The sequence below is a fragment of the Bradyrhizobium sp. OAE829 genome (genome assembly GCF_040546575.1).
Classification (GTDB): domain Bacteria; phylum Pseudomonadota; class Alphaproteobacteria; order Rhizobiales; family Xanthobacteraceae; genus Bradyrhizobium.
Genome location: NZ_JBEPOE010000001.1, coordinates 5,380,203 through 5,436,449, shown reverse-complemented (window position 1 = coordinate 5,436,449; position 56,247 = coordinate 5,380,203). Strand labels below are relative to the sequence as shown.

Below are 56,247 nucleotides of genomic sequence, written 5' to 3'. Positions count from 1 at the left end.
GGGCCAAACCGAGCGAAACGGTCCAGATTGCATCCACCCAGCCGGCATTGCCGGTGCTTGGCTGCACCATCCAGGTGCCCGCCATCCGGACCGAGAGCAAAACGGCCACCGCCGCCAGCGCTTCGAGATACAGGACCGTCATGAAAAATCCCGGTTGGACAAAGAACGTTTCCAAAATACGCTCAAGTCAAAGCCCGGTTTCGGCGTGAAGTTCCCCTCCGTCTGCCTGAAACAGCGCTTTTCCGATCTTTTTTCTCGGCCGCGCTGTGCCATATTGGCCTCCCAAACGCGGCTTTTCGCAACGGAAGACCCCCGCAATGCCCCAAGGCCCCTCCGCCCGCTCCGAAATGGAGATCGAGCTCACCAAATTGTCGTCGCCACAGATATTTCTAGTGCGGATGCTGGTGTTCCTGGTGCTGTGCGGCCTGGTCATGACGGTGCTCTACAAGCAGATCGTCACCGCGTTCTTCGCCAATCCCGGCCTCAACGCCCTGATCGGCGCGGTGCTTCTGATCGGCATTATCCTGTCGTTCCGGCAGGTGATCCGGCTCTACCCGGAAGTCTCCTGGGTCAACAATTTCCGCATCGCCGATCCCGGTCTCGCCATCGACCGGCGCCCCACGCTGCTGGCGCCGATGGCGGCGATACTCGGCGGCGAGCGCACCGGGCGGATGTCGATCTCGCAGCAGACCATGCGGCATTTGCTGGATTCGATCGCAACAAGGCTGGACGAAGCCCGCGACATCTCCCGCTACATGACGGGCTTGCTGGTCTTTCTCGGCCTGCTCGGCACCTTCTGGGGCCTGATCGAAACCGTAGGCTCCGTCGGCCAGGTGATCGAGGGGCTGAAGGTCGGCGGTGATTCGGGCTCGCTGTTCGATACCCTGAAGGAGGGTCTGGCGGCGCCGCTCAAGGGCATGGGCATCTCGTTTTCGTCCTCGCTGTTCGGCCTCGCCGGATCGCTGATCCTGGGTTTCCTCGACCTGCAATCGAGCCAGGCGCAGAACCGTTTCTATACCGACCTGGAGGACTGGCTCGCCTCGACCGTGCGCGAATATTCAGGCGACGGCACCACCGGTGTTTCCGGCGAGCTGCAGCAGGCGATGGAGCGGCTGCGCGCGGTGGTCGAGGAAGGCGGCAGCAGCCGCAGCACCACGGCGGCGATGGCCAATCTCGCCGAAGCCATTCAGGGCCTGGTCGCGCATATGCGCACCGAGCAGCAGATGATCCGCGAATGGGCCGACGGCCAGGGCGAACAGAATCGCGAGATCAAGAAGCTGCTCGAGCGGATCGCGCGCCAGCCCGAGAAGAGTTAACAGCATGATCCCGAAAAGTGGCGTTCCGGTTTCGGATAAGATCATGCTCAGGCATAAAGAGATTTAGCCGATGGCCCTCGCGCGTGCACGCCGCAACGAATCGGGAATGAACTACTGGCCGGGCTTCGTCGACGCGCTGTCGACGCTGGTGCTCTCGATCGTGTTCCTGCTCTCGGTGTTTCTCGTCGTGCAGTTCTTCCTGTCGCAGGAAGTCACCGGCAAGGACAAGGCGCTGGAGGCGCTCAACGCCAAGATCGCGCAATTGAACGATCTGCTGTCGCTGGAAAAACTCACCGGATTGAACCTCAGCGACCAGCTCTCGCAGGCGCGCGCCGGATTGACATCGGTGGAAGCGGAGCGAGATCGCATCAAGGGCCTTTATGAGGGGCTCGCCGGCGCCGGCAACGACGCGCAGGGCCGCGCCAACGAACTCAACAAGGCGCTGGATTCCGAGAAGGCGGTGACGTCGCGCGCGCTGGCGCAGATCGAGGTGCTGAACCAGCAGATCAGCGCGCTGCGCCGGCAGCTCGCCGCGCTCGAAGAAGCGCTCGACGCCTCCGAAAAGCGCGACAAGGAATCGCAGGGCCGCATTGCCGATCTCGGCCAACGCCTCAACGTGGCGCTGGCGCAGCGGGTGCAGGAACTGACGCGTTACCGTTCGGAATTCTTCGGCCGGCTGCGTGCGATTCTCGGCAATCGGCCGGATGTCCGGATCGTCGGCGATCGCTTCGTGTTCCAATCCGAGGTGTTCTTCGACACCGGACAAGCCTTGCTGCTGCCCGAAGGCCGCGCCGAGCTCGACAAGCTTGCTTCCGCGCTGGTTGATCTCGACAAGCAGATCCCGAGCGAAATCGCCTGGGTATTGCGGGTTGACGGCCACACCGACGTGCGGCCGATCATGAACAGCCCGGTGTTCAAGTCGAACTGGGAACTGTCGTCGGCGCGCGCGATCTCGGTGGTGCAATATCTGGTCTCGCTCGGCGTCCCCGCGCAGCGGCTGGTCGCCGCAGGCTTTGCCGAATTCCAGCCGCTCGACACGGCGCCGACGGAGGAAGCCTACAAGCGCAACCGCCGCATCGAGCTGAAGCTGACGGAACGGTAAGGGTGCCAACATTGTCATTGCCGGGCTTGACCCGGCAATCCATCAAGAGAGATTCTTTCGAAGCGGATGGATGCCCGGATCAAGTCCGGGCATGACGAGCGGGGTTTAGATTCCCTCGAACTGCAATCTTGCCAGCCTTGCATAGAGCCCATTGGCGGCAACCAGCGAGGCATGCGTGCCCTGTTCGACGATACGGCCCTGGTCCATCACCATGATGCGGTCGCAGGACAGAACGGTGGCGAGCCGGTGCGCGATCACGAGCGTGGTGCGGTGGCGCATCAATTCTTCCAGCGCGGTCTGCACCAGGGTCTCGCTTTCGGCATCGAGCGCGGAGGTTGCTTCATCGAGCAGCAACAGCGGGGCGTCGCGCAGGATGGCGCGGGCAATGGCGATGCGCTGGCGCTGGCCGCCCGACAGCGTCACGCCGCGCTCGCCAAGCTGCGCCTCGAAACCGTCAGGCAGACGGCGGATGAATTCGGTGGCATGCGCCTGATCGGCCGCGCGTTCGACCTCGGCATCGCTGGCATCAGGCCGGCCGAAGCGGATGTTTTCACGGGCGCTTGCCGCGAACACCACCGAGTCCTGCGGCACCAGCGCGATGCGCGCGCGTAACTCGCGTGGATCGGCCGACCTGATCGGCACGCCGTCGACCGAAATCGTTCCGCTGGCGGGATCGTAGAACCGCAGCAAGAGATGAAACACCGTGCTCTTGCCGGCGCCTGACGGGCCGACGATCGCGACCTTCTCTCCGGCCTGAACCGACAGCGAGACGCTGTCGATCGCCCGGACATCCGGGCGCGTCGGGTAGTTGAAGCTGACATTTTCAAACCCGACATCGCCGCGCGCCGGCACCGGCAGGGCGACCGGCGAGGCCGGCGCCGTGATCTGCGGCTTGACGCGCAGGATTTCGAACAGCCGTTCGGCGGCGCCCGAGGCGGCCGAGACTTCACCCCAGACTTCGCTGAGCTGGCCAAGGCCCGTCGCGGCGAACGCCGCATACAGCACGAACTGGCCGAGCCGGCCCGGGCTGATCGAACCGGTCAGCACGTCGTGCGAGCCGACCCACAGGATGACCACGACGCTGGAAAACACGATGAAGATGATGATCAAGGTCAGCACCGCGCGCGCCCGCGTCGAACTGCGCGCGGCGTCATAGGCCTGTTCGACCTCGCGGCCGAAGCGCGTCGCGGCCAGCCGCTCGCTGGTATAGGCCTGCACGGTTCGGATAGCGCCGACCAATTCGCTGGCATAGGCGCTGGCGTCGGCCAGCGTATCCTGTGCGTTGCGCGACAGCCGTCGCACCCAGCGTCCGAAAGCGACCAGCGGAATCACGATCACCGGAATTGCCAGCAGCACGAACAGCGAAAGCTTCGGGCTCGTGATCACCATCATGGTGGTGGCACCGATGAACAGCATCAGATTGCGCAGCGCGATCGACACCGACGCGCCCACCGCCGACTTGATCTGGGTGGTGTCAGCCGTGAGGCGCGACACCAGTTCGCCGCTGCGGGCGGAATCGAAGAACGAAGGCGACAGCGAGATCAGATGCGCGAACACGTCGCGCCGCAGGTCCGCAACGATGCGCTCGCCGATCGTCATGACCAGGTAGAACCGCGACGCGCTGGCGCAGGCCAGCACCGCAACGACCGCGATCATCACGCTGAAGTAGCTGTTGATCATCGCGATGCCTTCGGGGCTGAAGCCGAAGTCGATCATGCGCCGCACCGCGATCGGCACCACCAGGGTCGTCACCGCCGCGACGGTCAGCGAGATAAACGCCAGTATCGCCCGGCCGCGATAGCGCGCGACGTAGGGCGCCAGTGCCAGCAGGGGACGCAGTTTTGCGCCGGTTTTGGCCGGCGACTGCGTGAGCTGGCTTTCGATGAAGGCCTCTTCCTCGAGCAGCGCGTCGCGCCGCGGCGGCACGCCGCCGGGTGGGTCTTCAAGCTGTTCGGCTGCGCTCATGAAAAGGGACCAGTTTCGATGCCCCCAGATAGGCCCCGGAAGCGGCGCTGGCAAATCCGGCAGATCGGCCAATCAGACGGCTCTGGCAGCTTGTTTTGGCGGCCTTGTTGCGTTATAGACCCGCCCAAATCCCGTACCCCTGACATTTCGAGACGGGCGCAGGCGCGCCGAAGGATATGCCATGAAAGCCGAAATTCACCCGAATTATCATACGATTACGGTCGTTATGACCGATGGTACGGAATATCAGACCCGTTCCACCTGGGGCAAGGAAGGCGACAAGCTGAACCTCGACATCGACTCCAAGTCGCATCCGGCCTGGACCGGCGGCACCCAGCAGATGCTCGACCGCGGCGGCCGCGTGTCGCGCTTCCAGAAGAAGTTTTCGGGCTTCCTCAAGAAGGACTGAGGGTTTCGACCCCTCGCCATTCGGCCCAGGAATGCAAAACGCCCCGGTTTCCCGGGGCGTTTTTTATGGGCCGCGACGGTGGCGGAATTACCGCTCGAAGGCCGCCTTCAGGCGATTGAGCTGCGGCACCAGCGGATTGCCGATCGGGGCGCGTTCGGCCGCCGGCGCATGGATCGAAGTGTCGAGCCGCCGCACCCGCGACTGCAGGTTCATCGAACGCTCGATCAGGTGCTGCAACTGCAACGGCAGTTTGGCGATCATGTCTTCGGGACCGGGATCGGCGGCGGAGAGCTTGACCTTGGTCTTTTCGCGGTTGGCCTGGGTCAGCGTCATCTCGCCTTCCTTCACCGCGCGATGCAGCAGCAGCCATGAGGCGAGCTGCATCAGGCGCGTGGTCAGCCGCATGCTTTCGGTCGCATAGGTGAGACTGACGGAGCGTTCGAGCGCCTTGGCCTCGGCGCGGCCGTCACCGTCGAGATAGGCCGCGGTCTCCTCGACCAGATCCATGCCCTCGCGGAACAGGGTTCCGAATGCCGCCGAATTAGTCAGCCGCTCGCTGAATTGAACGAGCGCGGAATCGCTGTGCAGCCGGTCCGCCATAGTTAACGCCCTCACGCCACTGATACGCTGCCGGCTTTTCAAACCGCCGACTTATGATGAACAAATCATTGCGCTTGCGAGGGCGAGAGTCCAGCCGCATCCGGAAATATGGTTTCCAGCGATGCGGGCACAAAAAAGAGCCGCCGTTTCCGGCGGCTTTTGAAGTTGATAACAGGGAGGCGTCAAACAGAGTGGACAGGAGCCACTCGGTGTCCAAACGAGGACGATGCCAGTCATAAACGAGAAAGCTTAATTGATCGTAAACGAGCGATTTTCTTCAGGCTTTGTTTGCCATGTCGGCCATTGGCCTAGTTTGGGACATGCAGCATTCCCGGCACCATTCAACGCGAGGCACTGCCCGGATTAGGCCATTGGCCGCTTACTGTTCATCGCAGGTGAACCCCGGCGGGAACCGCTTCATGTATGTCTCGTCGCAGTTTCGGTCGCACTGGCGCTTGTGCTGCCGGGCGAGGACCTGACACGATTTGTTGGACGGCAGTTCGGCGCAGGCGGCGAGATTTTTTTGGAACGGCTTCTTGCAGCGCTGCGCCTTGCATTCGCCCGAGGTCATGTCGATCCCGACGCAGCTCGCCGGCGTCCGGGCACCGGCCGGGGCACTCAGTCCGGCAAACACAATACCCATGACGACCGCGCCCATGACGGCCGCGCCAACCAGACGTCTCCTACGCATTCCCATTCCGGCCCTCGGCTACGACTTGAAAAAACTGTTCGCGGCATCCTTGGACGCGCGCTTCTTGGCCATCGCCGCCTGCAGCCGTTCGATCTCGGAATTCATCAGCGCGATGCGCTCGGTCAATTCCTCGACCGACAGCAGCGACAGGTCCTGCCCGATCTCGTGGGTGATTTTCTTCCTCGGCTTGTCGTCATCCTCGATGGCCATGCGTTTCCTCCGTGCCCGGCGATCCCTTGAGGCGGTTGCCAGCCCCATGACGGCTGGCTAATCAGGGGCCGCCTTCAAAATTCCCGTATTTCGCAAGGACAAATCATGGAAAAGCTGCCCGCGCAAATGACCGTCGTCGGCATCAGCAAGCCCGGCGGCCCCGAAGTGCTGTTGCCGGAAACCCGCAGCGTTCCCGTTCCCGGCCCCGGCGAAATCCTGGTCAAGGTCGCCGCCGCCGGCGTCAACCGTCCCGACGTCGCGCAGCGGTCCGGCGCCTACCCGCCGCCGCCCGGCGCCAGCGACCTGCCCGGCCTCGAAATCGCCGGCGAAGTGGTTGCGCTCGGCGCGGGTGCGAGCAAACACAAGCTCGGCGACAAGGTGATGTCGCTGGTGGCCGGTGGCGGCTACGCGCAATATTGCATCGCGCAAGACGCGCAGGCGATGAGCGTGCCGCCAGTCCTGTCGATGCAGGAAGCCGGCGCGATTCCGGAAACGCTGATGACGGTCTGGCACAATGTGTTCGAGCGCGGCGCGCTCAAGCCCGGCGAAACACTGCTGATCCATGGCGGCTCGTCCGGCATCGGCACCATGGCGATCCAGCTCGCCAAGGCCTTTGGTTCCAAGGTGATCGTCACCGTCGGCGGCCAGGACAAGGTCGATGCGTGCCTGAAGCTCGGCGCCGACCGCGCCATCAACTACAAGACCGAGGACTTCGTCGCCGAGGTCAAGGCGGCGACCGGTGGCACGGGCGCCAACGTCATCCTCGACATGGTGGCCGGCGACTACGTCGATCGCAACTATGATGCCGCCGCGGTCGATGGCCGTATCGTGCAGATCGCAACGCTCAACGGACCCAAGATTACCGTCAACATCGCCAAGGTCATGGTGAAGCGGCTGACCCACACCGGCTCCACCCTGCGTCCCCGTACTAATGCGGATAAGGCGGCGATGGTCGCGGCGATCGAGGCCAAAGTGATGCCCCTGATGCGCGAAGGGCGCGTAAAGCCGCTGATGGACAGCGCATTCCCGCTGGAAAAGGCGGCTGACGCGCACCGGCGGATGGAGACCAGCGCACATATTGGCAAAATTGTGTTGGAGGTTTAACGCTCCGGACCGAAGCGAAGGCGGAAACCCTTTGATTTCCTTCGCTTTCATGTCATTTATCGCGGCAACGTTTGGGCTGTTCGCTGGCCCGGGAACATCGTTGATCGCGGAGTACTGAAATTGCGTCTGATCAGGTGCCTTGCGCGGCTCGCGCTGGGCCTCATGATTGTTGCGTATGCGCTTCCGGCGCACGCCATCGACGCTGTCAGCGTCCGCAGTGACGCGCCTGCCATCGACCTCACCGCGGTGCTCGATCATCAGCGCAGCGATGCCGACCGCATCCAGGTTTCGACCGCGCCCGGCACCGACGGCATCGTCCGCCGCATCGAGGTACGCGCCCGTGAAGGCGGCCAGAACTGGGTGGTGTTCGCGCTCGCCAACAACACCGACGACCAGCTCGACCGCCTGATCGTTGCCCCGCACTACCGCATCGTGTCGTCGGGACTGCTGTGGCCCGATCTCGGATTGTCGCGCATCGCCACCATCACGCCCTCGACCGGCGACCGGCCCGAGCGCCAGGAAAGCGCCACCGCGGACATCTTCCGCATCACGCTCGATCCCGGCGCCGTCGTCACCTTCGTCGCGGAACTGCGCACCGACAAGCTGCCGCAGCTCTATCTGTGGGAACCGGACGCCTACAAGGACAAGGTCAACTCGTTCACGCTCTACCAGGGCATCGTGATCGGGATCTCCGGCCTGCTGGCCCTCGTGCTCACCATCCTGTTCGTGGTCAAGGGCAGCATCATGTTCCCGGCCGCCGCCGCGCTGGCCTGGGCGGTGCTGGTCTATATCGGCGTCGATTTCGGCTTCTGGGGCAAGGTTCTGGACATGCAGAACAACGCCGAGCGCGTCTGGCGCGCGGCGGGTGAAGCCATTCTGGCGGCGACGCTGCTGGTGTTCCTGTTCGCCTATCTCAATCTCAGCCGCTGGCATGTGCGCTATTCCCACATCACCGTCGGCTGGCTGACCTTCCTCGGATCCTTGGTGGCGCTGGCGCTGTTCGATCCGGCGGTTGCTTCCGGCATCGCGCGGATGTCGCTAGTCATGATCGCCTTCGCCGGTTTTGCCCTCATCGTCTATCTCTCCACGCATGGTTTCGACCGCGCGGTGCTGTTGATCCCGACCTGGTTCCTCCTGGTCGTCTGGGTGGTCGCGGCCGGCATGGCGGTGGCCGGAAACGTCACCAACGACATCGTCGGCCCGGCGCTGCTCGGCGGCCTCGTGCTGATCGTGATGCTGATCGGGTTTACGGTCATGCAGCACGCCTTCGCGGGCGGCGGCGCCACCACCGGCGTGGTCTCCGACGTCGAACGCCGCGCGCTGGCGCTGACCGGTTCCGGCGATTTGATCTGGGACTGGGACGTCTCCGCCGACAAGGTGTTCACCAGCCCCGAGACCGAAAGCCTGCTCGGCCTCAAGCGCGGCACGCTGGAAGGCCCGGCGGCCAAATGGCTCGAGGTGCTGCATCCGCTCGACCAGGACCGTTTCCGCGCTGCGCTGGACAGCGTGCTCGACCAGCGCCGCGGCCGGCTGGTGCAGGATTTCCGCCTGCGCACCCCGGACGGCCACTTCATGTGGTTCGCGCTGAAAGCGCGCCCGGTGGTCGGCTCCGACGGCGAGGTTTCCCGCGTCGTCGGCACCCTGACCGACGTCACCGAGCAGAAGAACGCCGAGGAGCGCATGCTGCATGACAGCGTGCACGACAACCTGACCGGCCTGCCGAACCGCAAATTGTTCATCGACCGCCTCGGCGCGGTGGCGAATTTCGCCAAGACGATGCCGAACCTGCGGCCGACGCTGATGGTGATCGACCTTGACCGCTTCAAGCAGGTCAATGATTCCGTCGGCATCGCGGTCGGCGACTCGATCCTGCTGACGCTGGCGCGGCGGCTGACCCGGATTCTGAAACCGCAGGACACGCTGGCGCGGCTCGCCGGCGACCAGTTCGGCCTGATCCTGATGTCGGAACAGGATTCGGCGCGCATCACCGCCTTTGCCGAAACCATCCGCAAGACCATCCGCGCGCCCATCGCCTTCAACGACCGCGAGATCTTCCTGACCGCTTCGATCGGCCTCGCCTTGAGCGACCCGCAGACGCAGCTGTCCGACGAGATCATCAAGGACGCCGAGCTTGCGATGTATCATTCCAAGCGCATCGGCGGCGACCGCATCGACGTCTACAAGCCGGCGATGCGCGCCCGCAAGACCGACCGGCTGACGCTGGAATCCGAATTGCGCCGCGCCATCGAGCGCCAGGAAATCACGATCCTCTATCAGCCCATCGTGCGGCTGGAGGATCGCTCAATCGCCGGCTTCGAGGCGCTCGCGCGCTGGGATCACCCCAAGCTCGGGCGGATGTCGCCGTCGGAATTCATCTCTATTGCAGAGGAGATCGGCCTGATCGTCGACCTCGGCATGTTCGTGATGGACCAGACGGCAAAGCAGCTCGCGGTGTGGCAGCGCGCGATGCGCTCGCGCGAGCCGATCTTCGCCAGCGTCAACGTCTCCTCGCGGCAGTTGCTGCGCCACGACCTGATCCACGATATCCGCACCGTGCTGTCGCGCTCCTCGGTGGCGCGCGGCACGCTGAAGCTCGAACTGACCGAGTCGCTGGTCATGGAGAACCCGGAACACGCAGCGCAGATGCTGACGCGGATCCGCGAGCTCGGCACTGGATTGTCGCTCGACGATTTCGGCACCGGCCATTCCTCGCTGGCCTATCTGCAGCGCTTCCCGTTCGACACCATCAAGATCGACCAGTCGTTCGTGCGCACCACCAGCCGCGGCACCCGCCCGGTAATCCTGAAATCGATCATCGCGCTCGCCCACGACCTCGGCATGGATGTGGTCGCCGAGGGCGCCGAGACTGACTCCGATGCGGTCGAGCTCTACCAATTGGGCTGCGAATACGCGCAAGGTTTTGCCTTCGGCGAGCCGATGGACGCGGATGCGGCGATGCGGCTGCTGACGGAAGAGCGGCTGGAAGCGGCGAGCTGAGTCACAACCGCTGTCGGTTGCGCGAAGTCGGTAATCAGTGCGCCCAGACCCATCCACGTCATTGCGAGCGCAGCGAAGCAATCCATTCTTCCTTCGCGCGGCGACATGGATTGCTTCGCTGCGCTCGCAATGACGGGAATGGTGCAGCACCGCACACAACTGTCGTCACCCGCGAAAGCGGGTGATCCAGTACGCCGCGGCTTCTCGGTTCTATCAGCAGCGCCTCTGGAATACTGGATCACCCGCATGCGCGGGTGATGACAGCTGAATATGTGTTCGCAGTCTCGCGACGCATTGCGCCCGAGCTTTGCCAGAAATTTCCTTGCTCCCGAAATCGAGAGGGCGCAGGGAAGACCGGGTGCGCGCTGCACCCGCGGTCTCGCGTGCGGTTTGCACTAAGTAGGCTGCACACGAGCATACAGGGCAGCGGAGAACACCCGGCCTTCCCTGCGCAATGGCTTTACGGCTTATGCCGTGCTCTCCCCGGAGACGAGTTCTTGGTTGACTCCGTCGCTGCCGTTCGGCTCTCGCCTACCCGACAGCTTGACGCCTGCAACGGGCGCCAGGACCACACGGTTTTGCCGTACGCTTAGTCCACGCCATCGTCTCAGCGCAAACAAGCGTCCACCGCAACCCGTCCAACGTCCGTGACGACGGCCGACGCCCTTCTGAGTAGGACGGGATGGCGATAGATGCGCACTGATTTGGGCCGGCCGACAACAGAAATATTTTTGATTTACAGAAATTTTCTACTTGACACCGTTTCCGTAAATCAGAACTGATTTGCCCCGTCGGAGCAAATGTCGCGGCCGCAGCCGTTGCGGCCCCCCCTGCACATTCACTGACATACCAGTACGGGGGTTTTCGCTTGCGTCAGCACCTTGTTCGTCACGCTGCCAATCAGAAGCATGGAAAGTCCGCCGCGCCCGTGCGATGACATTACGATGAGATCGCAGCCTTTGTCGTCGGCTGCTGCAATGATGGCTTGATGGGGTTGCCCGTTCTCCACTTGAATCGTTTCGCAGGGAACACCAGCCTCCCTGGCCGACTTTGCCGCGCCATCCAGCGTGCTCGCGGCCTGTTCCTTGCGCAGCTCGGCATATCTTGCGACTGCTTCCTGGAATCGCCCTGTCATTTCTGAGAACGGTTCCACAACGAAGATCACGGATACCTTCGCTCCAAGGGATTTGGCCAGCGCCAACCCGTGCGCCACACCACGCTGCGCTAGATCCGACCCATCCGTCGGAATGAGAATATGCCGGTACATGCTTCACCTCCCGCTTTCCTGGACATGGCGTTGCCTTCCGAATGCAAGCTGGGACCGCGTTTCGGATACAATCTTGCGATAGATCAATCTATCGGCCTACCCGGCTTCGCCAAGGCTACGCCGGGCGGGCTTACGTCGTTAAACTTCATCGGTAACGACCCCACGAAACCGTGTTGAAGTCATTTAGCCGCCAGCTCGAAATCTGCCCAACACGATTTCCAGGTAACTTGTGCATCAGCCGTTGTTGCAAAGTTCGACGGCACGACAGTTTCACAGGTGCACTATGCGCGACGAATTTGCCTCATACGCGTTTCTTGCCGTGACCGCTGCAGGTATCGTCCTGCTGTGCTCAGGCCTGATGGCTCTGGTGCTCACCTAGCGGACTGCAGAAGGCAGCTTCCTGGCCGCCTTCTCAAGCTTGTTCCGCGGTGCTCGCGCGGCGAGGATCACTACCAGCGCCTGACGTTGCAGATGGCCGACTTCAATCATCGCCACCAATAGAGCGGGCCGAGCTTGATCTGGGTCAAAGGAGCGACATAGGCCAGCATGTACTGTGCCGTAATGGGGGCTCTTTTGCGCAACGGAGTAACCCATGAAACATGTAACAAGGGCTGTCCTTGTAGCTTCCGCCTTCACGTGTGCGGCATTGTTCTCCTTCGGTTGGTCTGAGCAAGACGGCATCTCACTGTCAATCGAGAGTGCCCAGGCAAGGGTCGGCCGTCCGCTGACCCCTGTGAGCGTCGCCGGTGTTGCGCGCCGACAGGCGCGGCGGGCTGCGTACGGGTATGGGGCCGGGGCAGTCGGTGCTGGCCTTGCAGGCGCCGCCGTCGTCGGCACGGCTGCTGCCGTCGCTGCCGCGCCTTACTACGGTGGAACGGGCTATTACTCCGGCGGTCCATACTACCGGGGTGCAGGTGGTGCTTACGCGGCCTACGGGTACCCGGTGCAGGACTACGCGACCCGCAACGGCTTTATGTGCCGGCCTGGCACCATGACAAAACTCGACGACGGCAGGATGTATCCTTGCCAGTAGCTCTACGACGCGGAGACGCGGCTCGCTTGAGCCGCGCCTACCTCTGTGCGCCATCGGCACGTCGCGGCATTCAGTTGTCGCCTTCTGGTCCCGAAGTGGACAAGAGCAGCACTACTGACCCATTACGGCGAGCCTTCCGCCGACGCTAACGTGTCGCAGCTGCAGATATTGCAAGTCGTCTTGCGGAATGGACGGGAACGTCTGAAAATTCGTTTCAGGGCCTCTTTGGACCCGGTTCCGACGCCCCGTTGAAGTCGCGGATACGGCAGATTTTTTTCTCTCCGCCGATTTTGGAGCCCACCATGGTGACATTCACGCGATCGCAAAGCCTGCTGGTTTCCGTAAGTCTTGCCGCACTGGGCGGCACGGCACTGGCGACGCTGCTGGCCGGGGGCGGTCTTTTTCTCGCGGACGCACGTGCAACCGCCGTGGATGCATCGGCGCCGCTCACCGACACCGAAATTCCGATCTGCGGCCCTGGGACGGGAACCGCCCGACCGAACATGATGTTTCGCCTGGTGCAGACGGAAGTGCCACGCGCCGAGATGAGCGCAGCCAGCCCCGCCCCGGCATTCGCGGACACCGAGCCGCCGCTGTGGACCGGCATCGGCTCCACCACCTGGAAGATTACGACCGCGAACGAGCGCGCGCAGGCTTATTTCGATCAGGGCCTGCGTCTCGCTTACGCCTTCAATCACGATGAGGCGCGACGCGCGTTTCGCACGGCGCAAAAACTCGACCCCGACTGCGCCATGTGCTTCTGGGGGGAGGCGCTGGTGCTCGGTCCCAACATCAACCTCCCGATGCCGGAGGACGCGGCCGCGCCAGCCTATGCCGCCGCGCAGAAGGCGAAGACGCTGGCCGGCAAAGCGAGCCCGCGTGAGCAGGCGCTGATCAGCGCCATCGCGGTGCGCTACGGCAGCGATCCCAAGGCTGCCCGCGCGCCACTCGACGCGGCCTACGCGACCGAAATGGCGAAGGCAGCAAAACAGTTTGCCGAAGACGACGAGATTGCCACGCTCTATGCCGAGGCGGTGATGGATCTCAGCCCCTGGGACTATTGGAAGCAGGGCGGCCGCGACGCCAAGCCACAAAGCGGGCCGATCGTGCCGACGCTGGAGCGTGTGCTGGCGCGTAATCCCAATCATGCCGGGGCTATTCACCTTTATATTCATGCCGTCGAGGCGTCGGACCGACCCAAGCGCGCCGAGCCCTATGCCGACAAGTTGCGCGGCGCGGTTCCCGGCGCAGGCCATCTCGTGCACATGCCGAGCCACATCTATTATCGGGTCGGCCGCTATCTCGACGCGCTGGAGGACAACAAGACCGCGGTCAAGGTCGATGAAAAATACCTGACCGAGACCAACGCGCCGATGGGCGTCTACAGGCTCGGCTATTATCCGCACAACGTGCACTTCGTGATGGCGTCGGCGCAGATGGCCGGCGACGGCCCGACCGTGATTGCGGCTGCGGAGAAGCTCGGCCAGCTCATTCCCAGCGAGGCAGCCAAGGGCATTGCGATGGTGCAGCCGGTCAAGGCGGCGCCATACTTCGCGCACGCGCAGTTCAGCACGCCGGAGACCATTTTGGCGCTGCAAGATCCCGGCGATGCGATCCCCTATGTCAAGGCGATGTGGCTCTACGTGCGCGGCGTCGCGCTGGTGGCGAACCGCGACTTCGCGGGCGCTACTGCCGCAGCGAGCGCCATCGAGACGATCGAGCGCACCGCGGACTTCAAGCTGCTGAAGGATTCAGGCATCCCGGCGCAGGAGGTGCTCCGCATCGCGCGCACGGTGATCCTCGCACGCGTAGCCCAGGCCAGGGGCGACTATCGCACCGCCATCATCCGGTTCGAACGGGCGGCGGCGTTGCAGGACGCCTTGGCCTACACCGAGCCGCCCTATTGGTATTATCCGATCCGGCAGTCGCTTGCCGCCGCCCTGCTGCAGGCCGGCCGTTACGCCGAGGCGGAGCGGCAATTCCAGCGCGCGCTCAGCCGGGCACCCGCCAATGGCTGGTCGTATTACGGGCTGGCGGAACTGCACAAGTCACGCGGCAATGGCCCCGCAGCCCGCAAGGCCGAGGCCGACCTTGCCAGAACCTGGATCGGCGACCGCAAGCTGTTGCAGATTTCAAATCTCTGAGGCGCACCTCTCTCGTGCCGATGAAGTGATCGAGTGAGGCCGCGACTTGAAGAGAGTCTGGAAGAACTCGGCTTCACGGTCCGCAAGTGCACGCACGCCGCCGGACTGAGCGCGATTCCATGGACAGCACCTGACCTCGTTATTGCGCGGTTACTTTCCAGCGACGCCTTGATTTCTGCACTTTTTGAGAAGCAGATGGCCAATGTAACGCTTTGGAGGACAGGCCATGCCGAGGTCCGGGCTGGCGTTGTTGCTTTTAGGGTTGCTCGGCTTTGGGCTCGGCGGCTGCATGCAATCGACGCTCGCGCCGTCGTCGAATGCCGGTTTGACCCCGAGGGACCGGCAGCTGCTGGCCCACACGCCATATGCGCAGGCCAGCATTCCCGAGACCTATCGCCGGCATATTGTCGATTACATGCGCAAGGAGCAGCCGGGCACGATCCTGGTCGATAGCAACGCGCGCTATTTGTATTACGTTCTGCCGGGAGGCAAGGCGATCCGCTATGGCGTGACGGTGGGAGAGGAGGCGCAAGCCTGGTCCGGCGTCGCAACGGTTGGCCGTGTGGCTGAATGGCCGGACTGGATCCCGACGGCCGAGATTCAGGCCAGGCTCGGCCCCTACCCTAAGCGCGTTCCCGGCGGTCCGGCTAACCCCCTCGGCGCACGGGCTATCTACCTCTACGAGGGCAACAAGGACACCCTGTACCGTATCCACGGCACCAACCAGCCGGAATATATCGGCCATGCCATTTCGTCCGGCTGCATCCGCATGACCAACGAGGATGTCATCGATCTCGTGAGTCGGGTGCAGGCAGGCGCGATCGTCGTCGTCCTGCCGCCCGGGCGGACAGCGTGGATGGGCCCTGTCGCGGGACGCGCATGACGTCTCGTTGTGTGAATCCGAAGCACAGGCGGGCGCGGCCCGTGTTGCTTGCCGTTGCGGGCCTGGCCGTGCTGATCGCGGCAGGAGACGATGCGCGTGCCAGAAGCGGCGAACGCCTGATCGAGTCCATCGAGACGCGCAGTGCCAGCGAGCCGCTCGTCGCCATCGTTTCGCTCCGCGACCAGCGGATCACCGTCTACGACGCCAAGGGGTGGATCCTGCGGGCGCCGGTGTCGAGCGGCTCGAAGGGACGCGAGACGCCCGCCGGAATCTTCAGCGTCATCCAGAAAGTCGAGGAGCATTACTCGAACCTGTATGACGATGCCTTTATGCCGCACATGCAACGCATCACCTGGTCGGGCATCGCACTCCATGGCGGTGTCCTGCCGGGGCGTCCGGCGTCCCATGGCTGTATCCGGTTGCCATTCGAATTCGCCGAACGCCTGTTCGACGCGACCAAAATGGGCATGCGCGTGATCGTGGCGCCAACCGATGTAACGCCCGTTGAGCTTGCCCATCCGCTGCTGTTCCAAGCCAAACCGGGTGCCGGCGCCATTGCCGCCGCCCGCACCGCAGAGGCGCAGGAGGCGGCGAGGAAAGCGGCCCAGGCGAGGCTCGCCGCGGAGACGGCGTACCGGGAGGCCTCGCGCGCCAGGGAGCCGGTTCGCACGGCGGAAAATCTGAAGCGCAGAGCCGAGGTGCAATTGGCGGCTGCCGAGACCAGACTTGGCGCTCCCGGCTCGGCGGAGGCAAAGGAGCAGGCTGAGGATGACAAGGCAAAGGCCGCCGTCAAGGTCGCGGAGCTGCAGCTGCAATCGGACGCCGCCAACGCGGATCTGCAATCGAGGCTAGATGTGGTCACGTCTGCGCGTGAAGCTGCCGCCGCGGCGGAGACGACGCGGGCCGCGGCGGCCGAGGCGGCCCGCCAGGCCGAACGCGACCTGCAGCCGATATCGGTGTTGATCAGCCGCAAGACCCAGCGGCTTTACGTCCGTCAGGCATTCAAGCCCATCCTTGAAAGTGCGGTGACGATCGCGGATCCCGATCGTCCCATCGGCACGCATGTCTTCACCGCCGTCGAGCGCTCGGGCGACGATACCAAGTTGCGATGGAGCGCCGTCTCAATGGGCGTCGGTCGTCCGCCCGGCGCCACGCTTGAGCCGGATGACCGGGCGCGTGCGAAGCGTGGTCGCGACGCTGAGCCGGTGCCGACGGACCCCGGCACCGCAAAGGCTGCGCTCGACCGCATCAGCATTCCGCAGGACGCATTGGATCGCATCGGCAACATTACGACGCGATCTTCCCTGATCGTCACGGACGAGGCGTTGAGCACGGAAACCGGCAAGGGCACGGAGTTCGTGGTGCTGTTGAGCGGCGAGCCCCAAGGCGGCATCAAGAAACGGCGACGCAGTCCGGGGACCGATTTTCGTTACGCGCGCCCACGCAGCTCGCCTTTTTGGGGCTCGCCGTTCGGAAACAGCTTTTCTTCCTGGTGAGACCGTTCTTTGCGCAGCCGAAGTTTGCGCCCTGATCGTTTGCTCCCTAATCCCTGGCCCGCACGATGCTGATCCGGGTTTCGTCGACGAAATTCTTGATGTCCTGATCGGGCCGGCGGAACAGGTTGCGTTCGACGGTGAGCGAACGGCCGCTGACCGTCTTGGTGCAGCGCTCCTTCAGGTAGACGCCGCCGACCGGCTGGTCTCCCGCGTCGGGCTGACCTTCGCTGCAGTTCCATCCTTCCGGGCCGTAGCGCGACTTGGCCTGGATCCCGAGCAGGAACGCCTTCTTCCGGATATAGAGCCGCGCCTTCGGATCGGTCTCGATCTGCAAGCCGGCGACATGGCCGGTATCGTCGATCAGCAGGGTGAGGATCGCGGGATGGCCCGCCACCATCGTGCCGTCGCGGCTGGTGAAGGGATCGTAGCCGAACCGGATCGCCCGCATCGCCTTCGCGTCGGCAGGACAGTCGCGCCAGTTTTTCCAGCCGGCCAGCGTTCGCTTCGGATCGTCGGCGCAAGAAAAATCGACATAGCCGGTTTCAGTCAGTTCGCTCGCGGCCATTCCGAGCCTGATGTCACGCAGGTCGTTGCCGCCGAATTCTTCCGTATGTGCCGGAGAGTGCGCCAGTGCGACCGCCTGCCAGACCAGCAGGCCCGCAGCAACAACACCCGTTAGCTTCAATCTGTTCATCACTGGCTCTTCCCCGTGTTGGCGGTGGCATGATCCGGCTTCTGCGCCTCGGCCTTGTAGACGTCGCAGACCCGCGACGAGCTTGAGAAGAAGGCGACGCATTCGGCGTAAGTGGGCTCGCCCGCCCCCTTGATGTGGGCGATCACGTAATCGGCGACGGCTTCGATATCCTTCGGCCGCAGGAACGTTCCGCCCTCGGGCGGCATCTGTGCCCCCGCATCCTGGCGGGTCATGTCGAAGCATTTCACCTCATCGTAGGCGCCGCGCACGAAGAACGGCATCCCCGTGCCCGGCCGCCCGCAGCCGACGGTTTCAATGATCTGTTCGCGGGTCAGCTCGGTCTTGCGCAGCGACAGCGCATCGCCGCCGTAGCCGCCGCCGCCATTGCCGTGCCATTTGTGGCAGCCCATGCAGTTGGCGCGGCCGAACACCGCCTTTCCGGCGCTGGTCGGATCCGAAACCGTCGCCTGCGCGGACTGAGCATAGGCCGAAAAATTCAGCGCGACGACGCTCACGAGCAGCATGCCCGCCGCCAGCAGTTTGTTTGACATCATCATAGCGTCTCGTGTCGGGGAAGCGGGAGGGCCCGCTAGAGGCAGGCCCTCCTTCGGGGAATGTCAGAGCGCGAAGACGTAGAGCATCGATCCCGGCTGAATCTTCTTCAGCTCGGGCGTCGAATCGATGAACCATTTGTCCCAGGCGCCGCCGAGGCCGACCAGAATGGCGAGATATTGCTTGCCGTCGACCGAGAACGTCATCGGCGGTGCGTTGACGCCGCCGCCGGTGTTGAACTCCCAGAGCTTCTGCAACGACTTGGCATCGAGCGCCATCACCTCGCCGGAGGGCTGGCCGGTGAAGACGAGATCGGAAGTCGCCAGCATTCCTCCGAGATTCGGGAACGGCGTTTCCAGTTTGCCGGCGATCTTGCCTGTGGTGACATCGATCGCCGTGACGCTGCCGGTGATCCTGAACGGCTGGCTCGGGCCTCCGCCGGTCCAGAACTCCCGGGGCTTCAGCTTGTCCGGCGTCATCACCTCAACCTTGATGCGGTTGCAGCTCTCGATCACCGGGATGTACCAGAGCTTGAGGTCCGGATTGTAGGCCGTCGGCGGCCAGTTCTTGCCGCCCATGTTGCCGGGGCAGATGTCGGTTTCCATATTGGTGCGGCTTGGCGTCACCGACGCGACATAGGTCTGCACCGACTTGTTCGGGTCATACTCGATCGGCTTGCCGCTCTCCGGGTCGAGCCCCTTGGTCCACGTGACCTTGTTGACGAACGGCAGGCCCCACACGAATTTGCCGTTGGTTCGATCGATCGCATAGGCAAAGCCGTTGCGGTCGGCTTCGAGCGCGAGCTTGCGCGGACCGTTCGGCCCGGGGATATCGACCAGCACGTTTTCCGCCACGCTGTCGTAGTCGTAGGGATCGTTCGGCGTGTGCTGATAGTGCCACTTGATCTTGCCGGTATTGGCGTCGAGCGCCAGCGAACTGTCGGTGTAGAGATTGTCGCCCGGCCGGTACGCGTTATCCCAGTCCGGCCCGGGATTGCCGACGCCCCAGATGATGGTGTCGGTCGCGGGATCGTAGGTGCCGGTCACCCAGGTCGAGCCGCCGCCGGCGGCCATCGCGTTGTTGTTGTCCTTCCAGGTTTCGCTGCCGGGCTCGCCCTTGCCGGGGATCGTATAGGTGCGCCAGACTTCCTTCTGGGTCGAAAGATCGGTGGCGGCGATCCAGCCGCGGATACCGTATTCCGCGCCGGCCACGCCTGTGATCGCCATGTTCTTGACGATCAGCGGCGCGCCCGTGATGACCTCGCCCTTGTCCGGATCGGCCACCGAGCGCTGCCAGGCGACCTGGCCGGAGTCCTTCTTGGTTGCGATCAGCCGGCCGTCCAGCGTGTGGGAAATCACGAGATCGCCCCACAACGCGACGCCGCGATTATCGACGCCGCAACAGGCGACGGCACCCGCCCAGTCACGGTCGGTCTTGGGATCCATCTTCCAGACCAGCGCCCCGCGGCCGCCATGCGCATCGATCTTGTAGACCGAGCCCCATCCATCGGTGACGTAGAGAAAGCCGTTCTCGGCAATCGGCGTGCCTTCCAGGCCGCCATGGCTCCAGATGCCGCCGGGCTCGATGCCGCCAAGGTGCATGGTCCAGGCGACCTTCAGGTTCTTCACGGTATCGCGGTTGATCTCCTTCAGCGTGGAGAACCGGTGACCCGCATAATTTTGATGATGATGAAGCCAGTTACCGGCTTCCTTGTCGACGTTGAGCAGCCGTTCCTGATTGACCTCGTCCGCGGCGGAGACGGGCGTTACGCCCGCAGCGCTTGCGGCTGCCAATGCAACGGCAAGCAAACAGGCTCGCGTTGACATTTTCGTGTGACCTGAAGATCGCTCCATGATTATTGCCTTCCTTGTTGGAGGGTTGTTGTTGGCAGTTCATGTTGGCATTCTTGTTGGCAGTACTTGTCGGCAGTTCTTCGCGATCAGGGCGTTCGCGAAATTTGCACCTCCGTTTCTTTGGTGCCGGCCTTCTGAAAAACGATGGTGCAGGTGAAGGCCTCGCCGGGGACGAGCTTCTGCCGCGTCTGCAGCAGCATGACGTGATAACCGTCCGGCTTGAGTTCGATCGTCTTGCCTTGCGGTATAGGTATCGACTTGATCTCGCGCTTCGCGGGCGCGCCCTCGCCGCGATCGACAGTGTGTTTCTCGGAGAAATTCGCAAACGGACAACGGACGCGCAGCAGCGCGTCGGCTTCGGCCGCATCGTTTTTGATCGTCATCAGCAGCGGAAGATTGATGCCGATCTCGTCGGACGCGGGCACCGAGGCGTTGGTCACCTGCAGCGCATCACCGGCAGCGGCGAAGCCGGGCGTCAGCGCAAGTTTCAGCCCAAGCCCGGCAGCAAGTGCAAGCGCCAGCAGCGGCCAGCGGGGACTTGCAGGCAAGGGATGCCTAAAGGAACAGGCTGTCCGATTCATCGGCGCCATCCTCGCACGATCTTTTCTTGTTGCTTGCGTTTTAGATTACGCCCTTGGGTATTCCAATTCTTCCTAAATTGGGGCGGCGATAGGGCCGCGTGTGGAAAATGATTCCGGCAACCCGCTCTCCCCGGGTATGCCGCACGCCGGTGTTGATGTCAGAGCGGCTTGAGGCAGCGAGCCGAGCGCCGTGGCATACAGTACACCGTGGCGATCCATCGCTGACGTCTCTGCCATACCCGAGCCGCTTCGCTCGTTGAGCTTTGCCCGCCGGACTCGCTGCGCTGACGCGGATTACGCGGTCGTGGGCACCACCCTTAGGCAGGCAATGGCCAAGTGATATCCTTGCCTTTCAGTTCCTTGTAACGTCGCGCGTGAGCACGGATGCTTCCGAGATCGGACATGCCGCGCGACAGCCGATCTCGATCAAGGCGAGCGGCATTGTCGATTGCTGCCATGGTGGTCGCCTGAAGCGCGCGCTTCGAGAAGGCATAGGCAGTATAGCAGTCCGGCGGCACCAGCGCCGCCCAGGCGATGGCTGCATCCCGCACCTGATCCGGTGCGACCGTCTGCTGAACAATGCCCAATCGAGTCGCGGCCGCGAGATCATAGATTTGACCGAACAACGTCAGCTCGAATGCCGCGCGCGGACCGACGGCGTGTTTGATGATCTCGCAGTAGACAGCCGGCATCGGGATGCCGATTGGCACCTCGTTCAACGAGAATTGCAGTGGACCTTCGCCCGCTATGCGGTGATCGCAATCAAGCGCCGTAATCAGCCCACCAGCGTAGGCGTGACCGTTGATTGCCGCCACCGTTGGCCGTGGGTAGGTGAACAGACGCAGGTTCGTAGCCCGGTAAGCGTCGAACCAGGCGTCGATCTCCTTGAGCGAACGGCGCGCGAATAGCGGAAAGTGATGATCAAAGTCGAGGCCGGCCGTGAAAACCGAACCCGATCCGGTCAAGACCACCGCGCAATCGCTGAACTCGGTTTCGAGACGGTCGAATGCTGCATGGAGATCGGCGAAGAAAGCCGGATTTTGTGCGTTGACCTTGTTGGTGTTCATGGTCACCACAGCGACATGCGGGTGCTGGCGTTCGATGGTCCAGGGCATCGGGGCTATCCTCTCAGGTAAGCTTGAACAAGCGCCGCGCGTTGTCCACCAGGAATGCCGACTGGGCGTCGGCGCCAAGGCTCAGATTATCCAGTCCGGCGATACACTCGCCCGCGGGCCAGAACGGGTGGTTAGACCCGAAGAGAACCCGATGCCTCTTGTTGCCACGCATATATTCGACGAGCTCGGATGGATACCGGCTCACCTTGTAAGCCGATGTGTCGATGAAAACGTTCGGGTATTTCATGACGAGGGAGAGCATCTCATTGAGCCACGGCACACCAATATGGCCACCGAGAATGCGAAGCTCCGGAAATTCGAGCGCAACCCTGTCGAGATGGGGGATGGGTCGCCCGGGCTCGGATTCGCGTAATGGTCCTGCGTGTCCGACCTGCGTGCAGAACGGGATGTCAAGCTCGCAGCACTCGGCAAACAAGGGATAGTAGCGGCGGTCGTCTGGCGGCAGACCCCACACCCAGGGCAAAACCCGCAGCCCCTTGAAACCGTCCCTTTTCACCCGAAGCCTCAACTCCCGCACCGCTTCCATGGGGCGAAAAAGATCAACGGATGCGATGCCGATGAAGCGATCAGGATATGCCCGGCAGTATTGCGCGACCTCGTCGTTGCTGATCATCGGGCCGCTTGGGCCGTGCCACGCGCAGAGCATGCCAACGGAAACGCCCGCACGATCCATCTCGGCAAGTGTGTGCTCGATCGGAGGGGCCGTTTCCGACCATTTGCCGGGTCTCCAGCGACGCAACGATTCGAACATCGGATTTCCGATCCAGTCCGCATTCGGGTGCTGCATCCAGGCATCGATGATCATGTCGTAGTGTCCGCGTCGACGAGGATCGAGCCTGTTGCGCACGCATGCGCGTGCTGCCCAATGGCGAACGCGAACCGGCTCAACCAGCTTTGGTTGCGGCCTCAAGGGGCCATACCGCGATCCTTAGACGGCTGGACGGATCGATGTCTTGAAGAAATCGGACAGCCCGCGCGTGACGCCCGCGCCATGCTTGTTTGAATGCACCGGGTGTAACACCGGCGTGCCGCCGAAACTCCCTGGTCAGATGAGCCTGGTCGGAAAACCCGAGATTAAAGGCGATCGCTGACAGCCCCGCACCTCGGGTCGCAATTTCATAGACCGAGCGGCGGAACCGCTGCATTGCCATGAACCGCTTCGGCGGAAAACCGGTCGCTGTTCTCATCCTCCGGTGAAGCGTCCTGACCGAGCCGCCTACGTGGCTTGCAAGATTGCCAACCCGGTCGCGTGACGTCTCAAAGTAATCGCTACTGATGAGTGAGCCGTGCTGCGCGTGTTGCGAAAGCGCAAGCACGACCTGGTCCAGGGAATCCAGGATGTCGAGACACGATGGACTTGTACTGATGACGCGCGCCAGTGTCTGCTGGCACGCGACAATCGTCGGGTCTTCCGTGCGCAACGGACCCGACCAATTCGGCTTGAACTTGATGCCGATGATCCAGCCGGAAAACGCCCGGCCCTTCTTCCGATGACCAAAGCTCGGTTCGTTCACGACCACTTTGCCGCTATGTCCTGATCCCGGGACGCTTTCTCGAAAGCTGAAGGCGAGTTCCCTGAGCGGAGAAGCAAACGTCAGGCGGTCTGCCGTCAGCCGCCCCCGATCCTTCAGGACATAGATTGAATCTACAAACTTGCTGTGGTCCTGCAGCGGTGCGAACTCGGCGTAAAAAGAGGGACGCGCGAACAGATGCTCGCCATCTTCGGTTATCCGGATGGTTCGCGTGGCCAACCTATCTCCTCACCTTCATCTTCTTGAACTTCACGCTCTTGCCATCCGCCTGCCTCGTCGCGATGTAGCCGGCCTCGAGGCAGGCTTCGCGCTGCGGCATCTTCTCCTGCGGGCTGCGCTCGGTTTCCCACCACGAGGCCCGGTGCGCCGCGCGCGGCAGGGCGGCATCGATGATCTCCTCGATCTGTTCGAAGGTCAGCACGAATTCGGGCAGCTTCTGCTTCTTCAGATAGTCCCGCAGCAAATCGTAATCGTTCACCCGTGTCCCCGTCGTTTTGCGCAATGCCACCGATCCCGGCAACCAAGCGTTAACCGATCGGCGCAAGGTTGTCGCCATTTAAGGCCGCGACAAGGTTTCCGGTGCATTGAGGATGGCTGGGAGCGGACGATGTTGTTCGGACGGCGCATAGACTTGGCCAAAAAACGGGCCCATCGGCCCTGGCGGCTGTCGGCCAAGTTGCTGATTGCCTCCTCCGTGGCCACCGTGATCGGCTTCTCCGCGATCTGCGCCAACGTGATGCTCGACATGCGGCGCGGCGAGGAAGAGCTGGCCCGCCAGATGCTCGAAAACCTCGCCGCCGGCATCGATGCAGACATCGGGCGCAACATCGAGCTCTACGACCTGTCGCTGCGTGCGGTCGCCAGCAATCTGGTGATGCCGGAGCTCAAGGACGTCAGCAAGGAAATCCGCCATCTGATCCTGTTCGACCGCGCCGCCTCCGCCAAGCATTTCGGCGCGATCCAGGTATTCGACGCGTCAGGGCGATTGTGGATCGATGCTTCCTCGCTCGACCCGCGGCCGGAGAACCGCGCCGATGAGGAATATTTCGCGGTCCATCGCAGCAATCCGGACGAGGGCCTGTTCGTCAGCCGCCCGATGCTGCATCGCGGCGCCTATGCGATCGTGCTGAGCCGGCGCATCGCCGACCCCGAAGGCCGCTTTCTCGGCGTGGCCGCGGGCTCGATCCGGTTCAGCTACTTCCACGAGCTGTTCGACCGATTGAACCTCAGTGCCGACGATACGATCACCGTGCTGCGCCGCGACCGCACCATCATCATGCGCAAGCCGTTCAACCTCGACGTCATCGGCAAGAACCTGGCGACGGTGCGAACCTGGAGCGCGAACAATCTGAAGCCCACCGGGTCCTATGCCGGGCAAGGCCCCGTCGATGCGACACCCCGGCTCTATGTCAGGCGCGACAGCGGCGGTCCGCTCTATGTCGTGGTCGGAAAACCGCTCGAAGCCATCTTCCGGATTTGGCAACGGGAAGTGATCCGGATCGGCGCCATCATGACCGCGCTGATCCTGTTCGTGCTCGGCACCACCTTCTTCCTCGGGCGCGAGATCAGCCGCCGCGCGCAGGCCGAGGACAAGCTCGAGGAACTCGCCACCACCGACGCGCTCACCGGCCTGAAGAACCGGCGCAAGTTCGATCTCGATATCGATACGGAGTGGCGGCGCGCGGTGCGCAGCAGGACGCCGGTCGCGCTATTGATGATCGATGCCGATCACTTCAAATCCTACAACGACAATTATGGCCACCAGGCCGGCGACCAGGTGCTGGTCGGCATTGCGATCTGTATTTCGGATTCGGTCAGGCGCGCCGGCGATTGCGGGGCACGGTTCGGCGGCGAGGAATTCGCGGTGCTGTTGCCGGGGTTCTCGGTCACCGAGGCGCACGCGGTCGCCGAAAACATCCGGCACAAGGTCGCGCATTGGTCGGAGGAGCCGGAAGTCACGACCGTCAGCATCGGCGTCGCCAGCATGATGCCATCGGCGGGGCTGGACTGGCCTGACCTGATCGCGGCCGCCGACAAGGCGCTCTATGCCGCCAAGGCCAATGGCCGCAACCAGACCGTGGTCGCCAACGTTCCGCAATTGGCGATGGTGGCTTAGGGCTACGCGAAATGATTACACCGTCATTCCGGGATGGTCCGTAGGACCAGACCCGGAATCTCGAGATCCCCCAGATGTGCAATTGCACATCTGAGGTCCGTGCTTCGCACGCCCCGGGATGACTTCAAACGCGCGTGCGCTTTTGAAGTCACCTCTCCAGATACTTCTTCATCTCCGCGCGCAGGTCGTCGCGCAGATCGGCGCGGGCCATGCCGTAGGCGATGTTGGCGCGCAGGAAGCCGGGCTTGGAGCCGCAATCGTGCCGCTCGCCCTCGAACTCCAGGCCGTAGAATTTTTGCGTGTTGGCGAGCGCTCGCATCGCATCGGTGAGCTGGATCTCGCCGCCGGCGCCGCGCTCCTGCGTCTCGAGAATCTTGAAGATCTCCGGCTGCAGGATGTAGCGCCCGGTGATCGACAGGTTTGATGGCGCGGTGCCTTTGGCCGGCTTCTCCACCATGCCGTCGACCTCGAACATCTTGCCGGTGCGCTTGCCGACGCCGCAGATGCCGTATTGATGGGTCATGTCCTCTGGCACCGCCTCGACCGCGAGCACATTGGATTTCTCACCGAGCTTGTTTGCGGCCTCGATCATCTGCGCGAGGCAGCCCGGCGTGTTCAGCACCAGCTCGTCCGGCAGCACCACCGCGAACGGTTCGTCGCCGACGATGTCGCGCGCGCACCAGACCGCATGGCCAAGACCCAGCGGCGCCTGCTGGCGGGTGAAACTGGTGGCGCCGGCGGCGGGCTGGTCGCGCGCCAGGATGTCCTGCTCGGCCTTCTTGTTGCCGCGCGCGGCGAGCGTGGTGTCGAGCTCGAACATGCGGTCGAAATGGTCCTCGATCACGCCCTTGTTGCGCCCGGTGACGAAGATGAAATGCTCGATGCCGGCTTCCTTGGCCTCGTCATAGACGTACTGGATCAGCGGCTTGTCGACGATGGTCAGCATTTCCTTCGGCATCGCTTTGGTGGCGGGCAGGACGCGGGTGCCGAGACCGGCGACCGGGAAGACGGCTTTGCGGATTTTCATGGGAGTATCGGTAGTCCCTTAAGCGTGAGGAGTATGCGTCTGATGGCACGTTGGTAGCCCGTTTGCAGCCGGGAACAAAGGCGGATGTGTGGTGCAACAAAGTCCGCTTCCCGCTTTGCGCCCCCTTGCACCGGAAAAGGGGAAGCAACAAATTCCGGCCTTTGTTAAGCTGTTGGAAACCGTGACAGGGCCTTGTGAAACGGGGATGTTGAAGGGCGGAGACGACATGCGTTGGACGGGAACCGCGGTGACCTACCGGACCGCCGCGATCATCATTGCGGTGACGCTGCTGCATGCTGTTTTTTGCACCCAGGCTTTTGCCCAATCATCCGGCAACAACGGCGTCTCGAACTTCCTCGGCAACATCTTCGGCCAGAAATCAGCCACCTCGCCGCAGGCGCAGGCAGCGCCTGCCCCGGAGGGCGCGCCATCAGCACCATCCGCACCATCCGCACCGCCGCCCTGGAGCGGCGAAGACGGCGGTTCGGGCCATCCTCTGATGACCGCAGCTGCAATCCGGCAGGCGGCAGCGAATTTTCCAAATTGCGTCGCCGCGATGTGGCCCGATGCCGCACGGCGTCACGTGACGCAAGCGAATTTCGAGCGCTTCACCGCGGACCTTTCGCCCGACCTGCGGATCATGGACCTGATGGATTCGCAGCCCGAATTCACCAAGGCGATCTGGGACTATCTCGACATCCTCGTGAATGAAAACCGGCTCGCCAAGGGCCGCGAGATCCTCGCCAAGTACAAACCGCAATTCGACGCGGTGGAAAAAGCCTATGGCGTCGACCGCTACGCCATCGCGTCGATCTGGGGCATCGAATCGAACTACTCGACGCAGATGGGCGATCGCAACGTGCTCAATTCCACCGCGACGCTGGCTTGCATCGGCCGCCGCCAGGGCTATTTCAAGGACGAGTTCCTGACCGCGCTGGAGATCCTCAACCGCGGCGATCTGCGTCCCGAACAGATGCGCGGCTCGTGGGCCGGTGCGTTCGGGCCGACGCAGTTCATGCCGACCGCCTTCAAGCGCTACGCCGTCGATGCCGATGGCGACGGCCGCCGCGATGTCGTCGACAACCCGGCCGACCTGATCGCCTCGACCGCCAACAACCTCCGGAAAGACGGCTGGCAGACCGGGCAGACCTGGGGCTACGAGGTCGTGCTGCCCAAGGGTTTCAACTTCATGCTGGCCGACAAGGCCAAGGCGATGCCGATCGCGCAGTGGGAACAGCAGGGCCTCAGACGCGCCGACGGCAAGCCGTTCCCGAATCCGACCGAGAAGGCCTATCTGCTGGCGCCCGCCGGCGCTGACGCGCCGGGCTTCCTGATGCTGCAGAATTTCCGGGTGATCATGAAATACAACCCGGCAGAGGCCTATGCGCTGGCGATCGGGCATTTCGCCGACCGCCTGCGCGGCGGTGCGCCGTTCGTGCAGCCCTGGCCGCGGCAGGAACGGGTGCTGTCGCGGGCCGAGCGGCTGGAGTTGCAGCAACTGCTGGCCCAGCGCGGCTTCTACCGGGGCACCCCTGACGGCCAGTTCGGCGGCATGACCCGCGAGGCGCTGCGCGGCTTCCAGGCCTCGATCGGGGCCCCTGCGGACGGATTTGCCTCCTCCGACGTGCTGGAGCGGCTGCGGGGGCGTTGAAAGAGCGTTTTCAGGCAAGGCATGCCCTCGGACTTGATCCGGGGGTGGAAACCGGTTTGCGTCAAGAAAACGCGCCAAAACGAAAAACCAACCGGTTTGGCCTCAAAAGTAACGCTGTAGCGCACATTTTCGTGCCGCCCTTGACGGCTGTGGCCGTTGCCCGATTTATGGCAAGGAATATGCCCGCTTGCGGCCTGATTCAGCTATTATAACTGCGCCTTCACAACCCATTGCGACCGAGCCGGATGCAAAAGCCAAAGTCCTTTTTCCGCGTGTTCACCGAAACCGGTCCGCTGACGGCGGTGGCGGTGGCGATCGCGCTGTTGATCGGGATCGCGGGACCGGCGTCCGCGCAGTTCTTCAATTTCGGTGGCTTCGGTGGTCCGCCGCAGCAGCAGCGGCAGGCGCCGCGCAACAACGGCGGCTGGTTCGGCGGCGACTTCTTTACGCCGTTCCAGCAGCAGGCCCCGCAACAAGCGCCGCGCCAGGATTTTTCCAGGGCGCCGGCGCCCGCCAAGCGCGACACCGCGCCCGAACGGAACGTGCTGGTGCTCGGCGACGCCATGGCGGACTGGCTCGCCTACGGCCTGGAAGACGCCTACTCTGAACAACCCGACATGGGCGTGATCCGCAAGCATCGGACCGTATCCGGCCTGATCAAATATCAGCCCAAGGGCGAACCGTCCGATTGGGCTGCCGCCGCCCGCAGCATCCTCGCCAACGAGAAGCCGGACGCCATCGTCGTCATGCTCGGCCTCAACGACCGCGTCGCGATCCGCGAGCTGGCGGTCGATAAATCGAAGAAAGACGACAAGAAGACCGCCAAGCCGGCCGACACCAAACCCGGCGCGAAACCGGATGGCTCGGCGGAGACCGCCGCCAAACCGGATGACAAGCCGGCCGATGCCGAAGCGGCCGACGACGCCGACAGCGATGCGCCGCAGGTCGCAGCACCCGAGAAGAGTTCGCGCTCGGCGGGCGGGCTCTACGAATTCCGCGACGAACGCTGGGTCGAGCTCTACGCCAAGAAGATCGAAGAGATGATCGGCATCCTGAAATCCAAGGGCGTGCCGGTGCTGTGGGTCGGGCTGCCAGCGGTGCGCGGCGTCAAGGGCACGTCCGACTCGCTGTTTCTCAATGCGCTCTATCGCGACGCATCGGCCAAGGCCGGCATCACCTATGTCGATATCTGGGACGGCTTTGTCGACGAGGCCGGCCGCTTCCTGCAGAAGGGCCCCGACTTCGAAGGCCAGATCCGCCAGCTGCGTTCCTATGACGGCGTGTATTTCACCAAGCCCGGCGCGCGCAAGCTCGCGCATTATGTCGAGCGTGAAGTCAGCCGCCTGCTGGCCTCCCGCTCCGGACCGATCGCACTGCCGGTCGAACCGGCGACGCCCGACGCCAGTGCCGTGCCGGGCCAGCCGGCGCCGCGGCCGCTGGCCGGACCTATTTTGCCGCTGATCGCCTCCTCCGTCGGTACCGATCAATTGCTCGGCGGACCGGGCACGCGTCCCGCCGCGGTCGATGCGCTTGCCGCGCGAACGCTGGTGAAGGGCGAGCCGCTGGCGGCGCCGGCCGGCCGCGCCGATGATTTCGCCTGGCCGCGCCGCGAGATCGGCCGCGAACAGGCCAAGGAACCGGCCAAGGACCAAGCCAAGGGTGAATCGCCGGTCGCTGCCACCTCACCTGACGGTACGGTCCCGGCAGCCGCGCCCGCCGCACCGCCGAAACCCCTCGCGCCGAAGCGGCAATTCCGTCCCGCGCAGACCGAACAGCCGGCGTTGCGCGATTTCTTCGGCGGCTTCGGTGCGCCGCCGCCGCGCCAGATTGCGCCAGCGCCGCCGCGCGCGCCTGGACCCATCGCCCCGGGCGTGCCGCGCCCGCCGGGTAACGTCGGGCGAGCAGCAGAAGCCCCGGCAGGCGCGTTCACGCGATAGTTTTGTTCTAGATACCGTGCTCTGTGGCCTCATGGTTCGAGACGCGCGAAGGCGCGCTCCTCACCATGAGAGCGAGACAGTCGGGCTTTTGAAATGAGCTCTTCAGGATCGGGTGTGAACCCTCATGGTGAGGAGCGCGGCAACGCCGCGCGTCTCGAACCATGAGGCCCCTGATGCCGAAACTAGCCGTAATACCGCCAGCGCGACGGCGGCGGGCGGCGCGGCTGACGGGTCATCAACAGCGCCAGTGCGAATCCGATCCCGCCGGCGACCAGCAGCGCGCCGAGCGGATTGTCCTGCACGGTTTTCGCCATTGCCTTCTGGCCGTCGCGGATGGTGTCGCCGCTGTTGTCGTAGGCGTCCTTGACGGTGTCCACAGCATCCTTGGCGTAATTGGCCGCGGCATCGGTGGCGTCGCGCGCGGCGTCCTTGGCCTGGCCGTACAAATTCTGCACGGTACCTGCGGCCTCGCGCGCACGGCCCTCGGCCTGCGTCTTGGCATCACCCGTCATGCTACCGACAGCGCCTTCGACCTTGCCCGCGAAATCCTTTGCCGAACCTGCAATTCGATCCTTGTCCATCACGATCACTCCCTGTTTCAGAGGAAGTAACCGACGAGACGCTGGCAAGTTCCTGCGTCATTAGTTTTACGCGTTTTCTTCACGCGAACCGGCACCCACTTCGCTCGAAAACGCTATTTAGAGGATGAGCCCGCCATCGACCACGATGGTCTGCCCGATGACATAGGACGCCAGCGGCGACGCCAGGAACAAGGCGGCCCCGGCCATGTCGGCGGGGGTGCCGAGACGCTTCAGCGGAATGCGTTCGAGCGCGCCTTCAAGCCGCTTCGGATTTGATGTCGTCGCCTTGGTCATCTTGGTGTCGACCAGGCCCGGCGCGATGCCGTTGACGCGGATGCCGTTCTCGGCCCATGCCTCGCCGAGCGTGCGCGTCAGGCCGACCGCGCCGGTCTTCGAGGCATTGTAGGCCGGATTGCCCATGGTCGAATGATAGGCCGCGGTCGAACTGACGATGATCAGCGATCCCTTGCTGGCGCTCAGCATCGCGTGGAATTTCGTCGCGCAGGCCATCAGGCTCATCAGGTTGACCTCGAGCACTTTGCGAAAGCCATCCATTTCGAATTCGCCGCGCCGGTAGATCACCGCGCCCTGCGCCAGCACCAGCACATCGAGGCTGTCGAACGAAGGCTTGAATTGCGCGATCGCCTGCGCGTTGCTGACGTCGAGCTGCGCATATTCGAGGCCTTGAAGATCAGATCCTTCGCCGGCGAAGTAATCCGCCGCCTTGGCGCGGGTGCCGCAGACCGCGACGCGCGCGCCCTTGGCGCGGAACGCCTGCGCGATGCCGTTGCCGATCCCGCTGGAGCCGCCGACCACCAGCACCTGCTTGCCGCTGAAATCGAGTTCGTTCATCGCCTGCATCCTTTCTAGCTTGAGCTCTCATCGAGGAAGTTGACCATGAGAACCTCGTCGTAATATCGCCCGTTGTGCTTGAGGGCTTTCTTTTCATAGCCGTATTCGACGAAACCCATCGCGCAATAAAGTTTTCGCGCGCCTTCATTCTCGCTCACCACAGTCAGTTGCACCAGCTCCACGCGCCCGCGCGCATGGTCGAGCACCGCCGCAACCAGGCTTTTTTCCGAGCCCCATGTTCCGCGCCGCCGCCCGGACATACATGGTCCAGAGGCGTCCCTTGTGCGCCTGCTTCAAATTTTCCTGCGCGGAATATCCGGCTATTCCGGCGATAGTCCCGTCGACGAACGCAGCGAAAACATCCGCAAGCCCGAGCCTCGCCTCGAACCACGACAGCGGCTCTGCGCGTTCCTTCTCGAACGTGCTGCCGAAGGCTTCAGGATTTTTCTGCAGCGCCTCCAGCCGGATGTCCCGGTAAAGCGCGGCGTCCGAAACCTGCAGGCGGCGAATTTGCAGTCCGGGAATGTTGGCCACCGTTGCACCTGTTACTGCAGAATCTTGTTACTGCAGAATCTTGTTTTGACGCGTTTTCTTCACGCGAACCGGAGTCCACTTCGCTGGAAAACGCTCTAGTTGTGAGCTTTCAGGAGGTTGTCCATCTGGTCCGAACCGAGGAAGCTGAGGTTGCGAAGCTTCAGGGTTCCAACGGAGAGACCAGATGAACAGCCACAAGAATGCGCCTCTGACGCCGAAAGGTCGAGAGGCGATGGTGCGGAGCGTGATCGAAGGCGGCCTGACGAAGGCTGCGGCTGCAGTTCGATTCAACACCACAGCGAAGACGGTCGCCAATTGGGTCGGACGGTTCCGCGCGGAAGGTGTGGATGGATTGCGAGATCGCTCCTCAAGACCCCTTTCATCGCCAAGCCAAACCCCGCCTGCCACGTGCGCCGCAGTCGAGGCGTTGCGCCGGCAGCGCCACACGGGCAAGCATATTGCTGCCGAGGTCGGTGTGTCGGCGGCGACCGTGAGCCGGATCCTGCGGCGGTTAGGCCTCAACAAGCTCTCGGCTCTGGAGCCGGCTGAGCCGATCCGGCGTTATCAGCGTGAAAACCCGGGTGAGTTGATTCACATCGACATCAAAAAGCTCGGCAAATTCAACCGGATCGGCCATCGCATCACCGGCGATCGAACCCGTCAGAGCAACCTGCGTTCTCGAGGCCAGGGACCGGGCTGGGAGTATGTGCACGTCTGCATCGATGACGCTTCCCGGACCGCCTTCAGTCAGGTCATGAAGAACGAGAAAAAGGGATGTGCCGTCGCCTTCCTCAAGGCCGCTGTCGCCTACTATGTGAGCCTCGGGGTGACGGTCGAGCGTGTCATGACGGATAACGGTGCCTGCTACAAGTCCATTGCCTTCCGCAAAGCCTGCAAGCGTCTTCGCCTCAAGCACATCCGCACCAGGCCCTATACGCCCAAGACCAACGGCAAGGCCGAGCGCTTCATCCAAACCAGCTTGCGCGAATGGGCTTATGCCCAAGCCTACAACACCTCGAATGAACGCGCTGCCGAACTGCCAAGATGGCTCCACCGTTACAATTGGCATCGCCCTCATGGCAGTTTAGACTCAAACCCGCCCATCAGCAGACTCGGCCTGGCCGGGAAGAACCTCTTGAGGCTCCACATCTAGTTTGACCTGTCTGCGGATCGGTGCCAGCCTTGTCAATCCTGCAACGCAATGCACAAATTCCGCGAGTCATTTCATGTCGGATTTCAGAGAGCTCAGCCGTTCGGTCAAGGGCCTGACCGTTCTCGTCACCGGCGCCGCCAGCGGCATGGGACGCGCCACCGCGCTGGTGTTCGCCGACGAAGGCGCCAATGTTGCCGTCACTGACCTCAACGCCGAGGCCACGCAGGCCGTCGCCGATGAAATCAAAGAAAGAGGCGGCAGCGCAAAGGCCTGGACGCTCGACGTCGCCAAGGCCGATGACATCATCAAAGTCGTCGGCGGGATCGCGGCGCATTTCGGCGGCCTCGACATCCTGATCAACAATGCCGGCCTGTCGCTGCGCGCTCCGATCGACGCGGACGGCTATGAGGAGGCCTGGACCAAGGCGCTGGCGGTCATGCTGACGGCGCATCCGCGCATCATTCGTGCCGCGCTGCCGCATTTGCGCAAATCAAAATGCCCGCGCATCGTCAACATCGCCTCCACCGAAGCGCTCGGCGCCACCGCAACGAACAGCCCCTACGCGGCCGCCAAGGCCGGCGTCACCGGCCTGACCCGCGCGCTCGCCGTGGAACTCGGCCGCGAGGGCATTACGGTGAACTGCATCTGCCCGGGACCGATCCGGACCGGGATCACCGAGCGGATTGCGGAGGAGCACAAGACCATCTTCGCCAAACGCCGCACCGCACTCGGCCGCTACGGCGATCCCGAGGAAGTCGCTCATATGACGTTGAGCCTGTGCCTGCCGGCCGCATCATACCTGACCGGCGTGGTTATTCCGGTGGACGGCGGGTTGATGGCGCGAAACGCGTAGCGGGCATGCAGCCGAAACGTTGACTTGAGCCCATCACGGAGTAGTTTTTTACAAAACGAAGCGGGACAAACCGCCCGCCGCTTTACGGAGAAACGCCATGACGGTCACGATCCGGCAGCTGGGGAAGCATTTTTTTGGCGAGGTTTCCGGCGTCGATCTGCGCAAGCCGCTGACGCCGCAGGAGGCCCAAGACATCGAAGCCGGCATGGACAAATACGCCGTGCTGCTGTTTCGCGGCCAGGACGTTACCGACGAGCAGCAGATGGCGTTCGCGCTGAATTTCGGCGAGCGGGAAAATCCGCGCGGCGGCAGCGTCGTCAAGCCGGAGGATTCGCGGCTGGCTCAGACCGGGCTCAACGACGTCTCCAACCTCGGCAAGGACGGCAAGCCGCTGCCGCGCGACAGCCGCGTGAACCTGTTCAACCTCGGCAATTGCCTGTGGCATTCCGACAGTTCGTTCCGCCCGATCCCTGCAAAATTCTCGCTGCTGTCGGCGCGGGTGGTGAACCCTAAGGGCGGCAACACCGAATTCGCCGACATGCGCGCGGCCTATGATGCACTCGATGACGAGACCAAGGCCGAGATCGAGGACATGATCTGCGAGCATTCGCTGATGTATTCGCGCGGCTCACTCGGCTTTCTCGACTACACCGATGAAGAGAAGGTATTGTTCAAGCCGGTGCTGCAGCGGCTGGTACGCACCCATCCGGTGCACGGCCGCAAATCGCTGTACCTCTCGTCGCATGCCGGCGCCATCAAAGGGATGACGATGCCGGAAGCGCGGGTCTTGCTGCGCGACCTCAACGAGCACGCCACGCAACCCGAATTCGTCCACGTCCATAAATGGACGCTGCATGACCTCGTGATGTGGGACAATCGCCAGACCATGCATCGCGTGCGCCGCTACGACCAGTCGCAGCCCCGCGACATGCGCCGCGCCACGGTGGCGGGGACGGCGCCCACGGTGGCGCAACAGGCGGCGGAGTAGATTACTGTCGTCCCGGCCTTGAGCCGGGACCCATACGCCGCGGCCCATCGGTTAGATCGCCGGCGTTAGTGACCTTCTGAAACAACGACTGCCGCGGAGTCTGGGTCCCGGCTCAAGGCCGGGACGACACCGAGGATGTGGCTACGCGCGCCCGGCTTCGATGCAGCCTTCCATGATCCCATCGATCTCGGCGCGCGAGAGGACGCCGATCTCGGCAACGAACACCATCCGGGTCCGCGGCACTCCTGCGGCGAGCGGCCCGCCTGGCGCCAGCGTCGCACGTCCGCCGGCGAACTGAAGCAACATCAGCCTGCCGGGCTGCTCCACGGATTCGAACAGCCCCTTCGCCCGCGCCAGCTTCGGCGCGAGCCGATTGATCGCCGCCTGCAATCGGGACAACGACAGCGGCCGTTCCGACGTCCAGCTCAGCGCCTCGAAGCGATCCGTCGCGGGCCGCCGCTGCCCCGGCTGGCGTGGCACCGGGGCTCGATCCGGATCCGAAGGGAAGAGCAGCGCCATCGGAACCTCGCCGTGTGGCGCATCGACCAGCACCGCTGTAGGGCGTATCGCGCGGATCGCATCGCGGACCGGCGTGTGGCTGGCCGCGTCCGTTAGGTCCACCTTGCTCAGCGCGATCACATCGGCCGCCCGTATCTGGGACCGCAGCAGGGCGTCGTCGAACCTGGCGAGCGACGTCGTGGCGTCCACGACGCACAGCACCGTTTCGAGCGGCGCCTCGCGCCAGATCACCGGATCCATCAGGTTGCGCACGATGTCGGTCGGATCAGCGACCCCGCTGGTTTCGATCACGATGAATTCCGGCTGCGGATCACGCCGCAGCAAGCCAGCCAGCGTGCGCAAGAGATCGCCTTCCAGCGAGCAACAGATGCAGCCATTGCTCAGGCTCACCACGCCGTCGGCGGCACCGGTGATCAGCTCCGCATCGATATTGATCGCGCCGAAATCGTTGACGACGGCGGCAATCCGCCTGCCCCCGGCATGCGCCAGCAGATGGTTCACGACCGTGGTCTTGCCTGCGCCGAGGAAGCCGGCCACGAGCACGACCGGGACCGGCACCTCAGCCCCCGGTAGCGGGCCGGCGCACCGGCTGGCCGGGCCGCGCCGCCACATCGAGCACGCCGTCTGATATCAGCGGCTGGCCGCTGACCACCAGATGACGCACGCCTTCCGACGGGCGGTTCATCGCCGAGAATGTCGCCCGGTCGCTCAGCGTTTCGTAATCGAACACAACGATGTCGGCATCCGCACCCGCCTGCAGCCGGCCTTTCGCGCGCATCGCCGGCGTAGAGGCGCCAAGAATTTCCGCGGGGATCAGCGCGCATTTCCGGATGCCTTCGAGCAGCGACACTTTGCGGCGCTCGCGCACCCACTCGCGGATGAAGCGCGTGAAGCAACCCGCCGAGCGCGGATGCGAGGTCGCGTCGTCGGGCAGCGGCCAGGCGTCGCCGGTGTAGGGGCGGCCGTCCGTCAGCGTCCAGGGCATGGCGTCGGAGGCGATCGCGCCGCCGGGATAGAGCACCGCCATGTCGAGGAGGTCGCGATGATGCGCGTTATTGTCGATATCCAGAACGTGCCACAGAACCAGCGTGGAAGGTTCGGCGGCCTGTGCCGCGAGCAGCTCCTGCCGGTCGCGGAAGCGATGCCCGTCGGTCACCCGCTGCACCGAATCATAGCCGAGGCCGTTGCGCGCCTCGAATTCGGGGTCGCTGAAGAACGCCGCCGCCAGCACCGTCGAACCGGTACCGTAGGGATAGGCTTCGACCGTGATGGGCAGCCCCTGCGCCTGCGCCTTGGCGATCAGCGCGACGCAACGCTCGATGTCGGTCTTGCTGGAAGAGTTGAAATGGCAGATGTGCATGTGCGCGCCGGTGGCGCCGGCATAGCCGATCAGGCGGATATAGGCTTCCGCAGCGCTCTCCGGATCGATGCGCGACATGTAGGCGACGTGGGTAAAGGTCGGCACCTCGCGCGCCGCCGCCAGCTGGCACACGGCGGTCAGCTCCTGCACGCCGGCGCCCGGGGCATAGGCGTTGAGGATGCCGATGCCGATGCCACCCTCGCTCAGCCCGCCTGCGATGCGCTCGAGGATCCCTGCCACTTCGGTATCGCTGGCCACGTTGTCGATCCAGCGGCGGTCGCGCATCGCATTGCCGAACGCCTCCAGCGAGCTTTCCGCGTTGGAGCCGGTCATCGCGCCAATGCGCGCGAACGCCCAGTTGACCGCGGCGCCGTAGTTCAGCACGCGTCCCTTCTCGGCCTGGCGTCGATACCAGGATGCGACCGGCAATACTCCGGCCTCAAGGTCGAGCGACGTCGTGACGCCGTCGAAGGCCTGCATGCGGTCGGCCGGTATCGACTGGCCGTGCGCGTGCAAATCGATGAAGCCGGGGGCGATCACCAGTCCCGTTGCGTCGATCGTGCGCTCGGCGCTGCCAAACCCGGTGCCGACGGCGGCGATCTTGCCGTCGAGCACCGCCACATCGCCGATGGCATCCATCCCGCTGGCCGGATCCACCACCCGGCCACCCGTTATTACCAAACCAGCCATCTCGTCACTCCCGCGTACTGAAGACCTGTTCCTTGCGAAGCCGGCTCAGCTTCGAAGGCGCGCAGACTGGCGAACAAGGGCCGTCGCGACCCCATAGAGGCAGATTTTCGGACGGGCAACAACCTCTGCCGACGGAGGGCACGTATCCGAAAGCGTTACGCGGCGCGATCACTCGCTTGATGCGTCATGACGCGGTGGCGTGCGAGATGAGGTTCGGTTGAAGCGATGTGGCGGCAGACTCGCTGCACCTCTCCCGCTTGCGGGGGAGGTCGGCGCGTAGCGCCGGGTGGGGGCTCTCTCAACGAGTCGTATCGCGGAGAGAGCCCCCACCCCCAGCCCTCCCCCGCAAGCGGGAGAGGGAGCGCAGTCCCTTCTCGGTTGCTATTCGTGCTCAGGCAGGAAAGCAGGCTAGGCGTGCCCGGCTTCGTTCGACAACATCGCCAGATCGATGCCGATCTTGCGCAGCGCACGCTGATATTTCTCGTCGACGTCGTCGCCGAAGATCAGGTCCGCGTCGGCGGCGCAATGCAGCCAGCCATTGTGCTGGATTTCGTCCTCGAGCTGCCCCGGCGCCCAGCCGGCATAGCCCAGCGCCAGGATCGCGTGCTTGGGTCCCGAGCCCTTGGCAATCGCTTTCAGGATATCGACGGTCGCGGTCAGGCAGATGCCGTCGTCGATATTGAGCGTGGCATCCTTGATGAAGAAATCGCTGGAATGCAGCACGAAGCCGCGGCCGGTATCGACCGGACCGCCCTTGAGCACCTTCATGGTCTCGGCATTTTCCGGCAGCGTGATCTGGTCCGATGTCTTGATGATATCAAGCTGCACCAGGAGCCCCGGGAAATCGATGCTGCCGGCCGGGCGGTTGACGATGATGCCCATCGCCCCCTCGGACGAATGGGCGCACATGTAAATGACCGAGCGCTCGAAGCGCGGATCGCCCATGACCGGCATGGCGATCAGCAGCTGGCCGTCCAGATAGCCTTCACCGGACGAATTGTCGCCTGCGCCGGCGGCTTTGCGCCGCGTGGCCTTCGCCGTCGTCTTTGGTGGTGCCGTCTTCGGTGTCTTGCCTTCAGGGCTCATCCGCAAGGGCCTCTCTTGCTGATTCATATCCTGATATCGGGTGGCGGTTCTGTCAATCAAGCGAAGACTTGTTAGCCCTGCACTGTATTCGACCGCGGATCACAAGCAATTCAATGGTTTGCGGCCAAACTTGCCTGTAAAGACGTCTCATGACCGTCATTGTTCCCATGCGGGCCGCGCTCGGCATTGCCGCCACTCTGGCTGTCGCATGCACCGCCATCGAGGTTCGCGCCGAGGATGCCTCGCCCTGGCAGCGCGACACCCATTCCGCGATCAGGCTGGTAGCGGGATCGCGCAGCGGCGCGGTGCTGCTCGGCGGTATCGCTATCCAGCTGCAGCCGGGGTGGAAAACCTATTGGCGGACGCCCGGCGATTCCGGTGTTCCGCCCCGCTTCGATTTCTCCAAGTCCGACAATGTCGAGACGGTGACGGTATTGTGGCCGGCGCCGATGAAGTTCGATGACGGCGCGGGCGGCGTCTCGCTCGGCTACAAGCAGCAGGTCGTGCTGCCGCTGCGGATCGTCGCCAAGAATACCGACAAGCCGGTGACGCTGCGCGCCGACATCAACTACGCGGTCTGCGACAAGCTCTGCATCCCGGTCGACGCCAAGGCGGAGCTGGCCTTTGCCAGTGTGGCAAGCACCGAGGACGGCAATCTGTCCGATGCGCTCAACGCGGTGCCGAAGCCGGCCAATGTCGGCGATCCCAATCCCCTCACCATTCGCGACGTCAAGCGCGAGGGCAAGGCCAACGTGCTGGTCGATGTCACCGCACCCGGCGGCAAGGAGGTCAGCCTGTTCGTCGAGGGTCCGACGCCGGACTGGGCGTTGCCGATTCCGAAGCTGATCGAGGGCGGTCCGCCCGGCGTCAAACGCTTTGCCTTCGAGCTCGACGGCCTGCCGCCGGGCGCGAGCGCCGACGGCGCCGCGCTGAAACTGACGCTGGTCGGCGGCGACCGCGCCTATGAGTTCAACGTGAATTTGCAGTAGCCGTCGCCCCGGCGAACGCCGGGGCCCATACGCCGCGGCGGGTGTGTTGAAACACGGCGGTAGACACCTTTTTTCAACAACAACCTCCTGTGGTTATGGGTCCCCCGATGCGCATCTGAGCTCAAGGCCGGGACGACGCGGAGACTGACGCCCGCGCCCGCACCCAACCGAATCTTAACGAATCGTTGATAGATCGGAGCATCGCCGCCGCCTCGCGGCCTTTCGAGGATGCCTTGCTGTGGCCGTGATGGACACCGAATCCGCCTCCGCTTCGCCTGCCGGCCCGATCGCGCGCCTGCGATCGCTGCTTCGCGGTCTGTTTGGTGGTTCGGGCGAAGCGTCGCTGACAAAGCGGCTGGCCGGCACGATCTTCATCATCCGCGTGATCAGTGCGGCATTGGCCTATTTCTCGCAGATCCTGCTGGCGCGCTGGATGGGCGGCTCGGATTACGGCGTCTATGTCTATGTCTGGACCTGGGTGCTGCTGCTCGGCAGCATGATGGATTTCGGCATCTCGGCGTCGGCGCAAAAGATCATTCCGGAATACCGCGCCAGCGGCCAGCACGCGCTGCTGCGCGGCTTCCTCTCCGGCAGCCGCTGGATGACGTTCGCGGTGTCGTCGCTGGTCTCGTTGGCGCTGGCGGGCGTGGTGAAAACATTGTCGCCATGGATCGAGCCCAACACAATTGTCCCGCTCTATATCGGCTGCCTGACCCTGCCGGCCTTCGTCGTCGCCAACACCCAGGACGGCATCGCGCGCTCGCATGACTGGATGCAGCTCGGCCTGATGCCGCAATTCATCGTGCGCCAGTCGCTGATCATCGGCCTCACCGCCGGCGCCTTCGCGCTCGGTTTCAATCTCGGCGCCACGGTGGCGATGCTGGCCAGCGCCGCCGCGGTCTGGCTCGCGATGATCGGCCAGATGGTGGTGCTGAACCGAAGGCTCGCCGGCCACATCGATCCCGGCGCAAAAGCCTATGATTTCCGCGGCTGGCTTGCGGTCTCGCTGCCGATCCTGCTGGTCGAAAGCTTCTATCTGCTGCTCTCCTACACCGACGTGCTGATGCTGCAGCAATTTCGCTCCTCGGAAGAAGTTGGCGTCTATTTCGCGGTCGTGAAGACGCTCGCGCTGGTTTCCTTCATCCACTACGCGATGTCGGCAACGACAGCGCATCGTTTTGCGGAGTATCATGCGCTCGGCGACAAAGCGCGGCTGTCGGCCTATGTGGCGCACGCCATTCAATGGACGTTCTGGCCCTCGCTCGCGGCCACCATCGCGCTGCTCGCGCTGGGCAAGCCGCTGCTCTGGCTGTTCGGGCCGCAATTCGTGGTCGGCTACGACATCATGTTCATCGCCGCTGTTGGCCTTGTGGTGCGCTCTGCGATCGGCCCGGTCGAGCGGCTGCTCAACATGCTCGGCCACCAGCACATCTGCGCGCTGGCCTATGCGCTCGCCTTTGTCATGAACGTGGTGCTGTGCCTGCTGCTCGTGCCGCGCTACGGCGGCCACGGCGCCGCGGCCGCAACCACGATCTCGCTGGCGTTCGAGACCGTGCTGCTGTTCTGGATCGTCCGGCAGCGGCTCGGCCTGCACGTGCTGGCGTTCGGGAAGCGCGGTTAATCCCTCAGCGTCATGCCCGGGCTTGACCCGGGCATCATCATCTTCGCAAGAATTTTTCGACTCGATGGATTGCCGGGCAAAGGCGAGCGTAAGCGACGCCGTCCTTCAGACGGCTATGCCCGGCAATGACAAGTGCTAACGTCGGGACGCAAAGACCCCTACTCCGCGGTCCAGCCGCCGTCGATCGAGAGGTTGGCGCCGGTGATCTGGGCGGCATCGTCGCCGCACAGAAACAGCGCCAGGGCGGCGACCTGCTCGGAGGTGACGAATTCCTTGGTCGGCTGGGCGTCCAGCAGCACGTCGCGGATGACCTGCTCCTTGGTAAGGTTGCGCGCCTTCATCGTCTCGGGGATCTGGTGCTCGACCAGCGGCGTCCAGACATAACCTGGCGAGATGCAGTTGCAGGTGATCTTGTGGGTCGCAACCTCCAGCGCCACCGTCTTGGTGAGGCCGGCGATGCCGTGCTTGGCCGACACATAGGCCGACTTGAACGGCGAGGCCACCAGCGAATGGGCGGAAGCGGTGTTGATGATGCGGCCCCAGCCGCGCTTCTTCATGCCGGGCACCGCGGCGCGGATGGCATGAAATGCCGACGACAGGTTGATCGCGATGATCGCATCCCACTTTTCGATCGGGAATTCCTCGATCGGCGACACGAACTGGATACCGGCATTGTTGACCAGGATATCGACCGAACCAAAGGTCTTCTCGCCGAGCGCGATCATTTCGGCGATCTCGGCGGGCTTGGTCATGTCGGCGGACGAGTAAAGGGCCTTGACCTTGTAGTCGGTCTCGATGCCGGAACGCTCCTTCTCGATGTCGGCCGGTGCACCAAAGCCGTTGATGACGACATTGGCGCCGGCGGCGGCGAAAGCGCGCGCGTAAGCCAATCCGATGCCGCTGGTCGAGCCGGTCACGACGGCGGTCTTACCCTTCAAAATACCCATTCTGGTCACTCCTGTTTTTTGCTTTCGGGGGCGCTGGAAACGTCCCTCGTGAGATCGTAGGTCACCATGGTCTCCCCGGACTGCGGCCGTTCTAGCCACTCTTTGTGACGCATCGACAAATGCACGTCGCGGGCACCCGCATTCCAGTGCTCGACCACCCCGACATGCGAGAAATCGTAATCCTTGGACGAGGATTCGTAGTTCTTGCTGCGGTAGATCAGGTGCACCACCGTGACGGTGTTTTCCTTGACCGCGTTGCACAGTATCGCCACCGACGGATCGTTCTTGAGATCATCGGGCAATTTGGCGACCAACTCACGGAGCGCCTTGCGTGTGTTGTGCACCTGCTTGTTCTTGTCGGTGTTCATCCGGGTACGGCTGGAGAAGCGGATGTCTTTTTCACGCTCGGCGGCCTCCAGCAGCGTGGCCGGCAGATCGCCGCGCGCGCTGAACAGGTCGACCTGGAAGATCAAAAGATCGCGGTCGGTTTCCTCATCCAGCACGAAATCGAGCGGCGTGTTGGAGGCGATGCCGCCGTCCCAGTAATGCTCACCGTCGATGAGGATGGAGGGAAAACCCGGCGGCAGGGCGCCGGACGCCATGATGTGCTCCGGCCCGATCTTCTTGCCGAGCTTCTTGAATTCCACATTGTCGAAATATTTGAAATTGCCCGAGGTCACGCCGACGGCGCCGACGGAAAGCCGCATTTTCAGATCGTTGATGCGGTCGAAGTCGACCAGGTTTTCCAGCGTCTTCTTCAGCGGTGCGGTGTCGTAATAGCTCAGCGATTGCGGGCTGCCCTGCGGCCACAGCGGCGCCGGCGGAAGCCGCGGCGTGAAGAATCCGGGCACGCCGAAGGTCGCGATCAAGGCGGCGCTGGTCTCGTTGAACAGCGACCGCGCGCGGTCACCCGGCGTAATCGGATTCCACGACACCGGGGACGACACCATGTCCCAGAATTCCTTCAGGCGATCGACGCGTGTCGCAGGGTCGTTGCCGGCAATGATCGCGGCATTGATCGCGCCGATCGAGATGCCCGCCACCCATTCCGGCTCAAAGCCGGAACGGCACAGCGCCTGGAAGGCGCCGGCCTGGTAGGAGCCGAGCGCGCCGCCGCCTTGCAGCACCAGCACGCGCTGTGCATCAACGGGCTTCGTCGCGGGCGCGGAAGCGGATGTATCCATCGTGACCGTCAATCAGAGGGCAATGATTTTGTACCGTGGCGGCAGTTCGCGACGGCGTCAATCAGCGAGATATTCGCAAGGATCACGCCGAGTTTATCGCGGCGCTATGTTTTTGTTTGCGCATGATCTTTTGGGAAAACCGGTCGCGCCGGCAGGCCCTGCCGGTCCGGATCATGCGCTAGGTTGACGCCAGAATGAGCGTCCAGAACACCTTGTACTTGGTGTTGGGAGCATAAATCGCCGCGATGCCCAATTTTGTGACACCGTTCTTGAGCATGTTGGCCTTGTGCGGCGGCGAGTCACGCCAGCCCGAAAACGCTTCCGCCAGCGTGTGATAGCCGGCCGACACGTTTTCAACCGCGAGCTTGGCCGGATATCCGGAAGCGCCGAGGCGCTTTTCCAGCGGGCCCTTGACGTCATGATCGAGCTTGTTGCGCTTCGCCATCGCCTGCGATTGGGCTTCGGCGAGCTTCATCAGGTCAGGGTCGACAGCCACGGCGGCAAGACCGTTGTTCTGGCGGTACAGCGAAATCATCGAGGCCGCCGCCTGCGGATCCAGCGTGGCGCCGCCATTGGCCATGCTGAGATACATGGTCGGCTGGTCCGGCGCCCTGGCGGTGTCGGCCATGCAGCCGCCCAGCAACAAAAGTCCAGCTATCGCGGCCGCGGCGCGCATGAATCAACCCCCGTGATGTCACGCAGTTGTTGCATACCAACCGTGGCTGAATGGTGAACGCGGGGCTAATTTTGCGGCCATTCCGGGGCGCAAAACGCGTAGCCCGGGTGAAGCGAAGCGAAATCCGGGATCGGTCGATCGCCGGCCCCGGATTGCGCTTCGCTCCATCCGGGCTTCTGTAACGGGCCTCGATTAGTCAATCCCTTTTGCGTCATCCGCTCGCCGGGAACTTGCTTCTGTACGGGATCGGCGCAAGGGCCGTCGCCTGATGGGGTTCGTAAGAGGATAGGTCGGCCAATCTACGGAAGCGTGATCACATCGTTCGATGTGTCGACATCCCGGATGTCGGCCTGACCTGATCCATCGTCCCGGCGAAGGGACTTCGCTTCGGGAAGGCTGGTGTCGTGACCCGCCCGAAAACCTGTCGTTTTTGCTCCTAAGCCGTTGCAGCGTTAGCCTTGGTGGCCGGATTGAAGGGCGCACCGTCCTTGAGTATGCGATGCATGATCACGGCGAGCTTGCGGGCCAGCGCGACCTTAGCCTTGTTCATGCCGGCCCGTTTGGCGATCCGCATCGCCCAGCTCTTGAGCTGCGAACATCCCTTGATCGGCTTCGTCAGCATGATGTGAGCGGCCTGGTAGAGCGCCTCGCGCACGGAAGCGTCGCCGATCTTGCTGATCCGGCCCGATCGGTCGGTCTCGCCGGACTGGTGCTTCTTCGGCGTCAACCCAAAATGCGACCCGGCTTGCTTGGAGGATGTGAACCGCGCGGGATCATCGATCGCTGCGGCATAGGTCAGTGAGATGATTGGCCCCACCGCAGGCGTCGACATCAACAACCTGGCCTTGGCATTCATCAGCGACATCCTGCCTGCCCGCTTCTCGAAGGCCTTGAACTCGCTCAGCAGGACGGTCCGCACCTTGAGCAGCGCTTCTGCGATCACTTCCAGGTTGGGATGCCCCTTCACCAACTCGTTGATCCGTCCAGCAAAATCTGTTCCCGTCGTTTTGCCGACCTTCAGCCCAAAGCCGCGCAAGATCCCGCGCAGGCTGTTCTCGACGTCCAGAAGCTTGCTCTGAACCAGCTTGCGCGCCGTCAGCATGGCTCTCACTTCCTGCGCCGCCACCGACTTGCAGTGAACCGGCCGGAACCAGCCCAGCCGCATCAGTTGCGCGATCCCCCGTGCGTCATTGCGGTCCGACTTCACTGGCATCGCCTTGAACGCGTCGTGCACGTGCCGCGTCTCCAACAGCTCAACTGCGAGCCCAGCCTGCTTCATCACCGCGTACAGCCATTGCGACAGCGGCCCAGCTTCCAGCCCGATCCGGCCCAGCCCGATCCCGAGCGAGGTGAACCAACCGATCAGCGCCGCCGGCTCGCTTGCCACCTTGCTCTCGCGGAAAATCTTGCCGTTCCCATCAACAACGCACACGCTTGAGCATTCCAATGACACGTCGATTCCTGCATAATACTCCATGGTCGTCTCTCCTTGATGCTTGGAGCGAGGTCCATCCTCGACTCCGTAAACACCATCCATGTGAGGGACGACCGCCCGCCTTCCAAGCAAGCCGCGCGAAGCGCGCACCCAACAGCGCCGTAGCAAGCGCGGCTTGCTTGGAAGGCAGACCGGGGCCCGTTACCCCATCTACGACAGCCTCAATCCTGGGCCGCAAAAATACGGTAGCGGCGGGGTTGCAGGCTGACGATTTCGCCGGCCTGGAGTTCCCGGTCGCGGGGGGCGTCGATCTCGATGATGGTCTTGCCCTCGCCGCCGGACAGCGCCACCTCGGCCCGCTGGATCGGACCGAACGAACGGACATGGCGCACGGCGCCCTCCAGCGATCCGGACCCGGCCGGCCCGATCTGCATGTCATGACGCCGCACGAACAGTTTCGAGGCCCCGGAAGCCGCGCCGTTGGCGGCAATATTGAGCGGCCGGCCGCCGAGCCGCACCGAACCGCCGCTGACATCCACCGGCAGCACGATGGATTCGCCGATGAAGCCATGCACGAACGCGGTCGCCGGATGGTCGTAGACCTCGCCGGGCGTGCCGATCTGCTCGATGCGGCCCTTGTCCATGACCACCACGCGGTTGGCGACTTCGAGCGCCTCTTCCTGGTCGTGGGTGACGAAAATCGAGGTGACGTGGATTTCCGAATGCAGCGAGCGCAGCCATTGCCGCAGTTCCTTGCGCACCTTGGCATCGAGCGCGCCAAAGGGCTCGTCGAGCAGCAGGATGCGCGGCTCGATCGCAAGTGCACGCGCGAGCGCGATGCGCTGGCGCTGGCCGCCGGACAACTGGCTGGGGTAGCGGTCGGACAGCCAGTCGAGTTGCACCAGATCCAGCAATTCCTTGACGCGGGCGCGGATGGTGGCCTCGTCCTTGCGGATGGCGCGCGGCTGTACCCTGAGGCCGAAGGCGACGTTTTCGAACACCGTCATGTGGCGGAACAGCGCGTAATGCTGGAACACGAAACCGACATGGCGCTCGCTCGCGCCGCGCGCCAGCGCGTTCTCGCCGTCGATCAACACCTCGCCGGCATCCGGCCAGTCGAGCCCGGCGATGATCCGCAGCAGCGTGGTCTTGCCCGAGCCGGAGGGGCCGAGCAGCGCCAGCAATTCGCCCTGGTCGACTTTCAGGTCGACATTGTCGAGCGCTGCGAAGCTGCCGAACTTCTTGACGATGTTTTTGACTTCAATGGTCACTTGGCTCTTGTCCTTCGTCCAAACGTCGCTCGAGAACGGTCTTCACGACCAGCGTGATCAACGCCAGCATCGCCAGCAGTGACGCAATCGCGAACGACGCCACGAATTGATATTCATTATAGAGGATTTCGACCAGCAGCGGCATGGTGTTGGTCTCGCCGCGGATATGGCCCGACACCACGGACACCGCGCCGAACTCGCCCATGGCGCGCGCGTTGCACAGCAGGACGCCATAGAGCAGGCCCCATTTGATATTGGGCAGGGTGACGCGGAAGAAGGTCTGCAGGCCTGACGCACCGAGCGAGATCGCCGCCTCTTCCTCCTGGGTGCCCTGCTCCTGCATCAGCGGGATCAGCGCGCGCGCCACGAAGGGGAAGGTCACGAAGATGGTCGCGAGCGCGATGCCGGGCACGGCGAACAGGATGTGGACGTCATGCGCCTGCAGCCATGTCCCAAAAAAGCCCTGCGCGCCGAACAGCAGCACGAACACGAGACCCGAGATCACGGGGCTGACCGAGAACGGCAGATCGATCAGCGTGATCAGGAAGGTCTTGCCGGTGAAATCGAACTTGGCGATGGCCCAGGCCGCGATCACGCCGAACACCAGATTGAGGGTGACGGAGATCGCCGCCACCAGCAGCGTCAGCTTGATCGCCGCCAGCGCCTCCGGCTCGCCCAGCGCCGCCAGATAGGCGCCGATGCCTTTGGAAAAGGCGCTTGCGAACACCACAACCAGCGGCAGCACGACGAACACCGACAGGAAGGTGACCGCGAGGGTGATGATGATGAAACGGACCGGCCCAGGCTCGGTACGCAGATTATCCGGCGATGTCCCGGTGCGCGAGCGCGCGCGCTCGATGCGCGAAGGCGGCGGGGAAACGGTGAGGTCCGCCGTCGGGGCATAGGCCCGCAGCTCGGTCGCGGACGTCACCACACTCGATTGCGTCGACATCGGTCCCTCAATGCGCCGGAATACGGGTTTGGGCCCAGCGCTGCAGGCGATTGACCGCGAAGATGATCAGGAACGACGCCAGCAGCATGACAACCGCAATCGCGGTCGCATCGGCGTAGCGGAACTCGGAGAGCCGGATCACGATCAGCAGAGGCGCGATTTCCGACACGTTCGGCAGATTGCCGGCAATGAAGATGACGGAGCCGTATTCGCCGACCGCGCGCGCGAACGCCAGCGCAAATCCGGTCAACAGCGCCGGAATCAAACTCGGCAGGATCACCCTGAACACGGTGTGCCAGCGGTTGGCCCCGAGGCTCGCCGCCGCCTCCTCGATCTCGACGTCGAGATCGATCAGGACGGGCTGCACCGTCCGCACCACGAAGGGGATGCCGATGAACACCATCGCGATGAAGATCCCGATCGGCGTGAACGCGACCTTGATGCCGAGTTCGGCCAGCGGCGCACCGAGCCAGCCTTTTTGCGCGAACAGTTGCGTCAGCGCGACGCCGGCGACCGCGGTCGGCAGCGCAAAGGGGATGTCGACGATGGCGTCGAACAGCCGGCGGCCGGGAAAGCGATAACGCACCAGCGCCCAGACGATGATGGTCCCCATCACCAGATTGACCAGGGCGGCGAGAAACGAAAGCCCGAACGAAATCTTCAGCGCATTGAGCGTGCGGCGGCTGGTGACGATGCCCCAGAACTGATCAAGGCTGAGCTCGAACGTCTTGAGGAACAGGCCGGCCAGCGGCAACAGAATAATAATGGAGAGCCATGTCAGGGTCAGTCCCATGGTGAGACCAAACCCCGGCAAGCTGCTCCGCCGTGCCACCGCTATGCTCACAAGTCCCCCTGATTGCTCGGTAAATCGCCCAGATCCGTTCCAGCGCTCAGTTCTTGTAGATCTGGTCGAAGATACCGCCTTCTGCGAAATGTTCCTTCTGCGCCTTGGCCCAACCACCGAAAACGTCGTCGATCGTGAAAAGTTCGACCTTGGCGAAAGATTTTTCGTATTCCCGGGCGATCTCCGAATCGCGCGGACGGTAGGAGTTGCGTGCGGCGATTTCCTGACCTTCCTTGGTATACCAGTATTTCAGGTAGGCTTCAGCCGCCGCGCGGGTGCCCTTCTTGTCGGCCACCTTGTCGACCACGGAGACCGGCGGCTCGGCCAGGATCGACAGCGGCGGCGAGACGATCTCGAACTTGTCCTTGCCGAATTCGCGCTGCGCCAAGAACGCCTCGTTCTCCCATGCCAGCAGCACGTCGCCGACACCGCGCTCGACGAAGGTCACGGTCGAGCCCCGGGCGCCGGTATCGAGCACCGGCACGTTCTTGAAGAGATCGCCGACGAATTTTCTGGCCTTGTCGGACGAACCGAACTTTTTCTCCGCATAACCCCATGCCGCCAGATAATTCCAGCGCGCACCACCTGATGTTTTCGGGTTCGGCGTGATGACGCTGACGCCAGGTTTAATCAAATCGTCCCAATCCTTGATGGCCTTGGGATTGCCCTTGCGCACCAGAAACACGATCGTCGACGTGTAGGGCGAGGCGTTGAGCGGCAGGCGTTTCTGCCAATCCGGCGACACCAGGCCCTTGCCGGCGATCGCATCGATATCATAGGCCAGCGCCAGCGTGACCACGTCCGCCTGCAATCCGTCGATCACAGAACGCGCCTGCGAGCCGGAGCCGCCGTGCGACTGCTTGATCTCGACGCTCTTGCCGGTTTCCTTGCTGTAAGCGGCAATGAACGCCTTGTTGAAATCGGCATAGAGCTCGCGCGTCGGATCGTACGACACGTTGAGCAGCGACACATCGGCGGCGAGCGCAGAACCTGCCCAGAGCAGTCCCGCGACGAGGGGCAGAATACGACGGAACATCTCAATCTCCATTCGGCCTGGTGAACGATATCACCGGAACACGCGGGACATAACTCGCGGTGAAGTGGCCTTTAGTCAACGAAACCGCTTTTCATTGTTTGCGGCGGTGCAGCGTCATTGTCCTATGAAGTCTTGATCGTGTGGATGCCGCATTCTGTCTTGGCTCTTCCGCGCCAGCGACCGGCACGCGCGTCCTCATCAGGCGAGGTCCGGCTGCTGCACGGCATGCATCCGACCGACAGGTAGCCCGACGCCATCAGCGGATGCGGCGGCAGGTTTGCAAGCTTATAGATCGCCTCGATCTCTTCGCGCGCGACATTGGCGAACGGGTTGAATTTCAGCCTGGCGCCGTCGTCTTCGACGACCGCCATCTCGGCGCGCAGCCCGCCCTGGAAGCGCTTGCGGCCGTTGATCCAGGCCGAGAACGGCGCCAACGCCCGCGCCAGCGGCTCGACTTTACGGATACGGCAGCAGGCGTCGGGATCGGAGAACCACAATTCGCGGTCCGGATCCTCGCGCGACAAGGTTTCTTCCAGCGGCTTGATCGAGCGGACGTCGCGCAGGCAAAGCGTTGCAATCAACGTGTCGCGATAGGCCAGCGTCTCCTCGAACAGCCAGCCGGTGTCGAGGAAGATCACAGGAATCGCCGGATCGACGTCTGCCATCACCTTGAGCAGTGCCGCCGATTCGGTGCCGAACGACGAGACCACCGCCAACTTCTCGCGGCCGACGGTCTTCAACGCCGTCTCGATGACTTCCGCGGGCGAGGCGCTACGCAGCGCGCGATCGAGCGCCTGCGCCGGCGACAGGTCCAAAGCTTTCTCAATCACGGCCTGGGGTACGAGCGCGTTCACTGGCCGGCACTCTCCGAATGACGCAGCTGCATCCGCCGATGCAGCGCGGTGAGGCGGCCGTCGCCGGTCGGCTGGTAGAACACCGAATAGCTTTTTGCGGTCGAGGCAAACGCTTCGGCGTCGCTGTCCTTTTTCACCTCGAACGTGTCGAAGCCGGCGCGCAGCATAAACACGAACTGATCGCGCAACACCTGGCCGGTGGCACGCAGTTCGCCGTCGAAGCCGTGCCGTTCCCGCAGCAGGCGCGCCTGGCTGTAGGCGCGGCCGTCGCGAAACGAGGGAAACACCAGCGCCACCGCGGCGAGCCGGCCGAGATACGGCACGAGATCGTCGAGATCGCGGTTGTTCGGCCAGATCACGCCGACCTTGCCGGCGCGCTTCAGAAAGGCTTCCGGATCCTCGAGGAACCGCGCCGCCGGAATGAGGATCGCGCCATCGCCGGGCAACTCGGCGCCGTCGGCAACATGGACGAACAGATCGGTGGTGATTCTACCCTGCTTAACGAGTGGCATAGACCCGCTCCTTGAATGGCTCGACACCCAGGCGCTTCACCGCATCCACGAACAACTCCTCGGGGCGGTCGCGCAGTGCGAGATAGGCTTCGACGATATCCTCGATCACGTCGGCGACTTCCGCATAGGGAATCGCCGGGCCGATCAGCGTACCCATCTGCGCGCCCTCGTCGGCGCGACCACCGATGGTGATCTGGTAAAACTCCTCGCCGTTCTTCTCGACGCCGAGAATGCCGATATGGCCGACGTGGTGATGCCCGCAGGCGTTGATGCAGCCGGAAATGTTGATGTGCAGCCGCCCGATCAGCTCGGCGGTGTCGTGATTGGCAAAGCGTCGGGTCAGTTCCTGCGCGATCGGGATCGAGCGCGCATTGGCCAGCGAGCAATAGTCCAGCCCGGGGCAGGCAATGATGTCGGTGACCAGATTGACGTTCGGCGTGGCGAGCCCGATGCGGTCGAGCGCCTTCCATAGCTGCGGCAGGTCGCGCTTGGCGACATGCGGCAGGCACAGATTCTGTTCGTGGCCGACGCGGATTTCGCCGAAGGAGTAGCGGTCGGCGAGATCGGCGACCGCGTCCATCTGGTCGGAGGTGGCGTCGCCGGGCGGTGCGCCCACCGGCTTCAGCGACAGCGTCACGATCGAATAGCCCTGAACCTTGTGCGGGAACACCGAGTTCCTGCGCCAGCGTTCGAACAGCGGATCATGCGCGGCCTGTTTCAGCTCGTCCGGCATGTGTGGCAGCTTTTCATAGGCCGGATAGGAGAAGCGCGAACGCACTTCCTCGATGACGGAATGGTCGAGCGTCAATCCGACGTCGCCCATCTGCCTCCATTCCTCGTCGACCTCGCGCGCGAATTTCTCGATGCCGAGCTCGTGCACCAGGATCTTGATGCGGGCCTTGTAGATGTTGTCGCGGCGGCCGTACTGGTTGTAGACGCGCAGGATCGCCTCGACGTAGCTCAGGATGTCGCGGCCGTGCACGAACGGCTTGATGGTCTTGCCGATGAACGGCGTGCGGCCGAGGCCGCCGCCGACCAGCACCTCGAAGCCGGTTTCGCCTTCCGCATTCTTGTACAGGCGGAGCCCGATGTCGTGCACCTTGATCGCGGCGCGGTCGTGCTCGGATGCCGTGATCGCGATCTTGAACTTGCGCGGCAGGAACGAGAATTCCGGATGCAGCGTGGTGTGCTGGCGCAGGATTTCCGACCAGATGCGGGGATCCTCGACCTCGCCCGGCGCGACGCCGGCCCATTGGTCCGAGGTGACGTTGCGCATGTTGTTGCCGGAGGTCTGCATCGCATGGATGCCGACCTCGGCAAGGTCCGCCAGCGCGTCCGGCAATTCGGCGAGCTTGATCCAGTTGAACTGGATGTTCTGCCTTGTGGTGAAATGGCCATAACCGCGGTCGTAGCGGCGTCCGACACGGGCCAGCGCGCGCAACTGCTTGGACGACAGCGTGCCATAGGGGATCGCGACGCGGAACATGTAGGCGTGCAGTTGCAGATAGACGCCGTTCTGCAGGCGCAGCATCTTGAATTCGTCCTCGGTGAGTTCGCCGGAGAGACGGCGCTTCACCTGGTCGCGGAATTCAGACACGCGTTCGTTGATCAGCGTGCGATCGAGTTCGTCATATGCGTACATGATGGATGTGCCTTACGCCGGAACCGGAAGCAGATCGATGGTGAGGCCTTCCGACCGGATATGTTCGCGGAGATTGCCGGGCTTGATCTCGCCGCCGTCCTTGAGTTCGACCGGCGCGATATAGGGGCCGATCGCACCGACGTCATCGGCGGTGGCTTCACCAAGCAGTGTCCGCGCCTCATCCGAGGTGCGCACGATCGCGGCGTCCGACAGGTTCGCCGACCAGCCTTGCTGCGCGGTGCGATAGATCACGACGCCATCCCAGGTGCGGTTGGCGGTGACCATCGAAGGCCCCGTGATCTTGATCTTTTGTTGTAACGGAGAAGTCATTCTGCAGCATCCCTCAATTCGGAGATCACTTGATCGAGATCTGATTGGCGCCACGGTGCGGAATGCGCGACCACGTCACCGATGATGAGGACGGCGGGACCGCCGTCGATTTGTTCGACCAGAGCCGGCAAATGTTCGAGCGTGCCGACCACGGCCTGGGCGTCCGGCCGCGTCACCCGCGCGAACACGCCGACCGGCGTTTGCGGCAAGCGTCCGGCGGCGAGCAGGCCCGCACGGATCGCGGGGGCCGCGGTCATGCCCATGTAGACCACGATGGTCATCTTCTTGTCTGTCAGCACCGACCAGTCGACGGTCTCGGCGTCCCTCGCCTTGTGCGCGGTGAGGAAGGTGATGCGCAGCGCCTCGTGGCGATAGGTCAGCGGCGCTTCAAACTGCGCGGCGGCGCCCAATCCAGCGGTGATGCCCGGCACCACCGAATAGGCGGCACCGGCCGCGCGCAACACTTCGATTTCCTCGCCGCCGCGGCCGAAGATGAAGGGATCGCCGCCCTTCAGCCGCACCGCGCGTTGTCCTGATCTCGCTGCCTCGATCAGCAATTTGTTGATCGCATCCTGGCCGATACCGGGCTTGCCGACGCGGCGGCCGACCGGAATGCGCGAGGCATCGCGGCGCACGCGATCGAGAATTTCCGGCGAGACCAGTTCGTCGTAGAACACGACATCGGCGTCCTGCAGCGCGCGCAGCGCCTTGATGGTGAGCAGGTCCGGATCGCCCGGCCCGGCGCCGACCAGCGTCACCCGGCCCTCGGCCTTGCCCTGATCATTGGCACCGGCGAAAGCGGAAGGGTCCGCGATCGCCTGCAGTTCCTTCTCGGCTTCGTCCTTGCGCCCGGCCAGAACAAGCGCGCCGATCGGTCCGTCGATCACGCGTTCCCAGAAACGGCGGCGCAACGAAAATTCGGGGATCCGCGCATGCATCGCCTTGCGAAAGCCGCCGATGAAACCGGCGAGATCGCCGATCCGCGCCGGCAGGACGGCTTCGATGCGCTCGCGCACGCGGCGTGCCACGACAGGGGAAGTGCCGCCGGTGCCGACGGCAACGACGACGTCGCCGCGATCGACGATGGCGGGAAAGATGAAAGTCGAATGGACGAGGTCGTCCATCACATTGACGGGCAGTCCGACCGCCTTGGCACGTGCCGACATCGCCACGCCAATGTCGCCGGCACCGGCGCAGAGGATTGCGATCACACCAGCCAGATCGGCGGTGAGCGGATCACCGCCATCAGGCTCGATCCGCGCTACGTCCTCGGCGGCAAGGCCGGAGAGGTCCCGATCGCCGTCGGTCGCGAACCAGCGGACCCGCGCACCGGCAGCGGCGAGCAACCGCAATTTGGCGCGCGCGAGATCGCCCGCTCCAACGAGCAGCACCTTGCCGCTTTGCAGATCCAGAAACACAGGCAGATAGCGCATCAGATACTCGCTTCCCCAACTCGGGGGTTGACTGAAATTATTTTCTATTTATCTCTCGATCAAGGCCTGCAAAGAGAAAATTATTTCTTCTCTATTGCGGTGCAACTTTAGAATTTTTCCACTCTCAAGTCCAAGGCCAAGAGATGCATCTTCTCAACAAGGAATCCGGCGGGCACGGGTTGCAGCCCGCGGCCTTCAACCAGGCCTCATCCGCGCCCAAAATTCTGGCCCATGGGCAGCTGCCGCCGCCCTCGATGGACCACCTCGACGAACTCGAGGCGCAGAGCATCTACATCCTGCGCGAAGCCTTCGCGCGGTTGAAGAAGCTGGCGCTGCTGTGGTCGCTGGGCAAAGATTCCAACGTCATGATCTGGCTGGCGCGCAAGGCGTTCTTCGGCCGCGTGCCGTTCCCGGCCTTGCATGTCGACACCGGCAAGAAATTTGCCGAGATGTATGCGTTCCGCGATCGCTTCGGCAAGGAATGGGAACTCGATCTCAAGATCGAACCCTGCCCGCCGATCGACGCCGTCGATCCGACACTGCCGCCGGCCGCACGTTCCGCCGCCCGCAAGACCGAAGGCCTCAAATGGGCGCTGACCAAATATGGTTTTGACGGACTGATCGCCGGCATTCGCCGCGACGAGGAAGCCACCCGCGCCAAGGAGCGCGTGTTCTCGCCGCGCGGCCTCGAAGGCGGCTGGGATGTGCGCGATCAGCCCCCGGAATTCTGGGACCATTTCAACGCCTCGCCGCCGCAAGGCGCGCATTTGCGCATCCACCCGATCCTGCATTGGACCGAGGCCGACATCTGGGCCTACACCAAGCGCGAGAACATTCCGATCATCCCGCTGTATCTGTCGAAGGACGGCAAGCGTTATCGCTCGCTGGGCGATCAGGACATCACCAATCCGGTGGCGTCGACCGCTTCCAGCATCGATGAAATCCTGACCGAGCTCGACGGCACCAAGGTGCCGGAACGTGCGGGCCGCGCGCTCGATCACGAAACCGAAGATGCATTCGAGCGGCTGCGTGTCGCCGGTTATCTCTGACGGACATTAGGTGTGAGTGCTGCGATGAACATGATCCTCCCCTCAAGCGTATTGGCGACACCCAACGGCACGACGCGGCCGCAGATTCGCATCGTCATCGTCGGCCATGTCGACCACGGCAAATCCACCCTGGTCGGCCGCCTGCTGCATGAAACCGGCAGCCTGCCCGAAGGCAAGCTGGAAATGCTGAAAGCCGTCAGCGCGCGGCGCGGCATGCCGTTCGAATGGTCGTTTCTCCTGGATGCGCTGCAAACCGAACGCGACCAGGGCATCACCATCGACACCACGCAGATCCGTTTCCGCACCCGCTCGCGCGACGTGGTGCTGATCGACGCGCCCGGCCACGCCGAATTCCTGCGCAACATGATCACCGGCGCCTCGCAGGCCGACGGCGCGGTGCTGATCATCGACGCGCTGGAAGGCGTGCGCGACCAGACCCGGCGGCACGGCTATTTGCTGCATCTGCTCGGCATCAAGCAGGTCGCCGTCGTCGTCAACAAGATGGACCGCGTCGACTTCAGCGCCGATCGTTTCAAGGAGATCAGCGACGAAATCTCGGC

General features: G+C 63.5%; 54 protein-coding genes and 1 pseudogene (2 of these 55 running past the window's edge). 20 read left to right on the top strand and 35 right to left on the bottom strand.

From position 1 onward, the window contains the following. Window positions 1–142 carry the 5' portion of a hypothetical protein gene (locus tag ABIE49_RS26080; RefSeq protein ID WP_192736882.1) on the bottom strand. Its footprint begins 140 nt before the window's first position, so only the first 142 of its 282 coding nucleotides appear in the window; it begins with the start codon at window positions 140–142; its stop codon lies beyond the left edge, outside the window. 175 nt (window positions 143–317) lie between these two features. Between ABIE49_RS26080 and ABIE49_RS26075 the strand changes: the two genes are divergently transcribed. Both ABIE49_RS26075 and ABIE49_RS26070 read left to right on the top strand, forming a co-directional pair. Further along, window positions 318–1,316, top strand: a complete 999-nt coding sequence (locus ABIE49_RS26075) for a flagellar motor protein MotA (RefSeq protein ID WP_192736883.1) — start codon at window positions 318–320, stop codon at window positions 1,314–1,316. A 70-nt stretch (window positions 1,317–1,386) separates the two neighbouring features. Further along, a complete protein-coding gene (locus ABIE49_RS26070) occupies window positions 1,387–2,418 on the top strand; it encodes a peptidoglycan -binding protein (protein ID WP_192736884.1) in 1,032 nt (343 codons plus the stop codon). A 105-nt stretch (window positions 2,419–2,523) separates the two neighbouring features. Here the strand turns inward: ABIE49_RS26070 and ABIE49_RS26065 are convergent, their stop codons facing one another. Further along, complete coding sequence (locus tag ABIE49_RS26065) at window positions 2,524–4,383, bottom strand: ABC transporter ATP-binding protein/permease (protein ID WP_192736885.1); 1,860 nt, start codon at window positions 4,381–4,383, stop codon at window positions 2,524–2,526. A gap of 181 nt (window positions 4,384–4,564) precedes the next feature. On the opposite strand from ABIE49_RS26065, the gene rpmE reads away from it, so the two are divergent. Then, entirely contained in the window at window positions 4,565–4,792 is a 228-nt protein-coding gene (gene rpmE / locus ABIE49_RS26060; RefSeq protein ID WP_192736886.1) for a 50S ribosomal protein L31, read from the top strand. A gap of 87 nt (window positions 4,793–4,879) precedes the next feature. On the opposite strand, the gene rcdA is transcribed toward rpmE, so the two are convergent. The 3 genes from rcdA to ABIE49_RS26045 form a co-directional block, all read right to left on the bottom strand. Beyond that, window positions 4,880–5,392 (bottom strand): protease adaptor protein RcdA, encoded by a 513-nt coding sequence (rcdA, locus tag ABIE49_RS26055; RefSeq protein WP_192736887.1) that lies wholly within the window; start codon window positions 5,390–5,392, stop codon window positions 4,880–4,882. A 379-nt stretch (window positions 5,393–5,771) separates the two neighbouring features. Beyond that, the gene (locus ABIE49_RS26050) at window positions 5,772–6,050 is read right to left on the bottom strand and encodes a hypothetical protein (protein WP_192736888.1); all 279 of its coding nucleotides are present in this window, start codon (window positions 6,048–6,050) and stop codon (window positions 5,772–5,774) included. 51 nt (window positions 6,051–6,101) lie between these two features. Beyond that, entirely contained in the window at window positions 6,102–6,293 is a 192-nt protein-coding gene (locus tag ABIE49_RS26045; RefSeq protein WP_192736889.1) for a DUF1192 domain-containing protein, read from the bottom strand. 105 nt (window positions 6,294–6,398) lie between these two features. Here ABIE49_RS26045 and ABIE49_RS26040 point away from each other — a divergent pair, with 105 nt between their 5' ends. Together ABIE49_RS26040 and ABIE49_RS26035 are read left to right on the top strand one after the other, a co-directional pair. Continuing rightward, complete coding sequence (locus tag ABIE49_RS26040) at window positions 6,399–7,397, top strand: NAD(P)H-quinone oxidoreductase (RefSeq protein ID WP_192736890.1); 999 nt, start codon at window positions 6,399–6,401, stop codon at window positions 7,395–7,397. 120 nt (window positions 7,398–7,517) lie between these two features. Next, on the top strand, window positions 7,518–10,394 hold the full coding sequence (locus ABIE49_RS26035; RefSeq protein WP_192736891.1) for an EAL domain-containing protein: 2,877 nt from the start codon (window positions 7,518–7,520) through the stop codon (window positions 10,392–10,394). 838 nt (window positions 10,395–11,232) lie between these two features. Here ABIE49_RS26035 and ABIE49_RS26030 read toward each other — a convergent pair. Further along, window positions 11,233–11,661: a universal stress protein gene (locus ABIE49_RS26030; protein ID WP_192736892.1), complete on the bottom strand. Its 429-nt coding sequence runs from the start codon at window positions 11,659–11,661 to the stop codon at window positions 11,233–11,235. A gap of 592 nt (window positions 11,662–12,253) precedes the next feature. Here ABIE49_RS26030 and ABIE49_RS26025 point away from each other — a divergent pair. The 4 genes from ABIE49_RS26025 (at window position 12,254) to ABIE49_RS26010 (ending at window position 17,217) form a co-directional block, all read left to right on the top strand. Beyond that, a complete protein-coding gene (locus ABIE49_RS26025) occupies window positions 12,254–12,694 on the top strand; it encodes a hypothetical protein (protein ID WP_354066981.1) in 441 nt (146 codons plus the stop codon). 302 nt (window positions 12,695–12,996) lie between these two features. After that, window positions 12,997–14,838: a tetratricopeptide repeat protein gene (locus ABIE49_RS26020; protein ID WP_192736893.1), complete on the top strand. Its 1,842-nt coding sequence runs from the start codon at window positions 12,997–12,999 to the stop codon at window positions 14,836–14,838. Window positions 14,839–15,064: 226 nt separating this feature from the next. Continuing rightward, complete coding sequence (locus tag ABIE49_RS26015; RefSeq protein WP_192736894.1) at window positions 15,065–15,721, top strand: L,D-transpeptidase; 657 nt, start codon at window positions 15,065–15,067, stop codon at window positions 15,719–15,721. After that, window positions 15,718–17,217: a L,D-transpeptidase family protein gene (locus ABIE49_RS26010; RefSeq protein WP_354066980.1), complete on the top strand. Its 1,500-nt coding sequence runs from the start codon at window positions 15,718–15,720 to the stop codon at window positions 17,215–17,217. The genes ABIE49_RS26015 and ABIE49_RS26010 overlap by 4 nt, the downstream gene beginning before the upstream one ends. 46 nt (window positions 17,218–17,263) lie before the next feature. Here ABIE49_RS26010 and ABIE49_RS26005 read toward each other — a convergent pair whose 3' ends face one another. From ABIE49_RS26005 to ABIE49_RS25970, 8 genes are all read right to left on the bottom strand, one after another. After that, entirely contained in the window at window positions 17,264–17,911 is a 648-nt protein-coding gene (locus ABIE49_RS26005) for a hypothetical protein (RefSeq protein ID WP_354066979.1), read from the bottom strand. Then, entirely contained in the window at window positions 17,911–18,435 is a 525-nt protein-coding gene (locus ABIE49_RS26000) for a c-type cytochrome (RefSeq protein ID WP_192736957.1), read from the bottom strand. The genes ABIE49_RS26005 and ABIE49_RS26000 overlap by 1 nt, the downstream gene beginning before the upstream one ends. 93 nt (window positions 18,436–18,528) lie before the next feature. Further along, entirely contained in the window at window positions 18,529–20,289 is a 1,761-nt protein-coding gene (locus ABIE49_RS25995; RefSeq protein ID WP_192736896.1) for a PQQ-dependent dehydrogenase, methanol/ethanol family, read from the bottom strand. A 113-nt stretch (window positions 20,290–20,402) separates the two neighbouring features. Then, window positions 20,403–20,897: a copper chaperone PCu(A)C gene (locus ABIE49_RS25990; protein ID WP_192736897.1), complete on the bottom strand. Its 495-nt coding sequence runs from the start codon at window positions 20,895–20,897 to the stop codon at window positions 20,403–20,405. 317 nt (window positions 20,898–21,214) lie between these two features. After that, entirely contained in the window at window positions 21,215–22,012 is a 798-nt protein-coding gene (locus tag ABIE49_RS25985; protein ID WP_192736898.1) for an enoyl-CoA hydratase/isomerase family protein, read from the bottom strand. A gap of 13 nt (window positions 22,013–22,025) precedes the next feature. Beyond that, complete coding sequence (locus ABIE49_RS25980; protein ID WP_192736899.1) at window positions 22,026–22,838, bottom strand: amidohydrolase family protein; 813 nt, start codon at window positions 22,836–22,838, stop codon at window positions 22,026–22,028. A 79-nt stretch (window positions 22,839–22,917) separates the two neighbouring features. Further along, window positions 22,918–23,784, bottom strand: coding sequence for a helix-turn-helix domain-containing protein (locus ABIE49_RS25975; protein ID WP_192736900.1), 867 nt, complete (start codon window positions 23,782–23,784; stop codon window positions 22,918–22,920). A gap of 1 nt (window position 23,785) precedes the next feature. Further along, window positions 23,786–24,043 (bottom strand): DUF7662 domain-containing protein, encoded by a 258-nt coding sequence (locus ABIE49_RS25970; protein WP_192736901.1) that lies wholly within the window; start codon window positions 24,041–24,043, stop codon window positions 23,786–23,788. Window positions 24,044–24,172: 129 nt separating this feature from the next. Here ABIE49_RS25970 and ABIE49_RS25965 point away from each other — a divergent pair, with 129 nt between their 5' ends. Then, window positions 24,173–25,681 (top strand): sensor domain-containing diguanylate cyclase, encoded by a 1,509-nt coding sequence (locus ABIE49_RS25965; protein WP_192736902.1) that lies wholly within the window; start codon window positions 24,173–24,175, stop codon window positions 25,679–25,681. Window positions 25,682–25,829: 148 nt separating this feature from the next. On the opposite strand, the gene ABIE49_RS25960 is transcribed toward ABIE49_RS25965, so the two are convergent. Then, the gene (locus tag ABIE49_RS25960) at window positions 25,830–26,708 is read right to left on the bottom strand and encodes a UTP--glucose-1-phosphate uridylyltransferase (RefSeq protein WP_192736903.1); all 879 of its coding nucleotides are present in this window, start codon (window positions 26,706–26,708) and stop codon (window positions 25,830–25,832) included. 226 nt (window positions 26,709–26,934) lie between these two features. Here ABIE49_RS25960 and ABIE49_RS25955 point away from each other — a divergent pair, with 226 nt between their 5' ends. Both ABIE49_RS25955 and ABIE49_RS25950 read left to right on the top strand, forming a co-directional pair. Continuing rightward, on the top strand, window positions 26,935–28,359 hold the full coding sequence (locus ABIE49_RS25955) for a lytic murein transglycosylase (RefSeq protein WP_192736904.1): 1,425 nt from the start codon (window positions 26,935–26,937) through the stop codon (window positions 28,357–28,359). 245 nt (window positions 28,360–28,604) lie between these two features. Next, window positions 28,605–30,296, top strand: coding sequence for an SGNH/GDSL hydrolase family protein (locus tag ABIE49_RS25950; RefSeq protein ID WP_192736905.1), 1,692 nt, complete (start codon window positions 28,605–28,607; stop codon window positions 30,294–30,296). A gap of 182 nt (window positions 30,297–30,478) precedes the next feature. On the opposite strand, the gene ABIE49_RS25945 is transcribed toward ABIE49_RS25950, so the two are convergent. The 4 genes from ABIE49_RS25945 to ABIE49_RS25930 form a co-directional block, all read right to left on the bottom strand. Beyond that, window positions 30,479–30,877, bottom strand: coding sequence for a CsbD family protein (locus tag ABIE49_RS25945; protein ID WP_192736906.1), 399 nt, complete (start codon window positions 30,875–30,877; stop codon window positions 30,479–30,481). A gap of 117 nt (window positions 30,878–30,994) precedes the next feature. Then, window positions 30,995–31,729, bottom strand: a complete 735-nt coding sequence (locus ABIE49_RS25940; protein WP_192736907.1) for an SDR family NAD(P)-dependent oxidoreductase — start codon at window positions 31,727–31,729, stop codon at window positions 30,995–30,997. A 14-nt stretch (window positions 31,730–31,743) separates the two neighbouring features. After that, window positions 31,744–31,887, bottom strand: a complete 144-nt coding sequence (locus ABIE49_RS25935) for a GNAT family N-acetyltransferase (RefSeq protein WP_354066978.1) — start codon at window positions 31,885–31,887, stop codon at window positions 31,744–31,746. Continuing rightward, on the bottom strand, window positions 31,874–32,263 hold the full coding sequence (locus tag ABIE49_RS25930) for a GNAT family N-acetyltransferase (RefSeq protein ID WP_354066977.1): 390 nt from the start codon (window positions 32,261–32,263) through the stop codon (window positions 31,874–31,876). Before ABIE49_RS25930 ends, ABIE49_RS25935 begins: the two co-directional genes overlap by 14 nt. A gap of 184 nt (window positions 32,264–32,447) precedes the next feature. On the opposite strand from ABIE49_RS25930, the gene ABIE49_RS25925 reads away from it, so the two are divergent. The 3 genes from ABIE49_RS25925 to ABIE49_RS25915 all read left to right on the top strand — a co-directional run bounded on the left by ABIE49_RS25925 (window position 32,448) and on the right by ABIE49_RS25915 (window position 35,257). Further along, entirely contained in the window at window positions 32,448–33,416 is a 969-nt protein-coding gene (locus ABIE49_RS25925; RefSeq protein ID WP_192736908.1) for an IS481 family transposase, read from the top strand. Between the two features lie 73 nt (window positions 33,417–33,489). Continuing rightward, on the top strand, window positions 33,490–34,269 hold the full coding sequence (locus tag ABIE49_RS25920) for an SDR family NAD(P)-dependent oxidoreductase (RefSeq protein WP_192736909.1): 780 nt from the start codon (window positions 33,490–33,492) through the stop codon (window positions 34,267–34,269). 97 nt (window positions 34,270–34,366) lie between these two features. Further along, a complete protein-coding gene (locus tag ABIE49_RS25915) occupies window positions 34,367–35,257 on the top strand; it encodes a TauD/TfdA dioxygenase family protein (protein ID WP_192736910.1) in 891 nt (296 codons plus the stop codon). Window positions 35,258–35,398: 141 nt separating this feature from the next. Here the strand turns inward: ABIE49_RS25915 and ABIE49_RS25910 are convergent, their stop codons facing one another. From ABIE49_RS25910 to ABIE49_RS25900, 3 genes and pseudogenes are all read right to left on the bottom strand, one after another. Continuing rightward, window positions 35,399–36,334 (bottom strand): CobW family GTP-binding protein, encoded by a 936-nt coding sequence (locus ABIE49_RS25910; protein WP_192736911.1) that lies wholly within the window; start codon window positions 36,332–36,334, stop codon window positions 35,399–35,401. 1 nt (window position 36,335) lies between these two features. Beyond that, a pseudogene (locus ABIE49_RS25905) lies at window positions 36,336–37,835 on the bottom strand (amidohydrolase family protein); the annotation flags it as partial. 399 nt (window positions 37,836–38,234) lie between these two features. Continuing rightward, window positions 38,235–38,912 carry a YqgE/AlgH family protein gene (locus ABIE49_RS25900; protein ID WP_192736913.1) on the bottom strand — a complete coding sequence of 226 codons (678 nt, stop codon included), beginning with the start codon at window positions 38,910–38,912 and terminating at the stop codon, window positions 38,235–38,237. Window positions 38,913–39,061: 149 nt separating this feature from the next. Here ABIE49_RS25900 and ABIE49_RS25895 point away from each other — a divergent pair, with 149 nt between their 5' ends. After that, window positions 39,062–39,901, top strand: a complete 840-nt coding sequence (locus ABIE49_RS25895; protein WP_192736914.1) for a protein-disulfide reductase DsbD domain-containing protein — start codon at window positions 39,062–39,064, stop codon at window positions 39,899–39,901. A gap of 247 nt (window positions 39,902–40,148) precedes the next feature. Then, window positions 40,149–41,522: a flippase gene (locus ABIE49_RS25890; protein ID WP_192736958.1), complete on the top strand. Its 1,374-nt coding sequence runs from the start codon at window positions 40,149–40,151 to the stop codon at window positions 41,520–41,522. A 158-nt stretch (window positions 41,523–41,680) separates the two neighbouring features. Here the strand turns inward: ABIE49_RS25890 and ABIE49_RS25885 are convergent, their stop codons facing one another. Both ABIE49_RS25885 and ABIE49_RS25880 read right to left on the bottom strand, forming a co-directional pair. After that, complete coding sequence (locus ABIE49_RS25885) at window positions 41,681–42,469, bottom strand: 3-hydroxybutyrate dehydrogenase (RefSeq protein WP_192736915.1); 789 nt, start codon at window positions 42,467–42,469, stop codon at window positions 41,681–41,683. A 5-nt stretch (window positions 42,470–42,474) separates the two neighbouring features. Beyond that, window positions 42,475–43,653, bottom strand: coding sequence for a DUF3734 domain-containing protein (locus ABIE49_RS25880; protein ID WP_192736916.1), 1,179 nt, complete (start codon window positions 43,651–43,653; stop codon window positions 42,475–42,477). A 35-nt stretch (window positions 43,654–43,688) separates the two neighbouring features. Here ABIE49_RS25880 and ABIE49_RS25875 point away from each other — a divergent pair, with 35 nt between their 5' ends. Then, window positions 43,689–43,835 carry a hypothetical protein gene (locus ABIE49_RS25875; RefSeq protein ID WP_192736917.1) on the top strand — a complete coding sequence of 49 codons (147 nt, stop codon included), beginning with the start codon at window positions 43,689–43,691 and terminating at the stop codon, window positions 43,833–43,835. On the opposite strand, the gene ABIE49_RS25870 is transcribed toward ABIE49_RS25875, so the two are convergent. From ABIE49_RS25870 to cysG, 11 genes are all read right to left on the bottom strand, one after another. Then, window positions 43,832–44,329: a CAP domain-containing protein gene (locus ABIE49_RS25870; protein ID WP_192736918.1), complete on the bottom strand. Its 498-nt coding sequence runs from the start codon at window positions 44,327–44,329 to the stop codon at window positions 43,832–43,834. The genes ABIE49_RS25875 and ABIE49_RS25870 overlap by 4 nt on opposite strands. A gap of 436 nt (window positions 44,330–44,765) precedes the next feature. Beyond that, complete coding sequence (locus ABIE49_RS25865) at window positions 44,766–45,806, bottom strand: IS110 family RNA-guided transposase (protein WP_354066976.1); 1,041 nt, start codon at window positions 45,804–45,806, stop codon at window positions 44,766–44,768. A 179-nt stretch (window positions 45,807–45,985) separates the two neighbouring features. Then, the gene (locus ABIE49_RS25860) at window positions 45,986–47,035 is read right to left on the bottom strand and encodes a sulfate/molybdate ABC transporter ATP-binding protein (RefSeq protein WP_192737199.1); all 1,050 of its coding nucleotides are present in this window, start codon (window positions 47,033–47,035) and stop codon (window positions 45,986–45,988) included. Continuing rightward, window positions 47,025–47,987 carry a sulfate ABC transporter permease subunit CysW gene (gene cysW, locus ABIE49_RS25855; protein WP_192737198.1) on the bottom strand — a complete coding sequence of 321 codons (963 nt, stop codon included), beginning with the start codon at window positions 47,985–47,987 and terminating at the stop codon, window positions 47,025–47,027. The genes ABIE49_RS25860 and cysW overlap by 11 nt, the downstream gene beginning before the upstream one ends. A 7-nt stretch (window positions 47,988–47,994) precedes the next feature. After that, window positions 47,995–48,801 (bottom strand): sulfate ABC transporter permease subunit CysT, encoded by an 807-nt coding sequence (gene cysT / locus ABIE49_RS25850; protein WP_210337336.1) that lies wholly within the window; start codon window positions 48,799–48,801, stop codon window positions 47,995–47,997. 76 nt (window positions 48,802–48,877) lie between these two features. Then, window positions 48,878–49,879: a sulfate ABC transporter substrate-binding protein gene (locus ABIE49_RS25845; RefSeq protein ID WP_502915924.1), complete on the bottom strand. Its 1,002-nt coding sequence runs from the start codon at window positions 49,877–49,879 to the stop codon at window positions 48,878–48,880. A gap of 110 nt (window positions 49,880–49,989) precedes the next feature. Next, window positions 49,990–50,721: a phosphoadenylyl-sulfate reductase gene (locus tag ABIE49_RS25840; RefSeq protein ID WP_192737195.1), complete on the bottom strand. Its 732-nt coding sequence runs from the start codon at window positions 50,719–50,721 to the stop codon at window positions 49,990–49,992. Further along, the gene (locus ABIE49_RS25835; RefSeq protein WP_192737194.1) at window positions 50,718–51,233 is read right to left on the bottom strand and encodes a DUF934 domain-containing protein; all 516 of its coding nucleotides are present in this window, start codon (window positions 51,231–51,233) and stop codon (window positions 50,718–50,720) included. Before ABIE49_RS25835 ends, ABIE49_RS25840 begins: the two co-directional genes overlap by 4 nt. Further along, the gene (locus tag ABIE49_RS25830; RefSeq protein ID WP_192737193.1) at window positions 51,220–52,875 is read right to left on the bottom strand and encodes a nitrite/sulfite reductase; all 1,656 of its coding nucleotides are present in this window, start codon (window positions 52,873–52,875) and stop codon (window positions 51,220–51,222) included. The genes ABIE49_RS25835 and ABIE49_RS25830 overlap by 14 nt, the downstream gene beginning before the upstream one ends. A 12-nt stretch (window positions 52,876–52,887) precedes the next feature. After that, window positions 52,888–53,205, bottom strand: coding sequence for a DUF2849 domain-containing protein (locus ABIE49_RS25825; RefSeq protein WP_192737192.1), 318 nt, complete (start codon window positions 53,203–53,205; stop codon window positions 52,888–52,890). Further along, window positions 53,202–54,638 (bottom strand): siroheme synthase CysG, encoded by a 1,437-nt coding sequence (gene cysG / locus ABIE49_RS25820; RefSeq protein WP_192737191.1) that lies wholly within the window; start codon window positions 54,636–54,638, stop codon window positions 53,202–53,204. Before cysG ends, ABIE49_RS25825 begins: the two co-directional genes overlap by 4 nt. A gap of 254 nt (window positions 54,639–54,892) precedes the next feature. Between cysG and cysD the strand changes: the two genes are divergently transcribed. Then, on the top strand, window positions 54,893–55,687 hold the full coding sequence (cysD, locus tag ABIE49_RS25815; RefSeq protein WP_192737217.1) for a sulfate adenylyltransferase subunit CysD: 795 nt from the start codon (window positions 54,893–54,895) through the stop codon (window positions 55,685–55,687). Window positions 55,688–55,711: 24 nt separating this feature from the next. Then, window positions 55,712–56,247, top strand: the beginning of a protein-coding gene (cysC, locus tag ABIE49_RS25810; protein WP_192737190.1) for an adenylyl-sulfate kinase. 1,381 nt of this gene lie beyond the right edge of the window; only the first 536 of its 1,917 coding nucleotides appear in the window; the start codon lies at window positions 55,712–55,714; its stop codon lies off the right edge, out of view.

Excerpts from the sequence above, each read along its gene's own strand:
- ABIE49_RS26075 (WP_192736883.1), top strand. The coding sequence starts at position 318 with ATGCCCCAAGGCCCCTCCGCCCGCTCCGAAATGGAGATCGAGCTCACC.
- ABIE49_RS26070 (WP_192736884.1), top strand. The coding sequence starts at position 1,387 with ATGGCCCTCGCGCGTGCACGCCGCAACGAATCGGGAATGAACTACTGG.
- ABIE49_RS26065 (WP_192736885.1), bottom strand. The coding sequence starts at position 4,383 with ATGAGCGCAGCCGAACAGCTTGAAGACCCACCCGGCGGCGTGCCGCCG.
- rpmE (WP_192736886.1), top strand. The coding sequence starts at position 4,565 with ATGAAAGCCGAAATTCACCCGAATTATCATACGATTACGGTCGTTATG.
- rcdA (WP_192736887.1), bottom strand. The coding sequence starts at position 5,392 with ATGGCGGACCGGCTGCACAGCGATTCCGCGCTCGTTCAATTCAGCGAG.
- ABIE49_RS26050 (WP_192736888.1), bottom strand. The coding sequence starts at position 6,050 with ATGGGCGCGGTCGTCATGGGTATTGTGTTTGCCGGACTGAGTGCCCCG.
- ABIE49_RS26045 (WP_192736889.1), bottom strand. The coding sequence starts at position 6,293 with ATGGCCATCGAGGATGACGACAAGCCGAGGAAGAAAATCACCCACGAG.
- ABIE49_RS26040 (WP_192736890.1), top strand. The coding sequence starts at position 6,399 with ATGGAAAAGCTGCCCGCGCAAATGACCGTCGTCGGCATCAGCAAGCCC.
- ABIE49_RS26030 (WP_192736892.1), bottom strand. The coding sequence starts at position 11,661 with ATGTACCGGCATATTCTCATTCCGACGGATGGGTCGGATCTAGCGCAG.
- ABIE49_RS26025 (WP_354066981.1), top strand. The coding sequence starts at position 12,254 with ATGAAACATGTAACAAGGGCTGTCCTTGTAGCTTCCGCCTTCACGTGT.
- ABIE49_RS26020 (WP_192736893.1), top strand. The coding sequence starts at position 12,997 with ATGGTGACATTCACGCGATCGCAAAGCCTGCTGGTTTCCGTAAGTCTT.
- ABIE49_RS26015 (WP_192736894.1), top strand. The coding sequence starts at position 15,065 with ATGCCGAGGTCCGGGCTGGCGTTGTTGCTTTTAGGGTTGCTCGGCTTT.
- ABIE49_RS26010 (WP_354066980.1), top strand. The coding sequence starts at position 15,718 with ATGACGTCTCGTTGTGTGAATCCGAAGCACAGGCGGGCGCGGCCCGTG.
- ABIE49_RS26005 (WP_354066979.1), bottom strand. The coding sequence starts at position 17,911 with ATGAACAGATTGAAGCTAACGGGTGTTGTTGCTGCGGGCCTGCTGGTC.
- ABIE49_RS26000 (WP_192736957.1), bottom strand. The coding sequence starts at position 18,435 with ATGCTGCTCGTGAGCGTCGTCGCGCTGAATTTTTCGGCCTATGCTCAG.
- ABIE49_RS25995 (WP_192736896.1), bottom strand. The coding sequence starts at position 20,289 with ATGTCAACGCGAGCCTGTTTGCTTGCCGTTGCATTGGCAGCCGCAAGC.
- ABIE49_RS25990 (WP_192736897.1), bottom strand. The coding sequence starts at position 20,897 with ATGAATCGGACAGCCTGTTCCTTTAGGCATCCCTTGCCTGCAAGTCCC.
- ABIE49_RS25985 (WP_192736898.1), bottom strand. The coding sequence starts at position 22,012 with ATGCCCTGGACCATCGAACGCCAGCACCCGCATGTCGCTGTGGTGACC.
- ABIE49_RS25980 (WP_192736899.1), bottom strand. The coding sequence starts at position 22,838 with ATGATCATCGATGCCTGGATGCAGCACCCGAATGCGGACTGGATCGGA.
- ABIE49_RS25965 (WP_192736902.1), top strand. The coding sequence starts at position 24,173 with ATGTTGTTCGGACGGCGCATAGACTTGGCCAAAAAACGGGCCCATCGG.
- ABIE49_RS25960 (WP_192736903.1), bottom strand. The coding sequence starts at position 26,708 with ATGAAAATCCGCAAAGCCGTCTTCCCGGTCGCCGGTCTCGGCACCCGC.
- ABIE49_RS25955 (WP_192736904.1), top strand. The coding sequence starts at position 26,935 with ATGCGTTGGACGGGAACCGCGGTGACCTACCGGACCGCCGCGATCATC.
- ABIE49_RS25950 (WP_192736905.1), top strand. The coding sequence starts at position 28,605 with ATGCAAAAGCCAAAGTCCTTTTTCCGCGTGTTCACCGAAACCGGTCCG.
- ABIE49_RS25945 (WP_192736906.1), bottom strand. The coding sequence starts at position 30,877 with ATGGACAAGGATCGAATTGCAGGTTCGGCAAAGGATTTCGCGGGCAAG.
- ABIE49_RS25940 (WP_192736907.1), bottom strand. The coding sequence starts at position 31,729 with ATGAACGAACTCGATTTCAGCGGCAAGCAGGTGCTGGTGGTCGGCGGC.
- ABIE49_RS25925 (WP_192736908.1), top strand. The coding sequence starts at position 32,448 with ATGAACAGCCACAAGAATGCGCCTCTGACGCCGAAAGGTCGAGAGGCG.
- ABIE49_RS25920 (WP_192736909.1), top strand. The coding sequence starts at position 33,490 with ATGTCGGATTTCAGAGAGCTCAGCCGTTCGGTCAAGGGCCTGACCGTT.
- ABIE49_RS25915 (WP_192736910.1), top strand. The coding sequence starts at position 34,367 with ATGACGGTCACGATCCGGCAGCTGGGGAAGCATTTTTTTGGCGAGGTT.
- ABIE49_RS25900 (WP_192736913.1), bottom strand. The coding sequence starts at position 38,912 with ATGAGCCCTGAAGGCAAGACACCGAAGACGGCACCACCAAAGACGACG.
- ABIE49_RS25895 (WP_192736914.1), top strand. The coding sequence starts at position 39,062 with ATGACCGTCATTGTTCCCATGCGGGCCGCGCTCGGCATTGCCGCCACT.
- ABIE49_RS25890 (WP_192736958.1), top strand. The coding sequence starts at position 40,149 with ATGGACACCGAATCCGCCTCCGCTTCGCCTGCCGGCCCGATCGCGCGC.
- ABIE49_RS25885 (WP_192736915.1), bottom strand. The coding sequence starts at position 42,469 with ATGGGTATTTTGAAGGGTAAGACCGCCGTCGTGACCGGCTCGACCAGC.
- ABIE49_RS25880 (WP_192736916.1), bottom strand. The coding sequence starts at position 43,653 with ATGGATACATCCGCTTCCGCGCCCGCGACGAAGCCCGTTGATGCACAG.
- ABIE49_RS25870 (WP_192736918.1), bottom strand. The coding sequence starts at position 44,329 with ATGCGCGCCGCGGCCGCGATAGCTGGACTTTTGTTGCTGGGCGGCTGC.
- ABIE49_RS25865 (WP_354066976.1), bottom strand. The coding sequence starts at position 45,806 with ATGGAGTATTATGCAGGAATCGACGTGTCATTGGAATGCTCAAGCGTG.
- cysW (WP_192737198.1), bottom strand. The coding sequence starts at position 47,987 with ATGTCGACGCAATCGAGTGTGGTGACGTCCGCGACCGAGCTGCGGGCC.
- ABIE49_RS25845 (WP_502915924.1), bottom strand. The coding sequence starts at position 49,879 with ATGGAGATTGAGATGTTCCGTCGTATTCTGCCCCTCGTCGCGGGACTG.
- ABIE49_RS25835 (WP_192737194.1), bottom strand. The coding sequence starts at position 51,233 with ATGCCACTCGTTAAGCAGGGTAGAATCACCACCGATCTGTTCGTCCAT.
- ABIE49_RS25830 (WP_192737193.1), bottom strand. The coding sequence starts at position 52,875 with ATGTACGCATATGACGAACTCGATCGCACGCTGATCAACGAACGCGTG.
- ABIE49_RS25825 (WP_192737192.1), bottom strand. The coding sequence starts at position 53,205 with ATGACTTCTCCGTTACAACAAAAGATCAAGATCACGGGGCCTTCGATG.
- cysG (WP_192737191.1), bottom strand. The coding sequence starts at position 54,638 with ATGCGCTATCTGCCTGTGTTTCTGGATCTGCAAAGCGGCAAGGTGCTG.
- cysD (WP_192737217.1), top strand. The coding sequence starts at position 54,893 with ATGGACCACCTCGACGAACTCGAGGCGCAGAGCATCTACATCCTGCGC.